This is a genomic window from Pseudomonas frederiksbergensis, from assembly GCF_003732665.1.
GTDB lineage: Bacteria > Pseudomonadota > Gammaproteobacteria > Pseudomonadales > Pseudomonadaceae > Aquipseudomonas > Aquipseudomonas frederiksbergensis_G.
On sequence record NZ_MOBP01000003.1, the window covers coordinates 287055 to 343855 of the forward strand.

Annotated in this window: 54 protein-coding genes and 4 tRNA genes (2 of these 58 cut by a window edge); 44 read left to right on the forward strand and 14 right to left on the reverse strand. The window is 59.5% G+C overall.

Features of this window, described 5'->3' with window-relative positions:
- From BK665_RS05470 to BK665_RS05605, 28 genes are all read left to right on the forward strand, one after another.
- Positions 1 to 572, forward strand: partial view of an SPOR domain-containing protein gene (locus BK665_RS05470; RefSeq protein WP_123403599.1) — the 3' portion only. Its footprint begins 94 nt before the window's first position; 572 of the gene's 666 nt are visible here — the last part of the coding sequence; its start codon lies beyond the left edge, outside the window; the stop codon is at positions 570 to 572.
- A gap of 98 nt (positions 573 to 670) precedes the next feature.
- Positions 671 to 1231, forward strand: coding sequence for a CvpA family protein (locus BK665_RS05475; RefSeq protein ID WP_123403601.1), 561 nt, complete (start codon positions 671 to 673; stop codon positions 1229 to 1231).
- Between the two features lie 41 nt (positions 1232 to 1272).
- Complete coding sequence (purF, locus tag BK665_RS05480) at positions 1273 to 2778, forward strand: amidophosphoribosyltransferase (RefSeq protein WP_123403603.1); 1506 nt, start codon at positions 1273 to 1275, stop codon at positions 2776 to 2778.
- A 178-nt stretch (positions 2779 to 2956) separates the two neighbouring features.
- Positions 2957 to 4168 (forward strand): O-succinylhomoserine sulfhydrylase, encoded by a 1212-nt coding sequence (locus BK665_RS05485; RefSeq protein WP_054615508.1) that lies wholly within the window; start codon positions 2957 to 2959, stop codon positions 4166 to 4168.
- A complete protein-coding gene (locus tag BK665_RS05490; protein ID WP_123403605.1) occupies positions 4165 to 4941 on the forward strand; it encodes an SDR family oxidoreductase in 777 nt (258 codons plus the stop codon). The genes BK665_RS05485 and BK665_RS05490 overlap by 4 nt, the downstream gene beginning before the upstream one ends.
- A 283-nt stretch (positions 4942 to 5224) precedes the next feature.
- Positions 5225 to 5300, forward strand: a tRNA-Val gene (locus tag BK665_RS05495).
- 55 nt (positions 5301 to 5355) lie between these two features.
- Positions 5356 to 5432: transfer RNA gene (locus BK665_RS05500), tRNA-Asp, on the forward strand.
- 91 nt (positions 5433 to 5523) lie between these two features.
- Positions 5524 to 5600: transfer RNA gene (locus BK665_RS05505), tRNA-Asp, on the forward strand.
- A gap of 382 nt (positions 5601 to 5982) precedes the next feature.
- A complete protein-coding gene (locus BK665_RS05510) occupies positions 5983 to 6492 on the forward strand; it encodes a sigma-70 family RNA polymerase sigma factor (protein WP_123403607.1) in 510 nt (169 codons plus the stop codon).
- Complete coding sequence (locus BK665_RS05515) at positions 6489 to 7439, forward strand: FecR domain-containing protein (protein WP_123403610.1); 951 nt, start codon at positions 6489 to 6491, stop codon at positions 7437 to 7439. The genes BK665_RS05510 and BK665_RS05515 overlap by 4 nt, the downstream gene beginning before the upstream one ends.
- Before the next feature lie 67 nt (positions 7440 to 7506).
- Positions 7507 to 9933, forward strand: coding sequence for a TonB-dependent receptor (locus tag BK665_RS05520; protein WP_123403612.1), 2427 nt, complete (start codon positions 7507 to 7509; stop codon positions 9931 to 9933).
- Between the two features lie 352 nt (positions 9934 to 10285).
- Positions 10286 to 11662, forward strand: a complete 1377-nt coding sequence (locus BK665_RS05525) for a diaminobutyrate--2-oxoglutarate transaminase (RefSeq protein ID WP_123403614.1) — start codon at positions 10286 to 10288, stop codon at positions 11660 to 11662.
- Positions 11663 to 11854: 192 nt separating this feature from the next.
- Positions 11855 to 13636, forward strand: a complete 1782-nt coding sequence (locus BK665_RS05530; RefSeq protein WP_123403616.1) for an IucA/IucC family protein — start codon at positions 11855 to 11857, stop codon at positions 13634 to 13636.
- Positions 13629 to 14831 (forward strand): type III PLP-dependent enzyme, encoded by a 1203-nt coding sequence (locus BK665_RS05535; protein WP_123403618.1) that lies wholly within the window; start codon positions 13629 to 13631, stop codon positions 14829 to 14831. Before BK665_RS05530 ends, BK665_RS05535 begins: the two co-directional genes overlap by 8 nt.
- Positions 14828 to 16243 carry a DHA2 family efflux MFS transporter permease subunit gene (locus tag BK665_RS05540; RefSeq protein WP_123403756.1) on the forward strand — a complete coding sequence of 472 codons (1416 nt, stop codon included), beginning with the start codon at positions 14828 to 14830 and terminating at the stop codon, positions 16241 to 16243. Before BK665_RS05535 ends, BK665_RS05540 begins: the two co-directional genes overlap by 4 nt.
- Before the next feature lie 17 nt (positions 16244 to 16260).
- The gene (locus BK665_RS05545; protein WP_123403620.1) at positions 16261 to 18126 is read left to right on the forward strand and encodes an IucA/IucC family protein; all 1866 of its coding nucleotides are present in this window, start codon (positions 16261 to 16263) and stop codon (positions 18124 to 18126) included.
- Positions 18120 to 18893, forward strand: a complete 774-nt coding sequence (locus tag BK665_RS05550; RefSeq protein WP_185076434.1) for an HpcH/HpaI aldolase family protein — start codon at positions 18120 to 18122, stop codon at positions 18891 to 18893. The genes BK665_RS05545 and BK665_RS05550 overlap by 7 nt, the downstream gene beginning before the upstream one ends.
- Before the next feature lie 4 nt (positions 18894 to 18897).
- Positions 18898 to 20727 carry an IucA/IucC family protein gene (locus BK665_RS05555; RefSeq protein WP_123403623.1) on the forward strand — a complete coding sequence of 610 codons (1830 nt, stop codon included), beginning with the start codon at positions 18898 to 18900 and terminating at the stop codon, positions 20725 to 20727.
- 49 nt (positions 20728 to 20776) lie between these two features.
- Complete coding sequence (locus BK665_RS05560) at positions 20777 to 21631, forward strand: ABC transporter substrate-binding protein (protein ID WP_123403625.1); 855 nt, start codon at positions 20777 to 20779, stop codon at positions 21629 to 21631.
- On the forward strand, positions 21628 to 22617 hold the full coding sequence (locus tag BK665_RS05565) for a FecCD family ABC transporter permease (RefSeq protein WP_123403627.1): 990 nt from the start codon (positions 21628 to 21630) through the stop codon (positions 22615 to 22617). Before BK665_RS05560 ends, BK665_RS05565 begins: the two co-directional genes overlap by 4 nt.
- Positions 22610 to 23641 (forward strand): FecCD family ABC transporter permease, encoded by a 1032-nt coding sequence (locus tag BK665_RS05570; RefSeq protein ID WP_123403629.1) that lies wholly within the window; start codon positions 22610 to 22612, stop codon positions 23639 to 23641. Before BK665_RS05565 ends, BK665_RS05570 begins: the two co-directional genes overlap by 8 nt.
- Before the next feature lie 12 nt (positions 23642 to 23653).
- The gene (locus BK665_RS05575) at positions 23654 to 24445 is read left to right on the forward strand and encodes an ABC transporter ATP-binding protein (RefSeq protein WP_123403631.1); all 792 of its coding nucleotides are present in this window, start codon (positions 23654 to 23656) and stop codon (positions 24443 to 24445) included.
- Positions 24442 to 25227 (forward strand): IucA/IucC family C-terminal-domain containing protein, encoded by a 786-nt coding sequence (locus tag BK665_RS05580; protein ID WP_123403633.1) that lies wholly within the window; start codon positions 24442 to 24444, stop codon positions 25225 to 25227. Before BK665_RS05575 ends, BK665_RS05580 begins: the two co-directional genes overlap by 4 nt.
- Positions 25224 to 25859: an RraA family protein gene (locus tag BK665_RS05585; RefSeq protein ID WP_185076436.1), complete on the forward strand. Its 636-nt coding sequence runs from the start codon at positions 25224 to 25226 to the stop codon at positions 25857 to 25859. The genes BK665_RS05580 and BK665_RS05585 overlap by 4 nt, the downstream gene beginning before the upstream one ends.
- Positions 25860 to 26188: 329 nt before the next feature.
- Entirely contained in the window at positions 26189 to 29020 is a 2832-nt protein-coding gene (locus tag BK665_RS05590) for a xanthine dehydrogenase family protein molybdopterin-binding subunit (RefSeq protein WP_123403635.1), read from the forward strand.
- Positions 29013 to 29552, forward strand: a complete 540-nt coding sequence (locus BK665_RS05595) for a (2Fe-2S)-binding protein (RefSeq protein WP_123403637.1) — start codon at positions 29013 to 29015, stop codon at positions 29550 to 29552. Before BK665_RS05590 ends, BK665_RS05595 begins: the two co-directional genes overlap by 8 nt.
- A gap of 3 nt (positions 29553 to 29555) precedes the next feature.
- A complete protein-coding gene (locus tag BK665_RS05600) occupies positions 29556 to 30791 on the forward strand; it encodes a c-type cytochrome (protein WP_123403639.1) in 1236 nt (411 codons plus the stop codon).
- 1 nt (position 30792) lies between these two features.
- Positions 30793 to 31764 (forward strand): XdhC family protein, encoded by a 972-nt coding sequence (locus BK665_RS05605; RefSeq protein WP_123403641.1) that lies wholly within the window; start codon positions 30793 to 30795, stop codon positions 31762 to 31764.
- Between the two features lie 120 nt (positions 31765 to 31884).
- Here the strand turns inward: BK665_RS05605 and BK665_RS05615 are convergent, their stop codons facing one another.
- Positions 31885 to 32784, reverse strand: coding sequence for a LysR family transcriptional regulator (locus BK665_RS05615; RefSeq protein ID WP_123403643.1), 900 nt, complete (start codon positions 32782 to 32784; stop codon positions 31885 to 31887).
- A 115-nt stretch (positions 32785 to 32899) separates the two neighbouring features.
- Between BK665_RS05615 and BK665_RS05620 the strand changes: the two genes are divergently transcribed.
- The gene (locus BK665_RS05620; protein WP_123403645.1) at positions 32900 to 33748 is read left to right on the forward strand and encodes an oxidoreductase; all 849 of its coding nucleotides are present in this window, start codon (positions 32900 to 32902) and stop codon (positions 33746 to 33748) included.
- 189 nt (positions 33749 to 33937) lie between these two features.
- On the opposite strand, the gene BK665_RS05625 is transcribed toward BK665_RS05620, so the two are convergent.
- Positions 33938 to 35221: an NAD(P)/FAD-dependent oxidoreductase gene (locus BK665_RS05625; RefSeq protein WP_123403647.1), complete on the reverse strand. Its 1284-nt coding sequence runs from the start codon at positions 35219 to 35221 to the stop codon at positions 33938 to 33940.
- Positions 35222 to 35404: 183 nt separating this feature from the next.
- Between BK665_RS05625 and BK665_RS05630 the strand changes: the two genes are divergently transcribed.
- The 3 genes from BK665_RS05630 (at position 35405) to BK665_RS05640 (ending at position 37444) form a co-directional block, all read left to right on the forward strand.
- Positions 35405 to 35481, forward strand: a tRNA-Val gene (locus tag BK665_RS05630).
- 350 nt (positions 35482 to 35831) lie between these two features.
- Complete coding sequence (locus tag BK665_RS05635) at positions 35832 to 37160, forward strand: pyocin-S2/colicin E7-DNase domain-containing protein (protein ID WP_123403649.1); 1329 nt, start codon at positions 35832 to 35834, stop codon at positions 37158 to 37160.
- Positions 37161 to 37168: 8 nt separating this feature from the next.
- Positions 37169 to 37444: a bacteriocin immunity protein gene (locus BK665_RS05640; RefSeq protein ID WP_054048624.1), complete on the forward strand. Its 276-nt coding sequence runs from the start codon at positions 37169 to 37171 to the stop codon at positions 37442 to 37444.
- 795 nt (positions 37445 to 38239) lie between these two features.
- Here BK665_RS05640 and BK665_RS05650 read toward each other — a convergent pair.
- The 3 genes from BK665_RS05650 to BK665_RS05655 are packed head-to-tail and all read right to left on the reverse strand — an operon-like array spanning position 38240 to position 39429.
- Positions 38240 to 38602 carry a hypothetical protein gene (locus BK665_RS05650; RefSeq protein WP_259699575.1) on the reverse strand — a complete coding sequence of 121 codons (363 nt, stop codon included), beginning with the start codon at positions 38600 to 38602 and terminating at the stop codon, positions 38240 to 38242.
- Positions 38599 to 39153 (reverse strand): lysozyme family protein, encoded by a 555-nt coding sequence (locus tag BK665_RS34205; RefSeq protein WP_148053193.1) that lies wholly within the window; start codon positions 39151 to 39153, stop codon positions 38599 to 38601. The genes BK665_RS05650 and BK665_RS34205 overlap by 4 nt, the downstream gene beginning before the upstream one ends.
- A gap of 60 nt (positions 39154 to 39213) precedes the next feature.
- Complete coding sequence (locus tag BK665_RS05655) at positions 39214 to 39429, reverse strand: hypothetical protein (protein ID WP_123403653.1); 216 nt, start codon at positions 39427 to 39429, stop codon at positions 39214 to 39216.
- Positions 39430 to 40044: 615 nt separating this feature from the next.
- On the opposite strand from BK665_RS05655, the gene BK665_RS05660 reads away from it, so the two are divergent.
- Complete coding sequence (locus tag BK665_RS05660) at positions 40045 to 40416, forward strand: DUF6124 family protein (protein ID WP_123403655.1); 372 nt, start codon at positions 40045 to 40047, stop codon at positions 40414 to 40416.
- A 92-nt stretch (positions 40417 to 40508) separates the two neighbouring features.
- Here the strand turns inward: BK665_RS05660 and BK665_RS05665 are convergent, their stop codons facing one another.
- The 5 genes from BK665_RS05665 to BK665_RS05685 all read right to left on the reverse strand — a co-directional run bounded on the left by BK665_RS05665 (position 40509) and on the right by BK665_RS05685 (position 44190).
- Positions 40509 to 40727, reverse strand: a complete 219-nt coding sequence (locus BK665_RS05665; RefSeq protein WP_123403657.1) for a hypothetical protein — start codon at positions 40725 to 40727, stop codon at positions 40509 to 40511.
- Between the two features lie 129 nt (positions 40728 to 40856).
- Positions 40857 to 42260 (reverse strand): heavy metal sensor histidine kinase, encoded by a 1404-nt coding sequence (locus tag BK665_RS05670; RefSeq protein ID WP_123403659.1) that lies wholly within the window; start codon positions 42258 to 42260, stop codon positions 40857 to 40859.
- Entirely contained in the window at positions 42257 to 42928 is a 672-nt protein-coding gene (locus BK665_RS05675; RefSeq protein WP_123403661.1) for a heavy metal response regulator transcription factor, read from the reverse strand. Before BK665_RS05675 ends, BK665_RS05670 begins: the two co-directional genes overlap by 4 nt.
- A 100-nt stretch (positions 42929 to 43028) precedes the next feature.
- Positions 43029 to 43286 carry a DUF2790 domain-containing protein gene (locus BK665_RS05680; protein ID WP_123403663.1) on the reverse strand — a complete coding sequence of 86 codons (258 nt, stop codon included), beginning with the start codon at positions 43284 to 43286 and terminating at the stop codon, positions 43029 to 43031.
- Positions 43287 to 43419: 133 nt separating this feature from the next.
- Positions 43420 to 44190, reverse strand: coding sequence for an alpha/beta hydrolase (locus tag BK665_RS05685; protein ID WP_123403665.1), 771 nt, complete (start codon positions 44188 to 44190; stop codon positions 43420 to 43422).
- Positions 44191 to 44404: 214 nt separating this feature from the next.
- Here BK665_RS05685 and BK665_RS05690 point away from each other — a divergent pair, with 214 nt between their 5' ends.
- Positions 44405 to 44860: a DUF2214 family protein gene (locus tag BK665_RS05690; RefSeq protein ID WP_123403667.1), complete on the forward strand. Its 456-nt coding sequence runs from the start codon at positions 44405 to 44407 to the stop codon at positions 44858 to 44860.
- Positions 44861 to 45046: 186 nt separating this feature from the next.
- Here the strand turns inward: BK665_RS05690 and csrA are convergent, their stop codons facing one another.
- Positions 45047 to 45238, reverse strand: a complete 192-nt coding sequence (csrA, locus tag BK665_RS05695; RefSeq protein ID WP_017337657.1) for a carbon storage regulator CsrA — start codon at positions 45236 to 45238, stop codon at positions 45047 to 45049.
- 249 nt (positions 45239 to 45487) lie between these two features.
- Here csrA and BK665_RS05700 point away from each other — a divergent pair, with 249 nt between their 5' ends.
- Positions 45488 to 45865, forward strand: a complete 378-nt coding sequence (locus BK665_RS05700) for an SPOR domain-containing protein (protein WP_123403669.1) — start codon at positions 45488 to 45490, stop codon at positions 45863 to 45865.
- Positions 45866 to 45966: 101 nt separating this feature from the next.
- Positions 45967 to 46869: a siderophore-interacting protein gene (locus tag BK665_RS05705; RefSeq protein ID WP_123403671.1), complete on the forward strand. Its 903-nt coding sequence runs from the start codon at positions 45967 to 45969 to the stop codon at positions 46867 to 46869.
- Between the two features lie 57 nt (positions 46870 to 46926).
- Here BK665_RS05705 and BK665_RS05710 read toward each other — a convergent pair whose 3' ends face one another.
- From BK665_RS05710 to BK665_RS05720, 3 genes are all read right to left on the reverse strand, one after another.
- Entirely contained in the window at positions 46927 to 47616 is a 690-nt protein-coding gene (locus tag BK665_RS05710) for an endonuclease (RefSeq protein WP_123403673.1), read from the reverse strand.
- Positions 47617 to 47620: 4 nt separating this feature from the next.
- On the reverse strand, positions 47621 to 47911 hold the full coding sequence (locus BK665_RS05715) for a DUF1654 domain-containing protein (protein WP_123403675.1): 291 nt from the start codon (positions 47909 to 47911) through the stop codon (positions 47621 to 47623).
- A gap of 121 nt (positions 47912 to 48032) precedes the next feature.
- Entirely contained in the window at positions 48033 to 49121 is a 1089-nt protein-coding gene (locus BK665_RS05720) for an asparaginase (RefSeq protein ID WP_123403677.1), read from the reverse strand.
- Positions 49122 to 49465: 344 nt separating this feature from the next.
- Between BK665_RS05720 and BK665_RS05725 the strand changes: the two genes are divergently transcribed.
- From BK665_RS05725 to BK665_RS05760, 8 genes are all read left to right on the forward strand, one after another.
- Positions 49466 to 49918 (forward strand): hypothetical protein, encoded by a 453-nt coding sequence (locus tag BK665_RS05725; protein WP_123403679.1) that lies wholly within the window; start codon positions 49466 to 49468, stop codon positions 49916 to 49918.
- 186 nt (positions 49919 to 50104) lie between these two features.
- Positions 50105 to 51058 (forward strand): sugar ABC transporter substrate-binding protein, encoded by a 954-nt coding sequence (locus BK665_RS05730; RefSeq protein WP_123403681.1) that lies wholly within the window; start codon positions 50105 to 50107, stop codon positions 51056 to 51058.
- Between the two features lie 56 nt (positions 51059 to 51114).
- On the forward strand, positions 51115 to 52668 hold the full coding sequence (locus tag BK665_RS05735; protein ID WP_123403683.1) for a sugar ABC transporter ATP-binding protein: 1554 nt from the start codon (positions 51115 to 51117) through the stop codon (positions 52666 to 52668).
- Positions 52665 to 53642 (forward strand): ABC transporter permease, encoded by a 978-nt coding sequence (locus BK665_RS05740; RefSeq protein WP_123403685.1) that lies wholly within the window; start codon positions 52665 to 52667, stop codon positions 53640 to 53642. The genes BK665_RS05735 and BK665_RS05740 overlap by 4 nt, the downstream gene beginning before the upstream one ends.
- Positions 53643 to 53645: 3 nt before the next feature.
- On the forward strand, positions 53646 to 54665 hold the full coding sequence (locus tag BK665_RS05745; RefSeq protein ID WP_123403687.1) for a LacI family DNA-binding transcriptional regulator: 1020 nt from the start codon (positions 53646 to 53648) through the stop codon (positions 54663 to 54665).
- A 36-nt stretch (positions 54666 to 54701) separates the two neighbouring features.
- The gene (gene rbsK, locus BK665_RS05750; protein ID WP_123403689.1) at positions 54702 to 55619 is read left to right on the forward strand and encodes a ribokinase; all 918 of its coding nucleotides are present in this window, start codon (positions 54702 to 54704) and stop codon (positions 55617 to 55619) included.
- Entirely contained in the window at positions 55616 to 56020 is a 405-nt protein-coding gene (rbsD, locus tag BK665_RS05755) for a D-ribose pyranase (protein WP_123403692.1), read from the forward strand. Before rbsK ends, rbsD begins: the two co-directional genes overlap by 4 nt.
- Positions 56021 to 56064: 44 nt before the next feature.
- A protein-coding gene (locus BK665_RS05760) for a nucleoside hydrolase (RefSeq protein ID WP_123403694.1) crosses the window boundary here: on the forward strand, positions 56065 to 56801 show its 5' portion. 292 nt of this gene lie beyond the right edge of the window; 737 of the gene's 1029 nt are visible here — the first part of the coding sequence; the start codon lies at positions 56065 to 56067; its stop codon lies off the right edge, out of view.

The window sequence follows — 56801 nt, forward strand, 5'->3', positions numbered from 1 at the left end:
GTCAGGACGAACAGCGTCAGGTCACGGTGCAGGCACCGTCTGCACCACAGGCCCCTTCGGTGCCGCAGTTGCAGGTCGAACCGGTGGTAGTGCCTGAGCCGCAAGCCCTGCCTCAAGAGCCGGTGCCAAGCGATGACGAGATTGCCGATCAGCAAGCACCGGCGATGCCGATTGCACCGGCTGCGCCTGCGACGCCTGCGACGCCTGCGACTCCTGCCGCTAAACCGGTGACTCCGCCGCCTGCGCCTGTCGCCAAACCAGCACCGGCCCAGCCGATCACTGCTGCACCGGCCAAGCCAGACACCACCCAGAGCCGCGTCGATGCCAATGGCCTGTCGGTCAGTTGGTCGGTGCAACTGGCCAGTCTGTCGAGTCGCGCCAGCGCAGAAAGCCTGCAAAAATCCCTGCGCAGCCAGGGCTACAACGCCTACATTCGCACTGCCGATGGCAAGAATCGGGTGTTCGTCGGGCCGCTGATCGAGCGCGCAGAAGCCGATCGTCTGCGTGATTTGTTGGGTCGCCAGCAGAACCTGAAAGGTTTTGTCGTGCGTTTCCAGCCTGAGCGCGGCTAAAACTATCGCCCCGATTTGAAATGCACTGACAATCGCAGCTTACCGATAAGCATGGGCTCTGCTAAAATGCGCCGCCTTATCCGTCTGTAGGCTGCACTGTGCCATTTACCTGGGTTGACTGGGCGATCGTTGCAATCGTCGCCATCTCCGCATTGATCAGTCTGAGCCGCGGCTTCGTCAAAGAAGCACTATCGCTGGTGACCTGGATCATCGCAGGAGTCGTCGCCTGGATGTTCGGTGGTTCATTGTCCGAGTACCTCGCCGGATACATCGAAACGCCATCGGCCCGTGTGATCACGGGCTGCGCCATCATGTTTGTCGCCACGTTAATCGTCGGTGCAATGATCAATTATCTTATCGGCGAATTGGTTCGCGTCACCGGGTTGTCCGGGACCGATCGATTCCTCGGCATGGCCTTCGGCGCCGCACGTGGCGTGTTGCTGGTGGTCGTGGCAGTCGGGCTGTTGAGCCTGGGGCCGGTACAGCAGGACAGCTGGTGGAAAGAATCACAGCTAGTGCCAAAATTTTTATTGGTCGCAGACTGGTCCAAAAACCTGATTCTCGGGTGGAGCAGTCAGTGGCTTGCCAGCGGTATCAGCGTACCCGCTGAGTTACCGTTCAAGGAGCACCTCTTGCCGACGGCCAAAACGCCTCAGTGAGTTGTGTTCAGTTCAGATCCATTAAGTAGGGGTTGCGTCGCATGTGTGGCATCGTCGGTATCGTCGGTAAGTCGAACGTCAATCAGGCGCTGTATGACGCGCTAACCGTGCTCCAGCACCGCGGCCAGGACGCTGCCGGTATCGTGACCAGCCATGATGGCCGGTTATTCCTGCGCAAGGACAATGGTCTTGTGCGTGACGTGTTCCATCAGCGTCACATGCAGCGCCTGGTCGGCCACATGGGCATTGGCCATGTGCGTTACCCGACCGCGGGCAGTTCGACTTCGGCCGAAGCCCAACCGTTTTACGTCAACTCGCCTTACGGCATCACCCTGGCGCATAACGGTAACCTGACCAACGTTGAACAACTGGCCAAGGAGATTTACGAATCTGACCTGCGCCACGTCAACACCAACTCCGATTCGGAAGTGCTGCTCAACGTGTTTGCACACGAACTGGCCCAGCGCGGCAAGTTGCAGCCTACCGAAGAAGACGTGTTCGCCGCCGTGACTGACGTGCACAACCGTTGCGTCGGTGGCTACGCCGTCGTGGCGATGGTGACCGGCTACGGCATCGTCGGTTTCCGCGATCCGCACGGCATCCGCCCGATCGTCTTCGGCCAGCGTCACACCGACGAAGGCGTCGAGTACATGATCGCCTCCGAAAGCGTGTCCCTGGACGTGCTCGGTTTCACCCTGATTCGCGACCTGGCACCGGGCGAAGCGGTCTACATCACTGAAGACGGCAAGCTGCACACCCGTCAGTGCGCGACCAACCCGTCCCTGACCCCGTGCATCTTCGAACACGTCTACCTGGCGCGTCCGGACTCGATCATCGACGGCGTCTCGGTCTACAAGGCTCGCCTGCGCATGGGCGAGAAACTCGCCGACAAGATCCTGCGCGAGCGTCCAGAGCACGACATCGATGTGGTCATCCCGATCCCGGACACCAGCCGCACCGCGGCCCTGGAACTGGCGAACCACCTGGGCGTCAAGTTCCGCGAAGGCTTCGTGAAGAACCGCTACATCGGCCGGACCTTCATCATGCCGGGCCAGGCTGCACGGAAAAAATCCGTACGCCAGAAGCTCAACGCCATCGAACTGGAATTCCGCGGCAAGAACGTGATGCTGGTGGACGACTCGATCGTTCGCGGTACCACGTGCAAGCAGATCATCCAGATGGCCCGTGAAGCCGGCGCGAAAAACGTCTACTTCTGCTCCGCAGCCCCAGCGGTGCGCTACCCGAACGTCTACGGCATCGACATGCCGAGCGCCCACGAACTGATCGCCCACAACCGTTCGACCCAGGACGTGGCCGACCTGATCGGCGCCGACTGGCTGATCTATCAGGACTTGCCTGACTTGATCGAAGCGGTGGGTGGCGGCAAGATCAAGATTGAGAACTTCGATTGCGCGGTGTTCGACGGCAAGTACGTCACTGGCGACGTCGACGAGGCTTACCTGAACAAGATCGAGCAGGCCCGCAACGATGCCTCCAAGGTCAAGACCCAGGCAGTCAGCGCGATCATTGATCTGTATAACAACTGAGTAACAACTACCGGCCTGCATCTGTAGGAGCGAGGCTTGCCCGCGAAGGTGGTGTCACAGGCAACAGTGATGTTGAATGTGACGACCCCTTCGCGGGCAAGCCTCGCTCCTACATTGACGGGTGTCCCCCTCCAGGCCGGTTTTGTATCTACTACCGAGCAAGGCAAGGAGTGACAGCATGAGTCAGGATTGGGATGCCGGTCGGCTGGACAGCGACCTCGATGGCGTAGCGTTCGATACCCTGGCCGTACGCGCCGGTCAGCACCGTACGCCGGAAGGCGAACACGGTGATCCGATGTTCTTCACTTCCAGCTACGTATTCCGTACCGCTGCCGACGCAGCAGCGCGTTTTTCCGGTGAAGTGCCGGGCAACGTTTACTCGCGCTACACCAACCCGACCGTACGCGCGTTCGAAGAGCGTATCGCCGCGCTGGAAAGCGCCGAGCAAGCGGTGGCCACCGCCACTGGCATGGCCGCGATCATGGCGGTGGTGATGAGCCTGTGCAGCGCCGGTGACCATGTGCTGGTTTCGCGCAGTGTGTTCGGTTCGACCATCAGCCTGTTCGAGAAGTACTTCAAGCGCTTTGGCATCGAAGTCGATTACGTTCCGCTGGCAGACCTGTCCGGCTGGGATGCGGCGATCAAGGCCAACACCAAATTGCTGTTCGTCGAATCGCCATCCAACCCGCTGGCCGAGTTGGTGGACATCGCCGAACTGTCGAAAATCGCTCACGCCAAAGGCGCGATGCTGGTGGTCGACAACTGCTTCTGCACCCCGGCGTTGCAGCAACCGCTGAAGCTGGGCGCGGACATTGTCGTGCACTCGGCGACCAAGTTCATCGACGGCCAGGGCCGTTGCATGGGCGGCGTTGTAGCCGGTCGCAGCGAGCAGATGAAAGAAATCGTCGGTTTCCTGCGCACCGCCGGGCCGACCCTCAGCCCGTTCAACGCCTGGATCTTCCTCAAGGGCCTCGAAACCCTGAATCTGCGGATGAAGGCGCACTGCGCCAACGCCCAGCAACTGGCCGAGTGGCTGGAGCAGCAGGACGGTATCGAGAAGGTTCATTACGCTGGTCTCAAGAGCCATCCGCAGCACGAACTGGCCTTGCGTCAGCAGAAAGGCTTCGGCGCGGTAGTGAGTTTTGAAGTCAAGGGCGGCAAAGAAGGCGCGTGGCGCTTTATCGATGCGACTCGTTTGATTTCCATCACCGCCAACCTCGGTGACACCAAGACCACCATCACCCACCCGAGCACCACCTCCCACGGCCGCCTGGCGCCGCAAGAGCGTGAAGCGGCGGGGATCCGTGACAGCCTGATCCGCATTGCGGTCGGCCTGGAAGACGTGGCCGACCTGCAAGCCGATCTGGCGCGCGGTTTGGCTGCCTTGTGATCGAGTTGTCGACGCCGAGTACGGGCACCCATGGCCGCGTTGCGCTGGTCACCGGTGCCGCCCGTGGCATCGGCCTGGGGATCGCGGCCTGGCTGATCAGCGAAGGCTGGCAGGTGGTGCTGACGGATCTGGATCGCGTGCGCGGTTCGAAAGTGGCGAAGGTGCTGGGCGACAACGCCTGGTTCATCGCCATGGACGTGTCGAACGAAGGGCAGGTGGCGTTGGGCGTTGCCGAGGTGCTGGGGCAATTTGGGCGTCTGGATGCGCTGGTGTGCAATGCGGCGGTGGCCGATCCGCACAACATCACCCTGGAAAGTCTTGATCTGGCCTACTGGAACCGTGTGTTGGCGGTAAACCTCAGTGGGCCGATGTTGTTGGCCAAGCACTGTGCGCCGTATCTGCGTGCTCACAACGGTGCGATCGTCAACCTGGCCTCGACCCGCGCCGGACAGTCGGAACCCGACACCGAGGCTTACGCGGCGAGCAAGGGCGGCCTGTTGGCCCTGACTCACGCGTTGGCGATCAGTCTGGGGCCGGAGATCCGCGTCAATGCGGTCAGCCCGGGCTGGATCGATGCGCGGGACCCGGCTGCACGGCGTGCCGAACCCCTGACCGATGCCGATCATGCCCAGCATCCGGCGGGCAGGGTAGGGACGGTCGAGGACGTGGCGGCGATGGTGGCGTGGTTGTTATCGAGGAACGCCGGTTTCGTCACGGGCCAGGAGTTCGTGGTCGATGGCGGCATGACCAAGAAGATGATTTACAGCGAGTAATTCAGCGGCGACCCGGCTAGCGTTTATGTTGGATGTGCCGCCGTCTTCGCGAGCAAGCCCGCTCCCACAGTTGATTGTCGGCGTACACAGATTCTGTGTACGACACAAAACCACTGTGGGAGCGGGCTTGCTCGCGAAAGCGGTCTGACGGCATAAGCGTGATGATGACGACTACCCACATCTCGCCGAATGACACGATTTTGTCTTTTTCAGAAAAACTTCAATCCTGCTATTGACTTAGGTTCGCTACCTGCGTAAATTTCGCGGCCTCGGAGATGCAAACGGGTGATTAGCTCAGCTGGGAGAGCGTCTGCCTTACAAGCAGAATGTCGGCGGTTCGATCCCGTCATCACCCACCACTTCCGAGAGTCTTGCGAAAGCAAGATGGAAGCTTTTAAAAGCCTCCACCGACGCGCAGCGGTAGTTCAGTCGGTTAGAATACCGGCCTGTCACGCCGGGGGTCGCGGGTTCGAGTCCCGTCCGCTGCGCCATATTTCCGAAGCAGGTTTACCTTCTTCGAGATTGAAAAGCCTCGAAGCTTTCAGTCAGACGAGTTACTTGGACGCAAGTCCAAAGCGATACGCAGCGGTAGTTCAGTCGGTTAGAATACCGGCCTGTCACGCCGGGGGTCGCGGGTTCGAGTCCCGTCCGCTGCGCCATATCTGCCTCAAGGCCCACTGAACGCCTTGGAGCTACGAAGAAAAGCCGCTGGCTGACTTCGAGTCGATAGCAAAGACCCTGGTCGAGAGACCGGGGTTTTTTGTGTCTGCGATTTGGCTTTTCTCTCCTTTCCCCGTCCCTCATGGATTCGCATCCGCCGACCAAGCGCAGATCTGCAATGAATTCTGACGTTTCGTGATAATTCCCCTCAATTCCCCGCAGCCCTGATTAACCGGTGCTTTCGCGGCTGTCATCCTTGTCTGTCATACATTTATTCAAGTAGTTACTAGGTGCAAACCGCACAAAGCGCTTTATTTGAAGTCCCATCACTAATTAGAATGAGTCGCATTTAAAATATTTCTTCGCGCAGGGTTCCATTAGATGAGTGATGCAGCGATGCCGACGGGGCAAACCTTCCACGACCTGTACCGCGACCACCGGGGCTGGCTCGAAAGCTGGTTGAGACGACGCATGGGCAATGGCTGTGATGCGGCGGACCTCAGTCAGGATACGTTCGTACGCTTGCTCGCCAGTTCCCAGCGTATTGCCGACCTGCAAGAACCCCGCGCTTACCTCGCCACAGTCGGCAAGCGGCTGCTGACCAACTTCTACAAGCGCCGAAGCCTCGAACAAGCCTATCTCAATGCGTTGGCGCTGCTGCCGGAGGACTGCGTGCCGTCCCCCGAGCAGCGCTGGATCCTGTTGGAAACCCTGCAAGCCCTGGACGAATTGCTTGATGGCTTGCCGAGCCCGGTGCGACGGGCGTTTCTCTGGAGTCAGCTGGAAGGTTTGGGTTATCAAGAAATCGCCGAACGCCTGCAGGTTTCGGAGCGCACGATCAAGCGCTACATGGCCCAGGCCTATGAACATTGCCTATTGGTGGAGCTGTGATCGGTTCGGCGCCTTCGGCTGAAGCTCGCCAGGTTGTGCGAGCCGCCGCGCAGTGGCTGGCGTTGATGGAATCCGGTTCCGCCAGTGAGCGCGAGCGTGCCGAGTTGCAGAGTTGGCGCGATAGTCACGCCAGTCATGAGCAGGCCTGGCAGAAGGCACAAATGCTGCGCCAGCGCTTTGCCGACTTGCCGCCGGCACTGGCCATGGCCAGTCTGGATCGACCACAAGCCAGTCGGCGCACGGTGCTCAAACGTGCCGTAGGTGCGGTGGCGCTGGTGCCGACCGCCTGGCTGATCAGTCGGCAGTTGCCCCTGGACGTCTGGAGCGCCGATCTGCGAACCGCGACCGGGGAGGGCAAGAAAGTCCAGTTGGCCGATGGCAGCACGCTGCAATTGAACACCGCGAGCGCCGTCGATATCGACCTGAAGAATCGCCTGCTGAAACTCGTGGAAGGCGAAATAGCGCTGAATGTGCCTGGAGCTTCGCCGCTGACGATCCAGACGCGCTTCGGCCAAGTGGTCGTCAGTCAGAGCGAAGTCTGCGTGCGTCAGGAACAGACGGGCTGCAAGGTGTCCGTGCTCAAAGGCACGGTGCAGTTGCAGCCTCTGCGTGGACCGGTCTTTTCCTTGCGCGGCGGCCAGCAAGTCAGCCTTCAGGCGATGGGTGCCGGTAACGTGGAGCCATTCGACGTATTCGCCCCAGGCTGGCGCGACGGCGTGTTGATGGCGCAAAACCAGCCCCTGGGGGATTTTCTGCGCGAACTCAGCACCTATCGCCCCGGTGTACTGCGCTGGGAGCCGGAACTGGAAGCCCTGCGTGTCACTGGCAGTTTTCGTCTGGAAGACACTGATCGCATCCTTGCGTTGCTGGCGGCCAGCCTGCCGCTGGAGGTGCATTCGCGTACGCGTTATTGGGTAACGCTGCTGCCGCGCAAAAATATTGTTTAAGGCGTGTCCCCTTTTTTCGCGTCGCTTGTCATTCAAAGCAAGTGAAACGAAATCAGAGAGATTCTCAATGCCCGCAGTGATGCCTTGCAGTACGCGTCTGACTCCCTCCAGGCTGCGCCCGTTGTTGCACTTGAGTCTGTTGTTGAGCCTGAGTGCCTGTCCGTTGTTCATCACTGCCGGTTGGGCCGCAGATGCGTCCAAACGCAGCTACCAAGTTCCCGCCGGCAGCCTCAGCGCTGCGCTGACCCGTTTCGCCGGGCTGGCCGGGGTGAACCTGTCGGTTGACCCGGCGCTGGTGAGTGGTCGTAACAGCCCCGGGCTCTCCGGTGACTTCGCGGTCGAGGAGGGCTTTGCCCGGCTGTTGCAGGGTTCTGGTCTGCAATTGCAACCGGTGGGCGAGCAAGCGTACATCCTGACCCCCGCGCCAGAAGGCGGCAGCCTGCAATTGGCGCCGACTTCGATTCTCGGTGCCACGGGCGGGTCGGACGCCGAGGTGTATACCGGCGGCCAGGTCGCACGCAAAGGTTCGCAAGGCATGCTCGGCTCCAAAGACTTCATGGAAACGCCGTTCAGCATGACCACCTACACCGCCGAGGCGGTGAAGAACCAGCAGGCCCGTACCCTGGGCGACCTGGTGGCCAGCGATCCGTCGGTTCGCGCTACCAACCCTGCGGGTGGGCGCTATGAACAGTTCACCATTCGCGGGCTCAGCCTGTTCAACAGCGATGTTTCCTACAACGGCCTCTACGGCGTGCTGCCGACCTATACGATTGACATGGAGATGGCTGACCGCGTCGACATCATCAAAGGCCCGAGCCAGCTCATCAACGGCATCTCGCCGCGGGGCAGCGTCGGTGGCGGGATCAACGTGGTGCCCAAGCGTGCCACCGATGCGCCAATCACCTCGTTCACCGCTAACTACGCGTCCAACAACCAGATTGGCGGCGCCGTGGATATCGCCCGTCGCTTTGGTGAGGATGACAAGTTCGGGATTCGTTTCAACGGCGTGAAGCAGTCCGGCGACACCGAATGGGATCACCAGAGTGTCGACCGCGACATGGCCGTACTGGGCCTGGATTTTCGCGGCGAACGCCTGCGCCTCTCGACCGACGTCGGGCACACCGAGCGTGATACCGATGCGCCGCAGGAGCGTGTGCAGGTCCTCGGCCTCAATACGAAAGTCCCGAATCCGAACGATGTTCGCCACAACTATGCGCAGCCTTGGAGCAAGGCGCGAACCAAGGACACCTTCGGGATTGTTAACGGCGAATACGACGTCAGCGATTCCGTCATGCTGTACGGCGGCGTGGGCGCGCGTAAAAGCAATCACGACTTCCTGCGGCATGCCGTGGCAGTCACCAATAATGCCGGCGATTTCAGCGTTCAGCCCCGTGACTTCACCCGTGACGAAAATGTCCGCACGGGCAATTTTGGCGTACGCAACTGGTTTCATACCGGTCCGGTGAGCCATGAAATCAATCTGGCGGCCAGTTATTTCTATATGGACTTCGAAAATGGCGGCGCTCGCTATGCCTCGGCCCCCAGCAATCTCTACAACCCGGTAGAAACGCCGACACCGAACAGACCTACGCGACAGGATCCGAAGGTCTACACAGAGAACCTCTCCACCGGCCTGGCGTTGTCGGACACTCTCGGCTTCTTCGATGACCGTGTGCTGCTAACCTTCGGCGCTCGCTGGCAGCGCGTGAAGGTTGACGATTGGAACAATGACGTCAAAGGCGACACCGCCTATGACGAAGAAAAAGTTTCGCCGTCGGGTGGCATCCTGTTCAAGGCCACCGACAAACTGTCGCTGTACGCCAACTACATGGAAGGCTTGAGCCAGGGCAAGATTGCGCCGACAGCCTCGGTCAACGACGATGAGATTTTCCCTCCGTTCATCAGCCGTTCGGTCGAGGTCGGCGCCAAGTATGACGCCGGTGCGTTCGCCGTCACCGCTGCGGTGTTCCGGATCAAGCAGCCGGCCTACGAGACTAACGACAAGACACAGATCTTCGGCCCGAACGGCAAGCGTCAGAACACCGGTGTGGAAGTGAGCATGTTCGGTGAACCGCTCGATGGCTTCCGCCTGCTCGGCGGCGTCATGTATATCGACAGCGAATTGAAAAAGACCACCGACGGCCTCTACGACGGAAACCGCGCCCCAGCCACGCCGAAATACAACGTCAACCTCGGCGCCGAATATGACGTGCGCAGCGTACAGGGCCTGACCCTGACCAGCCGCGCCATCTATTCCAGCTCGCAGTACCTGGACCAGTCCAACGTCGAGGAAATCGACGCGTGGACCCGCATGGACGTCGGCGCTCGCTACGCGTTCAAGGTCGACGAGAAGAACGTCACCTTGCGCGGCAATATCGAGAACGTGGCGAATAAGCGCTACTGGAGTTCGGCCGGGGCTTCGGATGACAGTGAGCCTGGCTTGACCCTCTCGACCCCGCGCACCTATCTCCTTTCGGCAACCGTCGACTTCTGAATCGAACCCGTCGTGCGCCACAGGGAAGGGCGCCGCCGTGTTGTTGATGAACTGATTCTGGCAGAGGAAGAGCCCATGTCCACGCTAACATGATCTAACGCGACACTTTTATTTCAGTTGTTACCTGTTTAAAGGTAATAACAAAGTTGTCAGATTTATAACAAGAACATGGCCGGATAATGGCACTGATGATCGTATTTCAAGTTTTTATAACTTGTGATGGTGCGTGCGCGAACAGTTTTAATAGCCGAATATCGAGTTATGTAAATATTCCAAAAAAGTGTGAGCCAGCAGTTGCGTCCAATTCTTAATGGGAATAGTTTGCATATCGAAACTTATCGAGGATAAACCGATGTTGAATGATGGCTTATTGCACTCTAACACTTTGCAAAAAACCAATGCCGACTATCTGGCTCGACAAAGCAAGTTCGAATCCAATGTACGCAGTTATCCACGCAAGTTGCCACTGGCGATTGCCAAGGCGCATGGCGTCTGGGTAACCGACGTCGAGGGCAATACCTACCTCGACTGCCTGGCCGGCGCCGGCACCCTGGCCCTGGGGCACAACCATCCGGCGATCATGGCCAGCCTCGACAGTTTCCTCACCTCGGGCCTGCCGATGCACACCCTGGACCTGACCACCCCGGTCAAGGACGCCTTCAGCGAAACCCTGCTCAGTCTGTTGCCGAACCAGGGCCGCGATTACTGCCTGCAATTTTGCGGACCGTCCGGAGCGGATGCGGTGGAGGCGGCGCTGAAGCTCGCCAAAACTTTTACCGGGCGCAGCAACATCATCAGTTTCTCCGGGGCCTACCATGGCATGACCCACGGCGCCCTGGCCCTGACCGGCAATACCGCGCCGAAAAATGCCATCGCCAGCCTGATGCCGGGCGTGCAGTTCATGCCGTTCCCCCATGAATACCGTTGCCCGCTGGGGATTGGCGGCGAGGCTGGGGTCGAGGCGCTGACCCACTATTTCACCCAGTTCATTGAAGACGTCGAAAGTGGCGTTTCGCTTCCGGCGGCGGTCATTCTTGAGGCCGTGCAGGGCGAGGGTGGAGTCAACAGTGCCCCGGCGAGCTGGCTGCGGGCGATCCGCGAGGTGACGCGCAAGCACGGCATCCTGCTGATACTTGACGAAGTGCAGACCGGTTTCGGTCGCACCGGCAAGATGTTTGCCTTCGAACACGCTGAAATCGAACCCGACCTGATCGTCATGTCCAAAGCCGTCGGTGGCGGTTTGCCGATGGCGGTGCTGGGCATCCGCCGTGAGTTCGACGCCTGGGAGCCGGGTAACCACGCCGGCACCTTTCGCGGCAACCAGATGGCCATGGCCGCCGGGCTGGCGACGTTGCAGGTGCTGCAACAACAGAACCTAGCCGCCCAGGCCGAACGCCGTGGTCAGTGGCTAAAGGACCGATTGGTCGAGTTGCAGGCCCATTACCCGGCCCTCGGCCAGGTGCGCGGTCGCGGCTTGATGCTGGGCATCGAGATCGTCGATGAACGCCAACCGGCGGATCGCCACGGGCATTTCCCGATGGACCCGGCGCTGGCCGTGGCCATCCAGCAGCAGTGTTTCAAACAAGGCCTGTTACTCGAGCGCGGCGGACGCAAAGGCAATGTGATTCGCCTGTTGCCGCCGTTGATTATCGACGAAGAACAATGCCAGCAAGTGATCCAGCGTTTTGATAACGCCGTGGCGGCCGCTTTGTTGCAATTGCGCCCTTGAATGAATCAATCGAAGTTGCCTCGCAATACCTGCGGCAGACAGCAACTTCGATAGTCGTCCGATTGTTTAAAAGGTTAAACAAAGTGATGTCGTTATGTGGAGTTCTGTCGGCCGTTTAAACGGTTGCTCAGCAACTAATTTTTTCCGCGATATAACGTGTCCAGTGACCTCACGGGCTACTGTGGAGCACCCATGAATCATCCGAATCGCAATGTATTACCGAATATGGTCAGTGAGTTGGCAACGACCTGTGCGCTGCTTAATTGTTTGATCAAAGAGTTCGCCCTGCCGGAAAACTGCCTCAGCTACAGTTGGCCGACGCAGATGCAAGGTATCGCGCCGGGCAGTTACCTCGAAGGCCTGGAATGGAAGGGTATTCCCCTGACCATTAAGCTGCCCAACCAGCAGCAGTTCTTCGTGATGGTGGACCGCCGTGACGGTCTGGGCAGTCACCGTTACCTGTCGGACGTCTATGCCCGGCGCGGTGAGGGCGACTGGTCGTGCCTGGGCTTCGCCGAGTTCGTCGAGCAGATGCTCGCGGCGTGCGAACACATGACCCGTGCCAGTAACGACGAGTTGCTGGATCAAGTCCTGCAAAGCCAGTTGCTGACCGCCGCCATCGTCGGCCACAACACGCCGATGGACGCGGACCCGCTCAGCGGTTACCTGGCCAGCGAGCAGGGCCTGTGGTTTGGTCACCCGAACCACCCGGCACCCAAGGCGCGGCTGTGGCCGGCGCATCTGGCTCAGGAAACCTACGCTCCCGAATTCCAGGCGCGTACGGCGATGCATTTGTTCGAAGTGTCATTGGAAGGGCTGAGCGTCGGCGCCAACGGCCTGAGCAAAGCCCAGGTACTGGCCGGTTTCGCCGATCAGTCCCAGGCAAGGCCTGGGCACGCGGTGATCTGCATGCACCCGGTGCAGGCGCAGTTGTTCATGCAGGACGGCCGAGTACAGCACCTGCTGAAATCCAAAGACATCGTCGACCTGGGTGCCACGGGGTTTATGGCCAATCCCACGGCGTCGATCCGCACTTGGTACATCGAGGGTCACGCGTTCTTCATCAAGGGTTCGCTGAACGTGCGCATCACCAATTGCGTCAGGAAAAACGCCTGGTACGAATTGGAAAGCGCGCTGATGATCGACCGCATTTTCCGCAACCTGCAACTGACCCAACCCGAGACCCTCGGCGGGCTGTCGGTAGTGGCCGAGCCGGGCCTGTTGAGCTGGGCGCCGCAAAGCTCCAGCGAAGCCGACAGCCATTGGTTCCGCGAGCAGACCGGGGCGATCCTGAGGGAGAATTTCTGCCTCGACACCGGCACCGACTGCAGCATCATGGCCGGCACGCTGTTCGCCCGGGGCCTGCATCTGCGGCCGCTGGTGCTTGAATTCCTGACCCGCTTCAATGGCAATGACATCGACGATCAACAGTTGTTGAGCTGGTTCGACGACTATCAGGCGCTGCTGCTGCGGCCGGTGCTGGCACTGTTCTTCAACCACGGCATCGTCATGGAGCCGCACTTGCAGAACAGCGTGTTGGTACACGACAACGGTCGCCCGCAACGCTTGCTGCTGCGGGATTTCGAAGGGGTGAAACTGACCGAAGAACTGGGGGCGTCGAAGATCGACGCTGACGTGCATCCACGAGTCCGCGAGTCGCTGCTGTATACCCGCCAGCAGGGCTGGAATCGCATCGTCTACTGCCTGTTCGTCAATAACTTGTCCGAGGCCGTGCTGGCCCTGAGCTGGGAGCGTCCGCACCTGGCGCCGCTGATGTGGCAACGGGTCGAGCAGCAACTGATCAGCATCCGCGCCGAAGTGACCCGCGCGGCACCGGAGCTGGATGCACTGATCGCCGGCCAGCCGATTGCCTGCAAAACCAACCTCAAAGTGCGTCTGGCAGCCAAGGCTGATCGCCAGGCCGGCTACGTCACTTTAGTGTCCCCGTGGGGCAAGGAGACTCAGCATGGATAAGCTGCCCGCCACGGTATTGGCCGCCATCGACGAAGCCCGCACGCAACAGGAAGATCCGCTGGCGCTGTTCATCTATGACCTGGATGCGCTGAAACAGCACGTCACCCAAGTGATGGCCGTGCTGCCCAAAGGCGTGGAGCTTTACTACGCGATCAAGGCCAACAGCGAACCGCAGATCCTCGCCACCGTCGCGCCGTTGGTGCACGGGCTTGAGATTTCCTCCGGCGGCGAGATTGATCGCGTCCAAGCCTGCCCGACACTCAAGCCCTTCATCTTCTCCGGCCCGGGCAAACTGGATTCCGATCTGCGCTCAGCGCTGCAACACGGCGCCGAAGCGATTCACATCGAAAGCCTGAATGAAATCGTCCGCTTGCAACGGCTGGCGCTGGAAGCGGGGCGGGTGCAGGACGTGTTGCTGCGGATCAACCCGGAACTGCCGTCGCCGCTGTCGAGCAAATTGGCAATGGCCGGCACCGCCACGCCGTTCGGGATTGACGAGTCAGAACTGGCGCAAGCGGTGAGCTGGGTGGATAACGCCAGTCATCTGCGGCTCAAGGGTTTCCATGTGCATGCGATGTCCCATCAGTCGCTGGTGGAGCGTCACGAACAACTGCTGGACCTTTACCTGGAGCGCTGGCCGCAATGGAAGGCGTTGTCGGCCAGTCCGGCGACGATCACCCACCTCAATGTCGGTGGCGGCATCGGCGTGAACTACCTCGGCGCTGAGCAGTTTGATTGGCAGCGGTTGTGTGCGCACCTGGGCGAGTCCCTGGCGGCGTGTGCCGATGCGCCGATTGTGCGTTTCGAGCCCGGTCGCTTCATCAGCGCTTATTGCGGTTACTACGCCATCGAAGTGCTGGACAGCAAAACCAGTCACGGCAAGCACTTCCTGGTCTGTCGCGGCGGCACCCATCACTTCCGTTTGCCGGTGGCTCAGGGGCACGATCACCCGGTCATTCATCTGCCCCGAAACCCTGCAACTCCGGGCGCAGTGGAGCGCAAGTGGACCGTGGTCGGGCAACTCTGCACGCCCAAGGACGTGTTGAGTCGCGACTGCCCACTGACGGGCGTCGAGGTCGGCGACATGCTGGTGCTGCCGCTGGCCGGAGCCTATGGCTACAACATCTCCCACGCCGATTTCCTCTGCCATCCGCGACCGCCGCAGCTGTTTGCAGGAGGCGCATCTTGGGTTTGACCGTGGCCGCTCCGCGCTGGCTGGTGGTGGTCAATGTGCTGTTGGGCACCTTGACCGTCAGCCTCAACAACAGCTCGCTCAACCCGGCGTTGCCGGCGTTCATGACCGCTTTCGACATCGGCCCGGTGCTGGCGACGTGGATCGTCGCCGCGTTCATGGTGAGCATGGGCATGACCATGCCGCTCACCAGTTTTCTCAGCCAGCGGGTAGGGCGCAAGCGCCTGTACCTGTGGGGCGTGGCGTTGTTTGTCTGCGGCTCGCTGATGGGCGCTTTCGCCAACTCCATCGCGCTGGTGATTACCGCTCGGGTGGTGCAAGGCGTTGCCAGCGGGCTGATGATTCCGCTGTCGCTGGCGATCATTTTTTCCGTGTACGCCAAAGGTGAGCGCGGCCGGGTGACCGGTCTGTGGGGCGCGGCGGTGATGCTGGCGCCAGCGTTGGGGCCGTTGTGCGGCAGCCTGATGTTGGAGTGGTTCAGTTGGCGCTCGTTGTTCCTGATGAACGTCCCGATTGGCATCGTCGCGCTGATCCTCGGTGTGGCGGTGCTGCCAGCGTCGGAAGCGTCCGAGCGCAAACCGTTTGATCTGGCGGGTTACCTGTTGATCGCGGCGGGCATTGGCCTGTTGATGGTCGCGGTGGGTCGTCTGCGCCACGCTGATGCTCTGACCGATCCGCTCAACCTCGGTATGTTGCTGGCGGCCATCGTCTGTCTGGTCGCTTTCGTGAAGCTGGAACTGAACCGCACTTCGCCGCTGCTCAACCTGCGCATCTTCGCCCTGCGCGGTTATCGCCTGAGCGTGATCATCGCCGTGGTGCAGTCGGTCGGCATGTTCGAGTGTCTGGTGTTGCTGCCGTTGCTGGTGCAAGTGGTGATGGGTTACAGCGCGATCTGGACCGGTCTGTCGCTGTTGTGCACGGCGGCGTTTGCCAGCCTGTTCGGCAACCTCGGCGGTCGCTGGCTGGATCGCTATGGGCCTCGGGGCGTGGTGCTCTGGGGCTTGCTGATGACCGGCGCCGCGACGCTCGGCCTGGGCATGCTCGGTGCCGGCTCCTCCATCGCTGTGGTGTTTTTCCTGATGATGGTGCGCGGCGCCGGGCTCGGTCTGTCGTACATCCCGATCACCACCGCCGGGCTCAATGCCTTGCCCGAACCGATGGTTACCCAGGGCGCCGCGATGAACAACATCTCCAGGCGCCTCGTCTCCTCACTGGCCATCGTCATCGCTTCGCTTTGGCTCGAGTTTCGCCTGGGGGAGGGGCTTGATTCCGCCGCCACGTCTGGGGCGATCAGCGAAGTGTTCATGGCCACCGGCATCCTGGTTTTGCTGGCGTTGCCCTGCGCCTGGCGTTTTCCCGTTCACGCATCCGACGAGCCGGACGAGGCACTGCCCTCGGCCCTCGAACACCGTTAATTCTTTAATCGATAGGTATGACAATGGCGACCTCTTCTCAGGCAACACCTCAAGATTGCGCGCCAGGCGTCTGGCTGGCGACCGCCGACACCCAACGCTACCAACAAGTGGAACAGCGGGTGGTCGGGCAACTGCTGCAAACCCTGCTGTATGAAAACGTGCTGCCTTACCGTCACTCACCGCTGAGTGGCAGCCAATACCGTTTTGTCGTCAGCGGCGTCGATGCGCAGCAACAGCCAGTGGAATACCACTGCACCGGTTTGCTCAGCGCCAGTTTCGAACTGATCCGCCTGGATTACGCCAGCCTTGAGCGCGTCGATGCCAATGGCAAGCACAGCCAGCCGCATCTGCACCAAGCCCTGGCCGAACTGCTCGGCGAACTTCAAGACAGCCCGCACCTGCCACGTTTCACCCATGAACTGGAACAGACCCTGCTCAAGGACCTGCAATCGCGCAGCCAGGGTTTTCAAGCGGCCCTCCCAAGCCATCAACTGGACGTCGATGCGCTGGAACAGCACTTCATGGACGCCCACAGCTACCACCCTTGCTACAAGTCGCGCATCGGCTTCTCGCTGAAGGACAACGCTAATTACGGGCCGGAATTCGCCACGCCGGTAGCCATCGTCTGGCTCGCCGTGGCGAAAACCTGCGGGGCGATGAACATATCCCAACACCTGAATTACGACGATTTCATTCAGCGGGAATTCGGCCGTCAACGCTGGCAGGAACTGGCTGAAAGCCTCACCGACCAAGGCAAGTCCATGGGCGACTATTGGCTGATGCCGGTGCATCCGTGGCAGTGGGAAAACGTCGTCGTCCCGGTGTTCTACCCGGAACTGGTCAGCGGCGAAATCATCCATTTGGGCACCACGGATGATCGCTACAAAGCACAGCAATCGATCCGCACCCTGGCCAACGTCACGGACAAACAGCGGCCCTACGTCAAGCTCGCACTGAGCATGACCAACACCTCCAGCACCCGCATCCTGGCCCGGCACACGGTGATGAACGGCCCGATCATCACCGACTGGCTGCACCAGTTGATCCGCAGCGACAGCACCGCCCGTGACCTCGGTTTTGTGATTCTCGGCGAAGTGGTCGGCGTCAGTTTCGACTACGACCATTTGCCGGCGACGCGCATGTCCCAGGCCTACGGCACCATGGGTACCTTGTGGCGCGAAAGCATTCACCAATACCTGGAAGCCGATGAGCAAGCCGTGCCGTTCAATGGCCTGAGCTCGGTGGACAATCGCTACGGCGACGGCGAGCAGACGCCGTTTATCGACGCCTGGATCCAGCAATACGGCCTGCACGCCTGGACCCGTCAACTGGTGCAGGTCGCGGCATCGCCGATCATTCACATGCTCTACGCCGAAGGCATCGGCATGGAATCCCACGGCCAGAACATCGTCCTCATCGTCAAGCAAGGCTGGCCGCAACGCATTGCCCTGAAAGACTTCCATGACGGCGTGCGCTATTCCCCGCAACACCTCGGCCGCCCCGAACTCGCCCCGAGCCTGGTGCCGCTGCCCGCCAGCCACGCCAAGCTCAACCGCAACTCGTTCATCCTCACTGACGACGTCGATGCAGTGCGCGACTTCTCCTGTGATTCGTTCTTCTTCATCGCCCTGGCCGAGATGGCGATTTTCCTGCATCAGCACTATCAACTGGCGGAAAGCGAGTTCTGGCAGATGACTGCCGAGGTCGTCACCGGTTACCAGGACGCACATCCGCAACACCGTGCGCGTTATGAAGCGTTTGATGTGTTCGCGCCGTTCTATGAAGTCGAAGAACTGACCAAACGTCGCCTGCTCGGTGATGGCGAACGTCGGTTCAAAAAGGTGCCGAACCCGCTGCACGCTTTCCGGCCGCAATCATGCTGAGGACCAATCTGCTGAAGCAGAAACTCCACAAGGGTGAGCCGGCCTACGGTCTGATCAGTTCGATTCCATCGCCAGCAGCCATCGAGTTGATTGCCGAGGCCGGGTTCGATTTCGTGATCATCGACACGGAACACGTGCTAATCAATCCGCAAACCGTGGAGAACATGATCCGCACCGCCGAGAGCTATGCCATCACGCCACTGGTGCGGGTCGCGGACCTCAATCCGAAAACCATGCTGCGCCTGCTCGATGGCGGCGCCCAGGGCATCGTGTTGCCGATGATCGAAGGCCCCGAGCCTTTGGCCGAAAGCATCCGCGCCTGCAAATACCACCCCCATGGCGGTCGCAGCCTGAATGCCGGGCGCCCCGGTGCGTTCGGTAAACACAGCCTCGCGGAATACATCGGCCTGGCCAACGAACAAATCATGGTCGTGGCGATGATCGAGAGCGCCGAAGGCGTGCGCCGCGCAGCAGAGATTGCCGCCGTGCCGGGGCTGGACATGATCCTCGAAGGCGCTGCGGATTTGTCGCAATCGATGGGCTTGCCGTGGCAGATCGACCGGCCCGAAGTGCAAGCCGCGCTGCTCAGCAGTTGGCAAGCCGCCAACGCGGCGGGCGTGCCGTACTGCGCGATTCCACGCCAGCCGGGCGACCACGAACGCTGGTTGGCTCGCGGCGTTAAAAGTTTTGTTTTGGGTGACGAGCGTGGCATCGCTTTTCGTGCCCTCCAGGCCAAGTTGGCCGCCACTTCAGCAGAAGGAAAATAATCCGATGAACTTCACCACAATGGCCGCCGACAGGGTGATGCAGGATCTGGTCGATTGTTTGCTGGCCGAACATTTTTTCGGGACCGAGCCGCTGAACCTGACGGCGGCCGCTGCCGATCAGCCGTTTACCGGGTTGAGCGCCGAGCAGCGCGTCTGGGAATGGCAGGGGTCAATCTTCGTCGCCCTGCGCCCCGGCATCACCCAGCAATGGGAGAAAGTACCGGGCACGCCAGTGTTGGTTCGCCAGGATCAGCAACTGACGGAGCTGTCCCCGGAAGCCTTCATGACCCAAGTGCTGGCCGGGATGACCGACCGCTATCAGGACAATGAAAAGGGTTTTGCGCTGTTCCTCGACGTGCTGCGCACCAGCGTGCGCCAGACCGAATTGTCCCTGGCCCATCGGGTCAACAGCGAGCGCTTGCTGGAAAAGAGCAACGCCGATTTTTTCCTGACCATGGAGCAATGGGCGTCGCTGCGTGATCGTCCTTACCATCCGCTGGCCAAAGCCAAGCAGGGGTTGAACGACGCGGAATATCAGCACTATCAGGCTGAATTCGCCCGCCCGGTGGCGCTGAACTGGGTCGCCATCGACCGCACGTTGCTGCAATGCGGTGACGGCGTGACCGACCTGGCGCAGCAGCGTCCCGCCGATTACTTGTTGCCATTCGCGCTGCACGCCGGCCTGCAACACGAGATGCAGCAGCGGGGCATTTACGAAAGCCATATCGCACTGCCGGTGCACCCGTGGCAGTTCGACCACGTGCTGCAAGCGCAACTCGGTGATGCTTTCGCCAAGGGCGATTGTCAGCGCCTGGACTTCACCGACGGTGATTTCTACGCCACCTCGTCGTTGCGTTCGATGACTCCGTGCTTCAACAGCGCCGACTACCTGAAGTTGCCGATGGCGATCTATTCCCTCGGCGCTTCGCGTTACCTGCCGGCAGTAAAAATGATCAACGGCGGCTTGAGTGAAAAGCTGCTGCGTCAAGGCTTGGACAAAGACGAAACCCTGCAACAGAAACTGCACCTGTGCGATGAAACCAAGTGGTGGGCGTTCATGCCGCCGGACGCCACGCTGTTCGACGAAGCGCCGCGTCACCTGGCGGCCATGGTCCGTGGCTATCCACCGGCGCTACTGGAAGATAAAGACACCCGACTGATCCCCATGGCCGCCCTCGGCACGCCGCTGCCCGGCAGCAATCAGCACTTCTTCGATGACTGGATGGCCTACCGTCAACTGCCGGCCAACGCCGCGTCGGTGACGACCCTGTTCCGCGAGCTGGCTCACAGCTTCTTCGACATCAACCTGCGGATGTTCCGTATCGGCATGCTCGGCGAGATCCACGGGCAGAACGCCGTACTGGTGTGGAAGGCCGGTCATGCCGAGGGCTTGCTGCTGCGCGATCACGATTCGCTGCGCATCTTTGTGCCGTGGCTGGAACGCAACGGTTTGGCCGATCCGGCGTACCGACTGAAGAAGGGCCACGCCAACACGCTGTATCACGAGCGCCCGGAAGACCTGTTGTTCTGGCTGCAGACCCTGGGGATTCAGGTCAACTTCCGCTCGATCATCGAAACCCTGGCGCTGGTTTACGCGCTGCCGGAACGTGGTTTGTGGACGGCAATGGGCGAAGTGTTGAACGAGTTGATTGACACCATCGACTTCGACACCGAAGCTCGGGCGATGATTAAACAGCAATTGTTCGAAGCACCCCACTGGCCGCAGAAGTTGCTGCTCACCCCAATGATCGAGCGTGCGGGCGGTCCCGGCAGCATGCCGTTTGGCAAAGGCCAGGTGGTGAACCCTTTCCACCGGTTGCATCGTGAAGACTGATCTTCAACCTCACCCCTCCAGGCGCACGCTGTTGCGCCTGTCTTTGGGGATGCTCGCACTGAGGTATTCGATACCGGCGTGGGCGCAATCCGACGCCGCGCCGTTGCGGGTGATCACCCTGTTTCAAGGGGCCACCGACAGCGCCGTGGCGTTGGGCGTTACCCCGTGCGGCATCGTTGATTCCTGGAGCGAAAAACCCACGTATCACTATTTGCGTTGGGCGTTGCAGCAGGTACCCCATGTCGGGCTGGAAACCCAGCCCAGCCTGGAGGACATCGCGCTGCTGAAACCGGACGTGATCATCGCCTCGCGCTTTCGCCATGAACGCATCGCCCCGTTGCTCAAGCAGATCGCCCCGGTGGTGATGCTGGATGAGGTCTTTGAGTTCAAGAAGACCTTGGCGCTGATGGGCATCGCCCTGTACCGCAAGCAGCAAGCCGATGAGTTGCTGGGCCAATGGCAACAGCGTGTGGCGCAACTGCGCCTGCAATTGCAGCAGAAGTTCGCCGGGCGCTGGCCGCCCACGGTGTCGATTCTGGATGTGCGTGAAGACCACATCCGCAGCTACTTGCCGGCGAGTTTTCCGGGCTCGGTCATCAGTGAGTTGGGTTTTGACTGGAGTGAAGCAAGCAGGGCGGCGAGCGGGGTGTCGATCAAACTCACCAGCAAGGAAAGCCTGGCGGTGGTGAATGCCGATATTTTCTTCATCTTCTTGCGCGCGGAGAAAGCGGCAGTGCAGCGAAACTACGAAAGCCTGGTGCAGCACCCGCTGTGGCAGCAAATGCGTGCGCCCCAGCAGGGGCAGGTGTGGCGGGTCGACGGCGTGGCCTGGAGCCTGTCGGGCGGCATGCTCGGGGCGAATCTGATGCTCGATGACGTTGCGCGTCTGGTGACTGCTTCATGAGCAACGGGTTGAAGCTGTGGAGCGCGGGCGTTGTGTTGCTGTTGAGTTGCGTATTGAGTTTGGCGGTCGGCGCAACGTGGATTCCGTTGTCGCAGGTTTTCGCCGCGTTTGTGCATCCCGATCCCTTGAGCGTCAGCCATGTATTGGTGACCACCACGCGCCTGTCGCGGACCTTGATGGCGATCGCCGTCGGCGCGAGCCTCGCGGTGGCTGGCGCGTTGATGCAGGCCCTGACCCGTAATCCCCTGGCGTCTCCCGGTCTGTTCGGAATCAACGCCGGGGCGACGTTTTTTATCATCCTCGGTTCCTCGCTGTTCTCCCTGGCGTCCCCGGATGCCTGGCTGTGGTGCGCGTTTATCGGCGCGGCGGTGGCGGGGAGTCTGGTGTGGTTGATCGGCAATATGGGGCAGGGCAGTCTCAGTCCGTTGCGCATCGTGCTCGCGGGCGCGGCCATGGCGGCGCTGTTTTCGGCGTTCAGCCAGGCGTTGCTGGTGGTGAATCAGGATGGGCTGGACACGGTGTTGTTCTGGCTGGCCGGTTCATTGACCGAGCGCAGCCTGTCCGTCGCGGCGCCGTTGCTGCTGTGCGGTGTGCTTGGATTGTTCGGCGCGATGTTGCTGGCGGGGCAGGTCAACGTGCTGAACGCGGGTGAAGAGATTGCCACTGGCCTGGGACAGCGCACGGGTTTGATCCGCTTGATGATGGCCGTGCTGGTGGTGTGTCTGGCGGGCAGTGCCGTGGCGTTGGCGGGCAGCATCGGGTTTATCGGTTTGCTGGTGCCGCACATGGTGCGCAAGGGCTTGTCCATCGACCATCGCTGGTTGCTGCCGGGGTCTGCGCTGTTGGGCGCGATTGTTCTGTTGCTGGCGGATACCTTGTCGCGGGTGCTGATCCTGCCGCAAGAAGTGCCGGTGGGCGTGATGACCGCACTGTTCGGCGCGCCGTTTTTCATTCTGTTGGCGCGGCGTGGAGGTCGTTATGGATAAGGTCCTGACCTGGCGTCGCAGCGGGTTTTCCCGGCGGATCAATGTCGCAACGTTGTGGCGGCTGTTGGTTGCCGTGATGGTGACCGCGCTGATCATGCTTGGCTCGCTGTCCCTGGGCAAAGTCATGTTGTCGCCTCTGGAAGTGCTGCGGATCCTGTTGTCGAACCAGGACGCGAGCCTGACGTTTATCGTTGAGCAACTGCGATTTCCGCGCCTGCTGCTGGCGGCGTTGGTGGGTGCTGCGCTATCGGTGTCCGGGCTGATCCTGCAAAGCATCATCCGCAACCCATTGGCCTCGCCGGATTTGCTCGGCATCACCAGCGGTGCGAGTGCGGCGGCGGTGTTGTATCTGTCGTTTTTCTCGGTGGCGTTGGGTCAGCAGTATCTGCCACTGGCGGCGATGCTCGGCGCGGGCCTGGCGGCATTGGCGATCTATTTGCTGGCGTGGAAGCAGGGGACTTCACCGCTGCGGCTGGTGTTGATCGGCGTCGGCATCTCCGCGATGTTGACCGCCGCCACCACGTTCATTCTGGTGTTCAGTCCGCTGACCACGACCCTGTCGGCTTATGTCTGGCTGACCGGCAGCGTGTACGGTGCCAGTTGGCCGGAACCGCTGGCGTTGGGTAAATGGTTGCTGGGCATTTGCCCGCTGCTGGTTTTTCTCGCTCGGCAGGTAATGGTGCAACAACTGGATGACAGCCTCGCCCAGGGCATCGGCGTGCGCGTGCAGTGGCTGCGAGCGGGTTTGTTGCTGGTCAGCGTGGCGTTGGCCGGTGCGGCGATTGCCTGGGGCGGGGCGATTGCGTTTGTCGGGCTGATTGCGCCGCACATTGCCAAGCGTCTGGTGGCGCCGGGTTTCGGTGGTCAAGCGGTGATGGCCGCGCTGGTCGGCGCCAACCTTGTGGTGCTGGCCGACCTCGCCGGGCGCACGCTGTTTTTGCCGCTGGATTTGCCCGCCGGGATTTTTGTCGCCGTACTGGGCACACCCTTTTTTCTCTATCTGTTGGTTAAACAACGTCATTAAGGAATGCAACGTATGACGTCGATTGCAAGTCGCGGCCTGACCCTGAGTTATCAGCGCCAGGTGATTATCGACGCGCTGGACATGCAACTGCCCCAAGGCAAGATTTCGGTATTGATCGGCAGCAACGGCTGCGGCAAAAGCACCTTGCTCAAATCCTTCGCCCGATTGCTGAAACCGCAGCAGGGTTCGGTGATTCTCAACGGGGTGGATATCCAGCAGAAATCCACGGCGGCGGTGGCTCGGGAATTGGCGATTTTGCCCCAGACGCCGAGCGCGCCGGAGGGGATTACTGTCCGGCAATTGGTGGCGTTGGGGCGTTATCCGTATCAGAGCTGGATGCAGCAGTGGTCGGCGGAAGATGAAGCCATGGTCAACCGCGCCCTGGCGCAAACCAGCCTGTTGGCCCTGGCGGATCGGCCGGTGGACGCGTTGTCCGGCGGGCAACGCCAGCGTGCGTGGATCGCCATGACCCTGGCCCAGGACACCGGCATCGTGCTGCTCGACGAGCCGACCACGTTCCTCGACCTGGCGCACCAGATCGAAGTGCTGGACCTGCTGCGCGACCTCAATCGGCTGGAAAACAAAACCATCATCATGGTGCTGCACGACCTCAACCTGTCCTGCCGTTACGCCGACCACATGGTGGCCGTGCACAACCAGACCGCGTTCGCCCAGGGCCGGCCCGATGAGGTGTTGACCGAGGCGCTGGTCAAAACCGTGTTCGACCTCAATTGCCGGATCATCCCCGATCCGTTCTTCGGGACGCCGTTGTGCATTCCGTTTGGCCGGGAACTGCCGCAATGAATCTGGCGGGGCATTTCACTGAGGCAGAGTGGGCGGTGCTGTCCGGCGGGTTGCGGCTCAAGGACAGCGCCGAGCGCGATCCGCTGCGAGCGCTGATGGCCAGGGACTTGTTGCAAGAAGAGGTGTGCGAGCAATTGCTGGACACGTTGGGACCGATCATTGGCTCGCCAACCCGGGCGATTACTGCCTCGCTGTTGGGCAAGCGTTTGTCGTTCCTGGCGACTGGAGCGTGTTTGTATGCGATGTCGGTGTACGACAAAGGGTTGCTGTTGTCCCTCGACAACACGGTGGTCGAATTCGGCCACGATGATGGCTTGTGGACCTCGTCGTTCCCGCTGCTTCACGGTCAGCCGCTGACCTATGGCGTCAACGAGCGCGAAGCCTGGCGCGAGGCCCTGGTGCAGGCGCTGTTCGCCGGATTGCTGAAACCGTTGTGGCAGACCTTCAACAAAGTCACGGGTGTGTCCCGGCGCATCCTCTGGGAAAACACGGCGGTGCGGGTGTATTCGCTGTATGAAAAACGCATGGCGAAAATCGACGATCCAGTGACCCGCGAGCGTTATGAAGCGGATTTTCAGTGGCTGCTCACCCAAGCCGAGCCGGCGCTGTTTGGCCTCGATTACAACCCGCTGAGCCATTTCCGCCGGCCGCCGACATTGGTGGACGAAGGGCAGCGCAGCATTCGTTTTCGCCGCACCTGTTGCTTCTATTATTTGGCTACTGAGCCTGCGGAATACTGCTCGACTTGCCCATTGCTGCGTCCGGGGAAAAAGTGCCGATGAGTTACCTGATCAACCCTCGCCAGCAACGGGTCAGCCCGGAGTTGATCGATAAATACCGGGCGATCCCATCGTCCACCATCGGCCATTTTTCCGACCACGGCTTCCTGCGCGGAATCAAACCGGTGTTCAACGACATCCGAATGGTTGGCAACGTGGTCACGGTCAAAGTCTTCCCGCCGGATGGCAGCGTTTTGCGTGAAGCGTTGTTGCTGAGTGAGCCGGGGGATGTGCTGGTGATCGAATGTGTGGGCGATCAAGAGTGCGGTTGTTGGGGCGAATTGCGGACCCTGGCCGGGTTGATCAAGGGGTTGGCTGGGGTGGTGGTGTCCGGCGCGGTGACCGATGTCAGCGCGCTACGCCAACATGGATTGCCGGTGTTTTGTCGCGACGTGAGCGCGTTCACCACCCGGGGCATTGGCGTCCGAGGGGAGGTGAATCAGCCGATCCAGGTTGGCGAAATTCGGGTGCAACCGGGGGATTTGGCCATCGGTGACGATGACGGCGTGTATATCCTCGACGCCGGGCGTACGGCCGATCTACTGCCGGGATTATTGGCCAAAGAAGAAACCGATCAACGCCGCCGCGCAGAATTCCTCCAAAGACTCGCAACCCGACGTACCCAGAACCTGTAGGAGCGAGGCTTGCCCGCGAAGGCGTCCTCACTGGCGCTAAAAGCTTCGCGGGCAAGCCTCGCTCCTACAGGGATCCGTGTGTTTCATCGATAGAGATCAGCGTTTTTCATCGAGCTATTGCCGCGCAACGCAGCAATACTTTGATTCTTCGGTCAGTTTTTTTGTAACAGGTTGTTTGCCGCAAGCGCAGAAACCTATAAAGTTAACCTTTCGGTCAGCTTTGCACTGTCAACACAGCCTTTTGCTTCGTCCAAAAGCGCTCCTGCAAGACTCGAGATCCCCAGAACATAACCAGAAGGGCGGACCCATAACCGCCCAGAGGATGATCCATGTCCAACCGTGATATCTCCCGGCGCTCGTTCCTTCAGGGCGGGCTGGTGGCGGGTGTGAGCGTGACGCTTACACCGCTCAGCTCCCAGGCGCTGGCGGCCTTGATGGAAAACAGCGTGACCGTGCCGTCCGAGCAATGGCTCGGCAACAACGGCAAGGCGCGCCAACGTAACGACGCCTTGTCCAAGGTCTGCGGCAGCAAGGTCTTTGCCCGCGACATCCGCGCCAAGGACATGCCGGGCTGGCCCCAACAGCAGGGCCACGCCATGTTGCTGAAAATCACCAAGGCCGATCGCATCTACGCAGGCTATGACCTGGCGTGGCTCGGCGCCGATTTGCAGCCCGACCGCATCGTCACTGCCGCCGACCTGGACAAGGACGGCATCGTCTTCCCGGAAGAGCACGCCCCCGATCCGCTGCTGCCCGAAGGCAAAGTGCCGATGTTCATCGGCCACCCGGTGGCGATCCTGATCTGGAACGATTTCGAGCGTTTCCGCCAGGCCAAGGCCAAGCTCAAATTCAATGACAAAGCCATCCGCTATGGCGAAAAAACGCCGTTCTACGAAGGCGATCCCTACGGCAGCTTCCGCTATGTGCGGGTCGGCGGCGCGACCTCGGCGGACGAAGACGAATTCGCCAGCCTCAAGGATTCGATCCTGTTCCCGATGCTGAAAAACCGTCGCCCGGTGTGGAATTCCCAGCCTGACCTGCACGGCAACCTGACCGAGCGCGGACTGTTTTACGCCGACCGCATGAAGCAGCAAATCGACAGCCCGCCGGACAACTGGCTGGTGTTCGACGAACGCTACAAAACCCCGTCGATTGAACCCGCCGCGATGGAACCGGACAACGGCAACGGCTGGTACGACCCGGCGACCAAGACCTTGCACTTCGTCGTCGCGACCCAGTGCCCACTGGAAGCCGCCACCGAAACCGCGAAGATGATCGCACCGTCGCGTTTCGGCCTGGCCAACCTGAACATGCACCCGGGCTACACCGTCGGTTACGGCTCCAAGGACCACAACATTTTCGTCTACTACGCAGCCCTGGCCGCGTTGTACGGCGCCGGTGTGCCGGTGCGTCTGGCCAACGACCGCTACGAACAATTCCAGAGCGGGATCAAGCGTCACCCGTTCGACATCCGCTACCAACTGGCCGTGGACAAGACCGATCACAGCTTCCAGATTTTTCGCGCCGAGATGAGCGTCGACGGCGGCGGACGGATCAACTACAGCCCGTCGGTGGCGGCGGTTGGCGCCACGGCGGCGCAGTCGATCTACTACATGCCGCAGAACGATTTGCAGGTCACGGCCTACCATTCCCGCGCCGTTGAAGCGGGTTCGATGCGCGGCTACGGCACCCTGCAAAGCATGGCGTCCACCGAGATGATGGTCGATGAAATCGCCGGTCGCCTCGGCATCGACGCCATCGACCTGCGCAAGAAAAACGCCATGCTCTCGGGCATGAAAAACACCCAGGGCGCGGTCCCGGCCGGTGCTTTGCGCCTGCACGAAATTCTCGACAAAGCCGCGGTCCACGAAGTCTGGAAAAACCGTGACCTGATCAAGCTTCAGCGCGAAGCCGCCGACCCGGATCACTGGTACGGCGTCGGTTTCGCCATCTGCCAGAAAGACTTCGGCACCGGTTCCGAAGCGCCGATGGCCAGCATCGAATTTACCGCCGAGGGCCACGTGACCTTGCGTCATATCGGCATCGAAATCGGCACCGGCATGTCCACTTCCCAAGCCTTGGTGGTGGCGGATTTCATCGGCATCCCGGCCACGGAAGTGAAGACCGGCGAAACCGAATGGAAAGAGTTGCAACTGATCACCGGCGGCAACCCGTACATCATGAGCCAGGCCGAACAGGACGGTTTCCTGCGCAACCCGCGCTGGGTCGGCAAACTCGCCTCGGCCTCGTCGGCGACCAACTCCGCCTACTACTTCAGCCACGCTACCCGCGAAGCGTCCCGGGTACTGTTCAACCACGGCTTGTGGCCGGCGGCGTTGCAGATCTGGGGCCAGGGTCCTTACGGCGGCCAGGCCAACCCCTACGTGGTGCGCCGCGAAGACGCGCATTGGGTTGACGGCAAGCTCACCGCCAACGGCATGCAACCGCTGAGCTTCGAGCAACTGGCAAAACACGCCCACGAAAAAGGCCTGGTGACTGGCGCCACCGTGCACGGTTTCAACCGCTGGAGCTGGGCCGAGGCCGAGTTCAGCATCGACGGCGTGCGCGAGCGTCTGCCCCTCGACGGCCTGGCCGTGAAGTACGGCGACGGCGCACCGAAGGCGAAACTGGCGCAGATGACCAGCGCCGGTTTCCACTTGCTGGACCGGCAAAACGTGCACTACCCGGACGTGCAGTTGAACAATGCGGCGGTGACTTACTACAGCCCAGTCGCGACGCTGGTGGAATTGAAAGTGAACAAGGGGTCGGCCGAAGTGCAAGTGCTCAACCACCACTCGTGGGTCGAGTGCGGTCGGGTGCTGGTGGAAGAACTGGTCAGGGGCCAGCTCGAAGGCGGGATCGCCATGGGCATCGGCCATGCGCTGCTCGAAGAGATGCCGCTGTACGAAGGCGGGCCGGGGGAGGGTGACTGGAACTTCAACCGTTACCGCTTGCCGATGGCGCGCCATGTCGCGGTGTGGAACCAGACCGCCGAGATCCTGCCGCCGCTGTCGCCAAGCGATCCATCGAAGGGCATTGCCGAAGTGGTGATGATCCCGGTGGTCGGTGCCATCGGTAACGCCGTGGCCCACGCCATCGGCAAACGGGTCCGCGACCTGCCTATCACTTCTGCACGCATCAAGGAGGCCCTCAATGGCTAACCGTCCGTTTCAACTGACCCTCAACGGTCAATCCGTCGGCCCGGTGGACATCCCTGATGACCTGCCGATGATCGATTACCTGCACGAATACAAAAACCTCACCGGCTCGCGCCTCGGCTGCGGCCAGGGCATCTGCCACGCCTGCGTGGTGATCGTCGACAACCCGGACGGCACCAGCGAAGAAGTGCGCACCTGCATCACCGGCGCGCATTACTTCGAAGGCAAGAAAGTGCGGACCATCGAAGGCCATGCGACCCGCGATGAGCAGGGCAAGGTCACCGAACTGAACCCGATCCAGCAGCGCTTCGTCGATGAATTCGCCTTCCAGTGCAGCTATTGCGCGCCGGGTTTCGTGAATGCCGCGACCGTGCTGGTCGAGAAGCTGCAGCGTCAGCCCATCGTCAAAAGTCAGTTGGAAAAAGTCATCGAGGACAGCCTCGGTCACCACATCTGCCGCTGCACCGGCTACGTGCGTTACTACAGCGCGACCCGCAACGTGCTGACCGATCTCGGCCTGGTCAAGGAGGGTTAAGCCATGAACCGTTTACTTTCCCGCCTGGCATTGGCGGTTGGCCTGGCTGCGCCTGTGTTGCTGGCCCATGCGGATGATCAAGTGAAGCGCGGCGAATACCTCGCCCGCGCCGCCGATTGCATGGCCTGCCACACCGCCCCGGGCGGCGCGCCGTATGCGGGCGGCCTGCCGATTGTTTCGCCGTTCGGCACCATCTACGGCACCAACATCACCCCGAGCAAAGAACACGGCATCGGCCTGTACAACGATGACGAATTCTTCGCCGCGCTCACCGAAGGCAAGCGCCGGGATGGCGCGAACCTGTACCCGGCGATGCCCTACACCTCGTATCACTTGATGCCGCGAGAAGACTCGGACGCGATTCACGCCTACTTGAAAACCGTCGAGCCGATTGAGCGCGCAGCACCGGTCACCAGCCTGAGCTTTCCGTTCAACGTACGACTGGGTTTGATCGGCTGGAACATTCTCTACGGCAAGGACGTGAAACTGGCGCCGACCGAGGGCAAAAGCGAGGAATTCAAGCGCGGCGAGTATATGGTCGAAGTGCTCGGCCACTGCGGCGAATGCCACACGCCACGGGGTTTGCCCGGAGCGATGCAGCAGGACAAACGCCTGACCGGCGGCCTGCTCAACGGCTACCTGGCGCCAAGCCTGCTGGCCACTGATCTGGCCGCACGCGGCTGGAATCACCAGGACTTGAGCACGTTCCTTAAACACGGGATGAGCGCCCAAGGCACGATGTTCAACGAGATGTTCCCGGTGTTCCACAACAGCACCCAAGACCTCAACGACCCGGACCTGGCGGCGATGGCGACGTATCTGCTAGGCGACCCAGCCCCAGCGGCGAAAGTGCTGACTGAAGTGCCGTTGGACAAGATGAGCCCGAGTGCCCAACGCGGTCGCCAGGATTATCTGAACGTTTGCGCCGGTTGCCACGCACCGAACGGCGAGGGCAAACCGCACATCGCCGTGGCCATGCGCGGCAACACCACGTTGCGCCTGGAAGACCCGCGCAACCTGCTGCGGGTGATCGAGGACGGCATCGGCGAGCAGAAATTCGCCGGGTTCGAACGCATGCAACCGATGCCGGGGTTTGCCGACAAACTCAATCACGAGCAATTGACCGATCTGCTGAATTACCTGCGTCAGGGTTGGGGCGGTCAATCTGCTGAGTTGGCGGTGAGTGATGTGCAGAAGCTGCAAGCCGATGCGCCACCGGCCGAGCACAAGGCGCACTGACATGCAGCATCTCGATCTGCAAGTGGTACGCCGGGCGCTGGAATGGTCTGTCGCGGGTCAGCGGGTTTGGCTGTGCACGGTGCTCGCGACTTACGGCTCGGCGCCCCGTGCGCCGGGGTCGTTGCTGGCCGTGAATGTGGACGGACAGTGGATTGGCTCGCTGTCCGGTGGCTGTGTTGAGGAAGATTTCCTTGAACGTGTCGCCGAAGGTTTGTTTGATCAAGCCGTCAGTGTCGTGCGTTACGGCGAAGGCGATGACCCGCGTTCTCGGGTGAGTCTGCCCTGCGGCGGCGTGCTCGATGTGCTGGTGGAGACGCTTGAATCGGATTGCGCGGTTCAGGCGCATCTGCGGGAACTGGAATCGGCGTTGCTCGGGCAGCGTCGGTTGATCCGCGAGGTCGATCTGGCCAGCGGTGCGCGCAGTGTGTTCGCCGACAGCGAGCAAGGTGCGCGCATTGATCGTGAAATCGACCGGGTGCGCGTGCGGATCGGCGCGGCTCAGCGGTTGTTGCTGGCGGGGTATTCCAGCGTTGCCCAGGCCTGTGCGGAATTTGCCGTGGGCCTGGGGTTCGAGGTGATTCTGTGCGATCCACGGGATGAAGTGCTGGACGGTGTGGTGCTGGAAGGCGTCGAGATTCGTCGGCAATTGCCGTCGATGTTTATCGCGGACGGCGGCTGTCACAGCGATACAGCGGTGGTGGCGTTGACCCACGATCCGCGGATTGATGATCTGGCGATGATGGAAGCGGTGCGCACCGAGGCGTTTTATATCGGCGTGATGGGGTCGATGCAGACGTCACAGAAGCGTTTCGAACGGTTGCGCAGGATTGGTGGGTTGGGGGAGGTGGAGTTGGCGCGGATTCATGCGCCGATTGGCCTGAACCTCGGCAGTAAGACCCCGGCGGAAATTGCCTTGGCGGTCCTCGCTGACATCCTGCGAATCCGTAGCGGCATCGCACGGGATCAGCTCTAACCCCATTCCCCCTGTGGGAGCGGGCTTGCTCGCGAAAGCGGTGTGTCATTCAACATACATGTTGAAGGTTCTGACGCTTTCGCGAGCAAGCCCGCTCCCACAGGGGATATGTGTTGTTGGTTAATTGTTCGCTGCCTCACCCTTCAAAAAATCAATAAACGCCCGCAACTTCTTCGGTGTGTTATTGCGCTCAAAGTAATACAGGTAAAGCGTACTGGTCGGCACCCAATCCTCCAGCACCGACACCAGCTCCCCGTTATCGATATGCTGTGCAATCGGTGCATGGGACAAGTATGCAAACCCAAACCCATCCAGCGCTGCGCGCAACAGCAGATCACTGTCATTGGTCGCCAGTCGTCCTTTGACTGCCACTCGTGTGTGCTTGCCGTCCTTCTCGAAATCCCAACGGGGCAGGGCGCCTGACGCGGCGCTGCGATAATTCAGGCATTCATGCTGCAACAAATCCTGCGGCTGCTGCGGAATCGTCCGGCATTCCAAATACTCCGGCGATGCCACCACCACGAAGCGTATGTCCGTCAGAATCGGCACCACCACCATGTCCTGGGCCAGCACATCGTCATAACGAATGCCGGCGTCGAAACCCTGGACGACGATATCGATCAGGCTGTTGTCCACCGCGACTTCGAGATTGATCCCCGGATGCGCCAACAAAAATCTCCGCAGCAACGGTTGCAGGATCAGCCGACTGGCGCTGGAAGGCACGCTCAAACGCAGGGTTCCCGCCACCTCATCACCGGCCGCCGACGCACTGCGCAGTGCCAACCCCAGATCCTCCATCAACGGCGCGATCTTGCTGATCAACTGTTCACCCGCTTCGGTCACGTTGACGCTGCGAGTAGTCCGGTTCAGCAGCCTCAGGCCCAACTGTTTCTCCAGCTCGCGTACGGCATGGCTGACCGTGGACACCGACAATCCCGTGGCATCGGCGGCGCTGGTGAAACTCTTGGCATGGGCAACCTGCATAAACAGCCGCAGTTGCTGGAAATCCGGCTCTTTCATTGTGTGGTTTTTCCGAAAAGGTCTTGCAGATTATGGCTATTTTTCGCAAAGCCGAGCGTGTCCATACTCAGGTCCATGGCTCGCACTGGCGGGCAGCTACCTGAGGAAGATCCGCATGACTGCATCGACTACAAAACCGGTCTGGTTCATCACCGGTTGCTCAACAGGTTTCGGCCGTCAACTGGCCTTGCACACCCTAAGCCTCGGCTACCCGACCGTGGTCACGGCACGTAACCCGGCACAGGTCGAAGACATCGTCAAAGGTCACGAAGACATCGCACTGGTGTTGAAACTGGACGTGACCGACCCGGCGCAGATCGATGCGGCCGTGGAAGCCGCTCAAGCGCGCTTCGGCCGTATCGACGTGTTGGTGAACAACGCGGGGATTGGCTACTTCGGCTCGTTCGAAGAAAGCGATCTTGAGCAAGCGCGCAACATGATGGAAATCAACGTCTGGGGCCTCGTGCAGATGACCCGGGCCGTGTTGCCAGGCATGCGCCAGCAGCGTAGCGGCTCGGTGGTGAACATCTCGTCCGTCGGCGGGATCGTCGCGTTCCCGGCAGTGAGTTTCTACCACGCCACCAAGTTTGCCGTGGAAGGTATTTCCGAATCCCTGTCCCAGGAAGTCGGGCCTCTGGGCATCAAAGTGCTGATCGTCGAACCTAGCGGATTCCGCACCGATTGGGCCGGGCGCTCGGCCAACGAGGCGAGCCGGACCATCAGTGATTACGACGAAACGGCGGGCAAACGCATGGACATGATCCGGGGCTACAACGGCAAACAGCCCGGTGATCCGGTACGTGCGGCGGTGGCCATCGTCAATGCAGTCGAAGCCGAGAACCCGCCATTGCGGCTGCTGCTGGGCAAAGCGGCCCTGGCCGGTGGCCGCGGCAAAATCGAAGCCCTGCGCAAAGACTTCGAAGGCTGGGCGGACGTCAGCGAAGGCGCAGACTTCCCAAGCTGACACCGGTGTTCTACCTGTGGGAGCGAGCCTGCTCGCGAAGACGGTGTATCAGCCAACATCAATATCGATTGACACACCCCCTGTAGGAGCAAAGCTTGCTCGCGAAAACGGCGTATCAGGCAACATCAATGTCGCCTGACACACCGCCTTCGCGAGCAAGCTCAGCTCCTACAGGTGTCGCGGTGTGGCTTAGTACCCGAATTTATCCCGCAACCCGTAATACCAAGCCCCCAACGCCGCAAACGGCGTGCGCAACAATTGCCCGCCCGGAAACGGGTAATGCGGCAAATCCGCAAACGCATCAAACCGCTCAGCCTGCCCGCGCAACGCTTCGGCCAACACCTTGCCCGCCAAATGCGTGTACGTCACACCATGCCCGCTGCAGCCCTGGGAGTAATAAATGTTATCCCCCAGCCGCCCGACCTGCGGAAGACGCGACAACGTCAGCAGGAAATTTCCGGTCCAGGCGTAATCAATCTTCACGTCCTTCAACTGCGGAAACGCCTTGAGCATCTTCGGCCGAATAATCGCCTCGATATTCGCCGGGTCTCGCGCGCCATACACCACACCACCGCCGAAGACCAAACGCTTATCCCCGGTCAGCCGGTAGTAATCGAGCAAGTAATTGCAGTCCTCGACGCAGTAATCCTGCGGCAACAGACTCTTGGCCAACGCATCGCCCAACGGTTCAGTGGTAATCACCTGAGTCCCGCACGGCATCGACTTCGCCGCCAGCTCCGGCACCAGATTACCGAGATAAGCATTGCCCGCCACGATGATGAACTTTGCCCGAACCTTACCCTGTGGCGTATGCACCACCGGATTCGCCCCGCGCTCAATGCGCACCGCCGGCGACTGCTCATAAATAGTGCCGCCCAACGACTCCACGGCCGCCGCTTCACCCAGCGCCAGGTTCAACGGATGAATATGCCCGCCACTCATGTCGAGCATGCCGCCGACATACTGATCGCACGCCACCACATCACGAATGCGCTGCTGATCCAGCAACTCAAGCTGCGTATGACCAAAGCGCTCCCACAACCGCTTCTGCGATTCCAGATGCCCCATCTGCTTGGCGGTGATGGCCGCGAACACACCACCGTCCTTCAAATCGCACTGGATATTATATTTGGCGACCCGCTCACGAATAATCCGCCCACCCTCAAACGCCATGTGCCCGAGCAACTGAGCTTGCTTGGGCCCGACACTGCGCTCGATCACATCAATGTCACGGCTATAACTGTTAACGATCTGCCCGCCATTACGCCCCGACGCCCCAAACCCCACCTTGGCCGCCTCCAGCACCGTGACCTTAAAACCGTTCTCCAGCAAAAACAGGGCAGAGGACAGACCGGTGTAACCGGCGCCAATCACACAGACATCAGCCTCAACGTCACCCTGCAAAACCGGACGCGGCGGAACCGCATTCGCCGATGCAGCGTAATAGGACTCTGGGTAGGGGGTGTTCGCCATCCTGCAGCCTCTGTTTAATATATTTTACGAGTCTGCCGATCCTACCCGAGTTAAAAAACCGCCGCCAGCCACCGGAAAATCTCCGTCGCAGCCGCGAAATTAAATATTTTGCATATTCATAGGGTTAGCTCGAAAAAAGGTGTTGACACCCCTTCGGAATTCCGTAGAATGCCGCCTCACAGCAGGCACGTAGCTCAGTTGGTTAGAGCACCACCTTGACATGGTGGGGGTCGTTGGTTCGAGTCCAATCGCGCCTACCAAACAAAATCCGCTCTGCTGGGCGGTCTAGAAGGGCTCACCGAAAGGTGGGCCCTTTTTTGTTGTTCACATTTTTCATGCGTTGATCATTAACCCGGAGCGACGTTCGCGTTTCGGTGATGCTATCAAGCAGAATTCGATTTCTATAGTGTTGAAGTGCGCGGCCATTTGCCATTATTCAATGCCCGGCTCCAACCCGATATCCTCCGCACCCAGCAAATGACACGGAACACAGGGAATTATCAGTACGGCTTTTGGGATTTGTCCTGCAGCCGGCGCTTGAACTTTCCGGAAACGTCATTCTGCCCCAGCCTCCGGCTGGAATTCCCCAAGGACGAACAAGGAAGCTCATGTGAGCGGATACGTACCAAACCCGCCGAAGGGCTACCGCAACAGCGGTGTAGAACCTGCTGATATCCATGCCCAACGTTGGGCGGAATACAACGACCTCACACCGAAAGAAGACACCAAACCCAACGCCGTTGGCTGTGTGTTCGCAAAGAGCTGCGACCTTCCTGACGGTGTGATCGACCACAAGAAACCAGCCGGGTTTATCCCTGTCGAGAAGGTGGCCAACTATGGCGAAATTGCCATTCTTGGTGGTCGTGAAACGGATGCAGACGGGAACATCCCCCTCAAGAAAATCAGCGGTAGTGCGCTACCCACTGCAATTGGAACACTCGTGTTGGGCGGAGCTGCCGTTGCGGCCAGTACGTCCTGTGGTGGCCTCTGCACTGCTGGCGCTGCTGGTGTTGCAACCGAGACTGCTGCTGTAACAGGAGCCGGGGCCGGAACTGGTGTTGTGACTGCTGGCGTAGTTGCCGGGTTCTTGGGAGGAATGGTTGCGATGTTGTGGTCATCGAGCTTGGGCGATAGCTCCTTATATACAGAGGATCAACTTCGCTCACTCAAGCAAGCTCGAACGCGTGTCCGTCTGCACATTGAACAACAGGCCGATGGCACCCTAAAGGGATACGGGTACAACACCCAGAAGCGCGGCGAATGGGAAATGATTCCCGTAGTGGGGTTCGTAGTTCAGGACGCCAAGCAAGTGGCGGACTTAGGCGATGGCGTGACATTGATTTGGACGCCAGCCGTTGACCCATCCAGCACGTCTGGGATTCCACCGCTAGAAGGTGCGCCACAAGCTCCACAGATTTGGATTTATCCGCCCACCGAACAAGCGGATAACATCATTGTCAACCCGATCTATCCACCAGAGTATAAGGACTTCATCCTTGTGTTCCCGGCTGGCTCTGGTGTGCCGCCGCTGTACATCGTGATGAATGTTCGCAAGACCCCCGGCACTGTTACAGGTCAGGGTGAAGATGTTATCGGTATCTGGCTTATCGGGGCGAGTTCGGGAGTAGGTGTTCCAATCCCTAAAGAAGTGGCGGATGCACTGAGAGGGCGAGATTTCAAAAGCTTCGATAAATTCAGATCCGCACTTTGGGAAGCAGTTTCAGAATCGGCTGCGGCTGATCAGTTCATCAAGCAGAACGTCAGCCGTATGCGCACAGGCAGAGCCCCAAGGGTAAGAGAAGCCGACAGCGTGGGAGGAAGACTGTCCTATGAGCTACACCATCTCGAAAAAGTATCAGAGGGTGGTGGCGTCTACGACGTTGATAACCTGCGGGTTAACACGCCAAGAAACCACATTGATCTCCATCGGAACGAATAGGCCAACATATGACAGACACATTGCTAAAAAACAGCTTCTCTGAGTACACCGAAGCGGAGTTCATCGGGCTGCTAGAAGAACTCGCGAAGGAAGACGAGGAAGCCGAGAACGATGATCGTGCAGACCTACTTCTTCTGCATTTCAAAAAGATCAGCCAGCATCCAGCGGGGTCAGATTTGATCTACTATCCGGAACCCGGAGCAGATAACTCCCCCGAGGGCGTGACGCAGATTGTGAAGGCGTGGCGTGCTGACCAGGGCTTACCGGGTTTTAAAGGCGAGTAAACAACTCTATGCACCTGGAAAAAAACGGGACAGAAAAAAACGGGACAGATTTATTTTCATTGCACACGCCTGCCAACGAGCGGTAAACAAGACTGTTGAACTGTTGCCGCACAGTCGGGTGCCATCGCGTAACCTCCAATGGAATGGTCAGATGCTACAATCGTTTCTATCGCCCAGCGCAGGGAAGTACAAGTGTGCTTGAGATATTGATCGAAGTAATTTTTCGCGCAATTTGCTTTCCTATTGGTTGGCCCATAATGAGGCTTATCACTCTAGGTAAATATCCTTCGAATGGCTCTTGGTTTGCCAATACACCGGAGTCCGAATGGACTTCCGCGGTAGGGCTTGCCGTCCTGGTGATCGCAATAATGGCAGCAATGAACCAGTTCATTTTCGGTAGCACACCGACAGCACCGTTCGCTACGTTTGCGGCCCACTGCAATATTTCAGGGATGTATCTATGCAAGCTGTTAACCCTGCCGAACCTTCGGTGGCGTTTCTACTGGGGGGAAGAAAGGGGACAGATTTATTTTCGATGGCGCGGTGGCGGATCTATTTTTCATAGGAGCCAAAAAATAAATCTGTCACCTTTTCTGCGAGTAAAAGCTGCTTTGTGTATTTGAAAAAATGGACGGAAAAAAGGGGATAGATTTATTTTTGAATCTGGCGCCTCACTCATAATGCTGACCCGGACATCACCCCAGGCCAGAAGGTGGGCATATCTATTTTTCATAAATCCACCCTCAAATAAATTCGTTACCTTCTGACGTTCAGTCAGTATCAGCCGTCGCTAGTTTATTCGCTGTCCTGATGCTCTTGCTCCGGCTCGGGACACTCAAAATTCCACGAGTAGATTTTCATATCTTTTACTTCTTCGCCTATAGTTGCTACGCCGAGGCAGATTTCATTTTTTTTGTAATTTAAGTCGCAGTATTGAATGCCCACGGTGCAAGACTCAAATTCAATGAAGCCTTTTCTCATATAGATTTTCTCAACACCAGGTTCTCCTGAGTAGGTTGGGTTTGGTTTCCAGCCGTCTTTAATTAAAGCTTTTCTAGCTTTTAAGAACGACATGCCTTCTCTTATTGGCACATCTGTTGCGTTTGCAAAAAAGCTAACGCTGAATAATAAACAGATAAGTATTTTAAGTGGTTTCATTTCACAGTACCGCCATAGCCCTTATAGATATTAATAACTTCGTCGTATTCAGTGTACGGCTGTCCTGATGGTTTGCCTTTTAAAGGCCGATTTGCCATTCCTGGCCCCATCGGTAAAGCCTCCCATTTCCTGCAGGCTTTTCCTATTGTGGTTTTCAAGTCTCCGCTTATCAGTGGCTCGATTGCACTCACTGTGCGCAGAAGTTCAACCGCAATTAAATCCTGTGTTCCGGGGCTGAAGTCAGAGAGTCCCATGGCGTCAATGGAAGACTCCGACCATGCGGCTTTCGTAATTTGATACCTACCTGATGCCGTAGTTAAGCCGCCATGACCCGCACCGGGGTGGGTAGACTCATCACTAAATGTCCACTTTCCAGTCTTAAAGCCTGGTGCCCATCCAAAACCAAATTTTGCGTGGTAATCGCCGCCTTCAATTTGCGCAAGGGTATCCAAAAAAGCCTTCACGTTCTTATTCTTCAAATACTCGGCGTTCTCCGCCCGTCTTTTCTGTTGCTTAGCTGAAACCACAATGTCTTTTGGAGAAGTGACCAAAAAGGTGACGGACCTATTTAAAGGTTAACCTCTTAAATAGGTCCGTCACCTTTTTGTTGGCTAAGCAAGTACGAACTGCTTCATCGCTGCCATCATCGCGATGACCAAAACGGCTAGCCCAATCGCAGACGTCCATTGGGCTGAAGGGCTTTCCGAAAACCAGGAGCCTTTAGCGGGGTACTTTCCCAGGGTGAAGGCCTTCATCAAAGGCCAGCCGATAGGGAAGCAAATCGCCTGGAAAACAAAGTCAGCCAGTACACCTAATAGTTCACTCAAAGGCCAGATCCCGCCGAATTACCAGTCCTTAAAGCTTAATCATGCTGCTCTAGTCTGGCGATGACAAGGGGAGTCGAGGGGCAAACGATACCGAACAATCTGCTCGCATATCAGTTGATATCTGGTGAAATCACGCAAAGTGACTTGGCTGAACGCTTACGCACTGCTGGAGCCGACCTGAAAGGCGGATACGAATCGTAAGGCAAAGGCATTCAGTGGGGGTATCTTGAGTTCCAACGACTGCCAAGTTTAGGCGTGTTTAATTATTTCGAGCCGCATGTTTAAGGACACTCAGTGTTACGTCATAAGAGGCTACAAACCCTTGCGCCATTACCTACACGTACGCCAGAATCCGCCGGCTTGTGCGCCTTGGGCCCGGGATCTATCGTTGACCTGCCACTGCTCATCAGTGGTCGGGTTTAGTAGCTCGGTTTCCTAGCGGGTGCATACGCACCTATCAATCAGGCGTTTATTTGCCTGCACTTGATGGTGGCTGTGCGCAGGGCGCTCTCGGGCGCGCCGGATTGCTAGGTCCCCGGTCTACTAACCTGCAAACAGCCGCCACCCTTCTGTTTAGTAGCTAAAGAGTTGCGGCCTCATTTGAGGACCTAGTTCATGTTCAAGGTAACGCCGAATCCCCCACACACCAATCCAGTCCCCTACGACTCCTCTCTAGATCTTGACCCCAAGAAAATGAAAGAGGCAGCCGACCGCGCACTCAACTTTTACCTCAACCCCGGGGCACTGAAAGAGCCGATACCGCCCCGCAACTCCAGCAGCGACACCTTCATCATCAACCCAGCGGTGAATGACGAAACGTTGCTCGTCCAGTCTTGCGAATCGTTGGCGTCTGCTACCGAAATGGCGAGTGAGATCGCCAGCACGATGGACGGCCCACAGCGCAGGAAGATGCTGATGCTGCAGCAGGTGATCAGGTTGGGTGAGTTGGCGGTGAATCGGGTACTGGATAACCACAAGCCTGGGTAGTCGCCAGGCACTGTAACGAGGGGATTGCCCCCTCGTTACACTTGTTGCATGAAGCAACATCGGACCTGCGTGGCAGGTCCGGCCAACGAGTGTCAGCCTTGTTTGGCGTTCAACTTTTTCAGTTCTTCATAGGTCGCCGATTGTACGAACCAGAAGCCGGAGACGATGCACCAGGTCAGGGTGCCGGTGATGAAAACGCCTACACCGGACCAGAAACCCTGAATAGAGAACATGACTATGGCGGCGATCCAGATGACGGCCAGCGCGACATACAGAACTACGTTGTTTACGCCAATTACGAACTCTTTCACGTCTATTCCCTTTTAAATGATTGTCCTCTGACCCCTCACGCAAGGGTCAGTGGGCGGCATGATAGGGAGATAGGTGGCTGTTCGCCAGTTATGTCACGGCCTGTTACTCAAATAGACCCATAAGTCTAATCATCCTTCCAACACCCGCCCCGGAAAGAACAACTCAAAACACGTCACCCCATCCTCACTGGTGACGCCATATCGTCCGTTATGCAACTGCATGATCGTCGCCACAATCGACAACCCCAATCCGTTCGATTGCGCCGACCGTTCCCGCGACTCATCCACCCGGTAAAACCGATCAAACAGTTTCGGTAGATGCGCCGCATCAATGGTCGCGCCGTGGTTGCGCACCCGCAGGCTGATGCCGTCGGGGGAGGGCGTTGCGCTTACTTCAAGTTCCGAATCCGGCGCACCGTATTTGACGGCATTGGCGCACAGGTTCGCCAATGCCCGGCGCAGTAACATGGGCTCGGCCCAGATCACGCCACTGCCGTGGGCCTTGATGCTGATGCCGACGTCCGCCGCCAGTCCTTCGAAGTAGTCGGCCATGCGTTCCATTTCTTCTGCAGCATCCAATTCCTGGCGTTGACGCAGGGCGCTGGCGGGGTCGGTTCGGGCGAGGAACAGCATGTTGTCGAGCATGCGCGCCAGGCGTTCGAGTTCTTCGACGTTGGAGGCGAGCAGTTGTTGGTAGGCTTCGACGCTGCGGTTTTGCTGGAGGGCGACTTGGGTTTCGCCGAGCAGGTTGTTGATAGGGGTGCGCAGTTCGTGGGCCATGTCGGTAGAGACTTGGCCGAGTTGGACGAAGCCTTTGGCGAGGCGGTCGAGTACGCCGTTGAAGGCGTCGATCATCGGCAGCACTTCCAGTGGCGCGCCGTGGTTGTCGAGGCGTTCGGTGAGGTTGCCGACGCCGATGCCATGGGCGTGTTTGGCCAGGTGCCGCAGGGGCAGCAGCCCGCGATAAAGCAGCAGGTAGCCGCAGAGTGCGAGTAACAGGGCCGCGACGCCGGCCAAGAGGTAAACGCGCAGTCGGTAGTTGGCGAGCACGCTGGTGCGCTCGGTCATCAACCGCCCGGCGACGACTTGCAGGCTGCCCAGGTCGCCCGAGTCGATGGTCGCCGCCAGTGCCGCGAAGGGCACGCCGTCCACGCCGGAAAAGTGCTGCACGTCGGCCAGGACCAGTGGGTGGTCCATCGTCACGGGCGACAGGTTCGGCAGGTCGAGGTTGCCGGGATTGACCACCAGTAACGGTTTTTTGCCGGCCGCACCGATCACCAGCACCGATTCGCGGTTGCCGAGCATGTTCTGGAACAACGCGGGTTTGCTTTTGATCAGGTCGAGGGTGTTGCTGTCATTCAGAAAAGTGCGCAGTTGATCGACCCGTGTTATCAGCGCGGCATCGTCCCGGCGGATCAACTCGCGTTCCAGTTCGCGATACAAACACACGCCCAGGGTGATGACCGAGACAAACGCCAGCAAGGCAAACAACAGTGCCAGGCGCAGGGTCAGGGAATGCGGTCGACCGTTCATGGCTGCGTATCAAAGCGGTAGCCGATGCCACGGACGCTGTGGATCAACTTGAGCTGGAACGGGTCGTCGACTTTCAGGCGTAAGCGCCGAACCGCGACGTCCACCACATTGGTGTCGCTGTCGAAGTTCATGTCCCACACCCGCGAGGCAATCAGCGAGCGCGACAGCACTTGGCCCTGATGAGTTGCGAACAAGTGCAGCAGGGCGAATTCTTTATTGGTCAGGGTGATCCGCACGCCGTCGCGGGTGACGCGGCGTTTGAGCACGTCGATTTGCAGATCGGCCACTTGTAGCTGCTCTTCTTCCCGGGATGGGCCGCGGCGGGTCAGGGTGCGCAGGCGCGCCACCAGTTCGGCGAAGGAGAACGGTTTGATCAGGTAATCGTCGGCGCCCAATTCGAGGCCTTTGATGCGGTCGGCGATGTCGTCGCGGGCGCTGAGGAACAGCACCGGGGTATCGGCTTCTTTGCGCAAGCGCCGCAGCACTTCCCAGCCGTCCATTTTCGGCATCATCACATCGAGCACGATGACGTCGAACGAGGTTTCCAGGGCCAGGTGCAGGCCATCCACGCCATCGCGGGCCAGGCTGACCGAGTAACCGAGTTCCTGCAAACCGTTGAGCAGGTAGTTGCCTGCCTTGGGCTCGTCTTCAACGACTAGGATGTTCATGGTCGGTTTCCGTAAGAAGTCATGGCGCCGTGGTGGGCGTGAGCCAGTGTAGCCCGATCATCTGCGTATGACGCGGGCCACACATCGTTGGCGCGCACTCTCAATTGTCATTGGTGCAGCCGGAGCCTTCGACCTGGTAATCGAGCACGTGCTCCTGGCCGTTGTGGTCCAGGTAGTCCAGGCGCGCAGGAATAATGCCGCACTGTTGTGAGATGTCGGTAGTGGACAGGACTTTGGCGACGTCCATGTGTACAAAGAAACCGGTCTTGTCGTGAATCACTGCGGTCTGTGGCTGGGTATCGGCAAAGGCCGAACCGGTGGCGAGGAGGGCGGCGAAACCAAGGATTAACATTTTCATGATGTGTCTCTCTCTAATCTGGATGACGGTGGCTGCCGGTTGAGTGCCTGGGCAGTGAGCTCAGGTTAACGAGGTGATCCGAACAGCCGACCAACAGTTGAATGACAAAGTTGTAATGCAATTCGCCCCGGGATTACGGCTGGCGGCCGGAGGCTTCGAGGATCAGGTCGGCGATTTCTTTCGAGTGGGACACCAGCGACAAATGGCTCGACGGCAGCTCGATGGTGGTTGCGCCCATGCGTTTGGCGAGGAAGCGCTCAAGATCCGGGTTGATGGTCTGATCCAGGCTGGAGACTGCGTACCACGACGGTTTGCTGTGCCAGGCGGCAGCGGTGGTTCGCTCGCCAAACAGGGTTTTGGCGATCGGTTGTTGCACGGCGAACAGGGCCATGGCCTTGTCGTGGGGAACATCGCTGGCGAAGTACTTAAGGAAGGCGTCCTGTTTCAAGCTGACGTAGCCGTCGTGCTCCTCGGTGCCAGCGCGCACGGGCATGGTTGGGTATTTGCCAGAGAGGGCGACGAAATCTTCGCCGGCGTCCGGGGCGCGGGCGGCGACGTAGACCAGGGCGCTGACTTTCGGATCGACACCGGCTTCACTGACCACGGTGCCGGCGTAGGAATGGCCGACCAGCACTGTAGGACCGTCCTGTTGATCGAGTACGCGTTGGGTGGCGGCGACGTCATTGGCCACGGAGGTCAGCGGATTCTGTACGGCGGTGACGTGCAGTCCGGCAGCCTGCAACCGCGTGATCACCTCGGACCAGCTCGAACCATCAGCCCAGGAACCGTGCACCAGCACGACGTTATTGGCCTTCACGGTTGCCACGTTGGCGGCCATGGCGGAACCGGTGCCAAGCATCAGCAGGCTGGCGGCGATCAGGCAAAGTTTGTTCATTGGTTTCATGGTGTCGACCCTTCTCTTCATCGGTGGGAGGCGAGCCGCCCGGTTGGGTGGCTGACGACGACACTGTATGAATCGAGGGCGCGACCTACGCTGACAACTCAATGACAAAGTTGTAATGCGTTACGGCGCGGCAGGGGTTTGATGGCAGGCAGGTTTCCTGGTTTTGGACTACTACTGACAGGCCTTTTTCCTTTTCCCTGTCAGGAGCTTTCCTATGTTGTCTCACTGGTTTCTTGCGGCGATCCATCTCTTGGCATTTGCCATGGGCCTCTGGGGTGTGCTGACTCGCGGCGCGGCGTTAAGCCGTTTAGCCGCCGGCACGGCGCAGGTTCGTAGCGTGCTGGTCGCGGATAACGTGTGGGGGATTTGCGCTGGGATTTTGCTGGTCACGGGTTTGCTGCGAGCTTTTGGCGGCTACGAAAAAGGCACCGACTATTACCTTCACCAGCCACTGTTCCATCTGAAGATGACGCTGTTCGTAATCATCTTGCTGCTGGAGTTGGCACCGATGATTACCTTGATCAAATGGCGGATCGCACTGGGACGCGGCGCTTCGATTGATATGGGGCGGGCGAAACTGTTCGCGCGGATCAGCCATCTTGAAGCGCTGCTGCTGATGCTGATGGTGATTGCCGCCACTGGCATGGCGCGGGGCGTGACCTTCGGTTAACGATGTCCCGATTCCTCGGCATTAAAGCGAATGGTCTGACAGCCAAGGCGTCGCCGAAGCCGTTAGTATCGGCTTCACGTCACGAGGGGGATGAGCGGTGGGGCAGGATGGGCGAAACGATGTGCATGAATCTTTAGCCAGCCATTGCGCTGAAGCGAACGGGCTGGCTACTGACTGCAGCAGGATTCAGGGTTGTGGCTTGTCTGGAGCGGTCAGCCCAGCCTGAATGCGCTGATAGATTTCTTCGCGATGCACGGCAACGTCTTTCGGAGCGTTGATGCCGATCCTGACTTGCTGGCCGCTAACGCCCAGAATGGTGATAGTGATGTCATCACCGATGTTTATGCTTTCACCGACTTTGCGGGTGAGTATCAGCATGGTCTTCTCCTTGATTGCTTTGTAGGGCACCTGATTCAGACAGTGCAGAGGTCGGTGTAGTTATAGATTAGTGCGAAGTCTCACGGTTTGGGTGCCTCTTTCTGACGCGCAGATGCTGCATTAATTCCCAAGGCGTAACTATACAGAGGCCGCAACCATGATTCTCGTTGTTTTATGCCCATTTTGCGGCCCTCGAGAAGTATTCATGAATGCTAAAATCCGCGCTTTCGGCATTCAGAGGGAAACGTTGTGCGCAAAATGGCCTTGGTAATCGCAGTATTGGCGTTGGCGGGATGTGGTGAAGGCAAGGATGCGAGCGCTCAAAAAACGCCATCCGCGACTGTTTCCGCACCGGTAAAAGCGCCTGCACCGGCAACGGGTCCGCAGTGGGATCTGGAAGTGCGCGGTGAAACGACCCAGGCAGTCAGCGACCTGAGCGGCTGGTTGATCGAGCATAGCTTCGTTTCCAACGTGGTCCGGGAAAACGGCAAGGACCGCATCCTGCTTGGGCCATTCGCCTCGAAAGCCGAGGCCGAAGCCCGGCAGGCTGACTTGAACGCGGCCCTGACCCGGGCGAAAAAGATGAACATCGAATCACTGATCATCGAGCGTCCGGTGGCTCAGTAATCGCGTATTTGTTCAGGCGCCGTTCAGCGGGGAATCCTAAAGGGCATGGGCAGTGACTCGTATTAAACGTAGTCACTGTCGATTTCCAGAAGGAGCTCCCCATGGCCTCCGCCAATCCTTACAAAATGTTCGACGCCGTCCTGCGACGCAAGCAGACCCTGAGCCCGCACATGATGCGCGTCACCCTGGCCGGCCCGATGGTCACCGAGATGGCCACCTGGGCACCGGATCAACGGGTGAAACTGTTCTTCCCCGCCGAGGACGGATCGCCCGCCAGGCTTGCCCATGACGATGGCTGGTACGCCCGTTATCGCTCCATGCCGGCAGCCCAGCGTCCGGCGATGCGCACTTACACCATTCGTCATTTGCGCGCCGAACAGGGCGAAGTGGACATCGACTTTGTACTGCACGGTGAAACCGGTCCTGCTTCCCGTTGGGCCATTCGTGCGGTGCCGGGGGAGTCGATCCAGATCACCGCGCCGGATCGGCGATTTTCCGCGCAGGACGCTGGCGGTTTCGAATGGAAGCCGCCGCAAGCGCTCAAGCAATTATTGCTGGTCGCCGATGGCACTGCGTTGCCAGCGGCGCTCGGGATTCTCGATGAGTTGGCTGCCTTGGCCGAACCGCCGGTAACCCAGGCTTATTTCGAAGTCGATAGCCTGGACGATGCACTGCCGGTCCCGGACTGGCCGGGGCTTTCGGTGGAGTGGCTGATTCGCGATCACACTGGCGCAGGATCGTTGATGGTCGAGGCTGTAAAACGGGCCAGCCTGCCGTCATCGTCTTCCAATAAACCTGAGTCGGTGGTGCTGGAGGAAGTTAATGTCGACGAGGAAATCCTCTGGGAAACTTCCGAGTCGGCCCACGATGGTTTCTACGGCTGGATCGCCGGCGAGACGGTCGCGGTGATGAGCTTACGCAAATACCTGATCAAGGAACACGGCATTCCCCGGGAGTCGCTCAACCTGATGGGCTACTGGCGCTACAACAAAGTCGGCGGTTAGAAACGAACAAAGGCCTCGGGTTTTGATACCCGAGGCCTTTGTGTTTTCGGCGTTTGCTCAGCCGCAGGCTTTCATGTCCACCGGGCCGACAAACTCGTTGCCGCGCCCCATCACGCACGCCACGCTTTGATTGCGCTGGCGCTCCCAGGTTTGCACCGGGTAGGTTTTGTTCCAGGCCTCGTACAGTTGGCGATCCTGTTTCGACAGCCTCAAACCGTACTGTTTACTCATGTAGAAATAGGTCCGGGCGATCATCCCGCGAATCGACGGCCGGGGCATGACCTTCTTGGCCTTGAAGTCGACTTGAGTCAGGCACGAACCGTATTGGCCCGATTGCACCGGCAGCCAGCCAAAGCTGAAGTTGCTGCGATCACCGTTCACCTCACCGATGCTGGGCACCAGGTTATGCAAATCGGCCTCGGCTTTTTGATAAACCGGGTCATAGCGCGTGCAGTTCTTGCGTCCACCCGACTGCCAGCACTGGCGCTGATGACCAATCTGCCAGGCCGGGACAATGTGCTCCCACTCGATACGGGCGGCACGCTTGGCGCTTTTGCGCGGTACATACCCGCAGGCTGCGAGGTCGACCTTGTTGCCGGTGTATTTGCAGCCGCAATAAAACTCGGTGGATTGCGGGGCGTAGAGCTTCCAGGCGACTTTCTTGGCTTCGTTGAACGTACGGGGCGCGGCAGCCTGGGCGCCCAGGGTGAAGAACAGCAACAGCAAAGCAAAACAGCGGACACTCATTGACTCAATCTTCCTTCGGCACAACCCAGAAAATCTGCACGCCGCCATCGTCGCGATAGGCGAGGGTGACGTTGTCGTTCTCGTCGATTTCTTCGAGCAGGCGCTCCCATTCGTCCACCGGTTCGTCCGGTAAACGGAAAATCAGTGCCGCTTTGGATTTTTGCGCGGTTGGCGAATTGATGATTTTTTGAACGCGCAAACCCATGCGTTCAAAGGAGTCAGGAGAGGCGGAAGTGGAGGCCACGGAATTATCCTTATTAAGCTGTACGGGCATACAGTATTTAACTGTAAGCATTTTCGCAACTGCTTAAAATTCAAGAAAATCCTCTGACAGTGGTTTTTTCCGTTTGCTGTAGGGCGGTTGGCATTTTTTTGTAGGAGAGTTGCCCGACCGCAAACGGTCGGGCGAGGGCAGATCAGTATTCCCAGAACATCCGTTGCAGCTCTTTGCTGTCGTTGGTCTTGGTCAGCGCGACCATGGCCAGGATGCGCGCCTTTTGTGGGTTCAGATCATGGGCCACGACCCAGTCGTACTTATCGTCAGGCTGTTCGGCATTGCGCAGGACAAAACCGCCGGCGTTAACGTGGGACGAGCGAATGATTTGCACGCCGTCCTTGCGCAGGGCTTGCAGGGTCGGCACGACGCGGGAAGACACCGAGCCGTTGCCAGTGCCAGCGTGGATGATCGCTTTGGCGCCGGATTGCGCCAGGGCTTTGTATGCCGTGTCGCTGACGTTGCCGTAGGAATAGGCGATTTCGACGTCAGGCAGGCTCTTGATGGTCTTGATGTCGAACTCCGAATCCATGGTGTGGCGCTTGGCCGGCAGGCGGAACCAGTAGGATTTGCCTTCGACCACCATGCCCAGCGGACCCCAGGCACTTTTGAAGGCCTCAGTCTTGATGTTGATCATTTTGCTGACATCGCGACCGGACTGGATTTCATCGTTCATGGTCACCAGTACGCCTTTGCCCCGGGCTTCTTTGCTGCTGGCCACGGCCACGGCGTTGTACAGGTTGAGCATGCCATCAGCAGACATCGCGGTGCCCGGACGCATGGAGCCGACCACGATGATCGGCTTGTCGGTTTTTTCCACCAGGTTCAGGAAGTAGGCGGTTTCTTCCAGGGTGTCGGTGCCGTGGGTGATGACGATGCCATCGACATCTTTGTTGTCAGCCAATTCCGCTACACGGCGGCCCAGTTGCAACAGGTTGTCGTTGGTGATGCTTTCGGAGGCGATCTGCATGACTTGTTCGCCACGCACGTTCGCCAATTGGCTGAGTTCCGGCACGCCGGCGATCAGTTGCTCAATGCCGACTTTCGCGGCCTGATAAGTGGCGCTGTTGGCTGCACTGGCGCCAGCGCCGGCAATGGTGCCGCCGGTGGCCAGGATCACCACGTTCGCCAGTTTCTGTTGGGTTTCGGCTTCTTTCGCCTGAAGGGCGGTGGGCAGGAGCAGCAGGAGGGCTAAAGCGCCCGGAATAAAGGTGTTGAATGCAGATTTCATTATTTTCTCTCTAGTAGTGACGGTGCTGATGCAGGTTCATCTAGATACGCCCCTGGCTGATCTGAACGCCGGGGGTGTACGAGAGGAGCAGGATCTGTACCAGCCATACTTTGAATGAGGGAAAACTTTAAGTTGATGATTTATATCAGTATTTATAAAGGGTGTAACAAGGTTAAACAATCTGTTGTCCGGGTTTCCGAATACGTTGAGTATTTGTGTTCGGTTCTCCGAAAGAGCCTACGGTTGATGTTGATAAATCGCCTTGCCGGATTTCGAATCGATGCTAAAGAAAGTCGGGCGCCGGTCGATGGTTCTCTAAAGGGATCTATTTTTCAGGAGTTCACATGTCGTTATCAGTCGGTCTTCCCAACGCGGCGGGCGTCACCATTGGCGGCAAATCCGCTGCGACGATCCGTGCGCTTAACGATGCCACGCAGGCCGAGGCAGACAAAGCGCTCGGCACTAAAGAAGACGACGGCAAGGTGGTCAAGACCGGCCCGGTGGGGTTGGATAAAAGCACCGAAACCCAAGCCGCACCCAGCAACCAGAGCGTGGCAGTGAAAATGCTGCTCAAGCGTATGCAGGAGCTGCAACAGCAACTGCGCGAGCAACAACAGCAATTAGCCGCAGCTCAAGCGGCGTCTTATCCGACACCGGAAGTCAAGGCTGCCGCGCTGATGGCGATTCAAGGACAGATCGCCGAGACTAACGGCGCCTTGCTGGAAGTGGCAGCCTCCCTTGTCCAGGAACTGGCCAAGGGTGCCAAAACCGGATCGGTGGTCAACACCACAGCCTGAGGCTTTTGCCAGCTCGGGCACAAAATGGTCGATTCTGCTCGTTGACAAATCCCGGCAGGGTTCGCATAGTTCGGTCTACGCAAACGTTTGCGCGGCATTCACGATGGCCTGATCCATCGACGAACGCCACGAAGCCTGCGCCAGCGCAAGCGTTGCTCACAATAATCATAAGATCGGAGTGAACCCATGAAGCTGCCATTCGCTGGACGTCTTCTCGCTGTCGCTATGCTGGCTGCCGCATCCGCCGCTTTGCCCCTCTCTTCGGCTTTCGCCGATACTGAAAAACCTAAAGTCGCCCTGGTCATGAAATCCCTGGCCAACGAATTCTTCCTGACCATGGAAGACGGCGCCAAGGCCTACCAGAAAGACCATTCCGCCGATTTCGACCTGATCTCCAACGGCATCAAGGACGAAACGGACACCGCCGGCCAGACCCGCATCGTCGAGCAAATGATCCTGGCCAAGGTCAATGCGCTGGTCATTGCGCCGGCTGACTCCAAGGCCATGGTGCCGGTGATCAAGAAAGCCGTCGATGCCGGTATCACCGTGATCAACATCGACAACCAGCTCGACCCGGCCGTGGTCAAGAGCAAGAACATCACCGTTCCCTTCGTAGGCCCGGACAACCGCAAAGGCGCGCGTCTGGTGGGCGAATACCTGGCCAAGCAACTGAAGGCCGGTGACGAAGTCGGCATCATCGAAGGCGTGTCCACCACCACCAACGCCCAACAGCGTACCGCTGGTTTCAAAGACGCGATGGAAGCCGCGAATATCAAGGTTGTGTCCTTGCAGTCCGGTGATTGGGAAATCGACAAAGGCAACAAGGTTGCCGCCTCTATTCTCAGCGAATACCCGGAAGTCAAAGCCCTGCTGGCCGGTAACGACAGCATGGCCGTCGGCGCTGTGTCCGCTGTTCGTGCTGCGGGCAAGGCAGGCAAGGTGCAAGTGGTCGGCTACGACAACATCAACGCCATCAAGCCGATGCTCAAGGATGGTCGTGTCCTGGCTACCGCTGACCAGTTTGCCGCCAAGCAAGCCGTGTTCGGTATCGAGACTGCGCTGAAAATCATCAAGGGCGAGAAAGTCGACAGCGGCACCAACGGTGTGATTGAAACTCCGGTTGAGCTGGTCACCAAGTAGTCCTTCTGGCGACACAACGGTGCTCGCCCGTCCGGGCGAGCGCATGGAGAGTTTTTATGTCAGTTTCCGCCCCGAACGCTGTCCTCTCGGTCAGCGGTATCGGTAAGACCTATGCCCAACCGGTTCTGACCGGCATCGACCTGACGCTGATGCGCGGAGAAGTACTGGCGCTGACCGGTGAGAACGGCGCCGGCAAAAGCACCCTGTCGAAGATCATCGGCGGGCTGGTCACGCCGACCACCGGCCAGATGCAATTCCAGGGTCAGGAATACCGCCCCGGCAGCCGCACCCAGGCTGAAGACCTGGGCATCCGCATGGTCATGCAAGAACTCAATCTGTTGCCGACCCTGTCGGTGGCGGAGAACCTGTTTCTCGACAACTTGCCAAGCAACGGTGGCTGGATCAGTCGCAAGCAACTGCGTAAAGCCGCGATCGAAGCCATGGCCCAGGTCGGCCTCGACGCGATTGACCCGGACACCCTGGTCGGCGAGTTGGGCATCGGTCACCAGCAAATGGTCGAGATCGCCCGCAACCTGATCGGCGATTGCCATGTGCTGATCCTCGACGAACCGACCGCGATGCTCACGGCCCGTGAAGTCGAGATGCTGTTCGAGCAGATCACGCGCCTGCAAGCCCGTGGCGTGTCGATCATCTACATTTCCCACCGCCTCGAAGAACTGGCGCGAGTCGCCCAGCGCATTGCCGTGCTGCGCGACGGCAACCTGGTCTGCGTCGAGCCGATGGCCAACTACAACAGCGAGCAACTGGTCACCCTGATGGTGGGCCGCGAGCTTGGCGAACACATGGACATGGGCGTGCGCAAGATCGGCGCGCCAGCCTTGACGGTCACGGGGTTGACCCGCTCCGACAAGGTTCGTGATGTCTCTTTTGAAGTGCGTGCCGGTGAGATCTACGGCATTTCCGGGCTGATCGGGGCAGGGCGCACCGAGTTGCTGCGCCTGATCTTCGGCGCCGATACGGCCGACAGCGGCACCGTCGCCCTGGGTTCGCCAGCTCAAGTCGTCAACATTCGTTCCCCGGCTGACGCGGTCGCCCATGGCATTGCGCTGATCACCGAGGATCGCAAGGGCGAAGGTCTGCTGCTGACTCAATCGATCAGTGCCAACATTGCCTTGGGCAACATGCCGGTGATTTCCAGTGCGGGCGTCGTCAATAACGGTGACGAGATGGCGCTGGCCCAGCGTCAGATCAGCGCCATGCGCATCCGCAGTTCCAGCCCGACGCAATTGGTGTCCGAGCTGTCCGGCGGCAACCAACAGAAGGTCGTGATCGGCCGTTGGCTGGAGCGTGATTGTTCGGTGATGTTGTTCGATGAGCCGACCCGTGGCATCGACGTCGGCGCCAAGTTCGACATCTATGCCTTGCTCGGCGAATTGACGCGCCAGGGCAAAGCGCTGGTGGTGGTGTCCAGTGACCTGCGGGAACTGATGCTGATCTGCGACCGGATCGGCGTGTTGTCGGCGGGGCGTCTGATCGACACGTTCGAGCGCGACAGCTGGACCCAGGATGATTTGCTTGCCGCCGCTTTTGCCGGCTACCAAAAACGTGATGCGTTGCTCAACGAAGCAGCGCCTAGGGATCTTCCATGAAAACTGCAACGTCTGCCGGTAAACGTAGTGGCAATTTTTACGGCCTCGGCACCTACCTGGGCCTGGCCGGTGCCTTGCTGGCGATGGTCGCGCTGTTCTCGGTGCTGAGCAGCCATTTTCTGTCGTACGACACCTTCAGTACCCTGGCCAACCAGATCCCGGATTTGATGGTATTGGCGGTGGGCATGACCTTCGTGCTGATCATCGGCGGCATCGACCTGTCGGTGGGTTCGGTATTGGCGCTCGCGGCTTCGGCGGTCAGCGTGGCGATTCTGGGATGGGGCTGGAGCGTGTTGCCGGCGGCTTTGCTCGGCATGGCGGTGGCGGCATTGGCCGGGACCATCACCGGCTCGATCACCGTTGCGTGGCGGATCCCGTCGTTCATCGTGTCCCTCGGCGTGCTGGAAATGGCCCGTGGCCTGGCGTACCAGATGACCGGCTCGCGCACGGCTTACATCGGTGACGCCTTTGCGTGGCTGTCCAACCCGATTGCCTTCGGCATTTCGCCGTCGTTCATCATTGCCTTCTTGATCATCATCGTCGCCCAGGCCGTGCTGACCCGCACTGTGTTCGGCCGCTACCTGATCGGCATCGGCACCAACGAAGAAGCGGTGCGTCTGGCCGGGATCAATCCAAAACCCTACAAGATCCTGGTGTTCAGCCTGATGGGCTTGCTGGCGGGTATCGCCGCGTTGTTCCAGATTTCCCGTCTGGAAGCCGCTGACCCGAATGCCGGTTCTGGCCTGGAGCTGCAAGTGATCGCTGCCGTGGTGATCGGCGGCACCAGCCTGATGGGCGGCCGTGGTTCGGTCATCAGTACGTTCTTTGGTGTTTTGATCATCTCGGTATTGGCCGCTGGCCTGGCGCAAATCGGGGCGACCGAGCCGACCAAACGCATCATCACCGGCGCGGTTATCGTGGTGGCGGTGGTACTGGATACTTATCGCAGTCAGCGCGCAAGCCGGCGGACCTGATTCATGGCAACGATCAAGGATGTGGCGGCGCTTGCCGGGATTTCCTACACCACGGTGTCCCATGTGGTGAACAAGACGCGGCCGGTCAGCGAGGAAGTGCGGGTGAAAGTCGAGGCGGCAATCAAAAGCCTCGACTATGTACCCAGCGCCGTCGCCCGGTCGTTGAAAGCGAAAACCACGGCGACCATCGGTTTGCTGGTGCCCAACAGCCTCAACCCGTACTTCGCCGAACTGGCCCGGGGCATCGAGGATTATTGCGAGCGTAACGGCTACTGCGTGATCCTCTGCAACTCCGACGACAATCCGGACAAGCAGCGCAGTTATCTGCGGGTGCTGCTGGAAAAACGCATCGACGGCTTGATCGTGGCCTCGGCCGGTGGCGATGCCGGGCTCGCCGAAGGCCTGGCGGCCGTGCGCACGCCGATGGTGATTGTCGACCGTGGGCTGGACGGCGTGAATGCCGATCTGGTGCGCATCGACCACGAATATGGCGCTTACCTGGCGACCCGGCATCTGCTGGAACTGGGCCATCGGGACATCGCCACCATTGGCGGGCCGGCCGATACCAGCGTGGCGCAGATGCGTCTGGCCGGTTACTGCCGGGCGTTGAAAGAGGCGGGCGTCGAAGTACCTCGTGAGCGCATGCTGGAAAGCGACTTCACCAGCACCGGCGGTTACAACGCGGCGGCGATCCTGCTGGAAAAGAACCCGCCCAGCGCGATTTTTGCCGGTAACGACATGATCGGTATCGGTGTGCTGCGAGCGGCGGCCGAGCGCAATATTCGTGTACCCAGCGAATTGTCGGTGATCGGCTTCGATGACATTCAAATGAGTCGTTATGTTTACCCGGCGCTCACCACCGTGGGCCAGTCGATCCTGCAACTGGGGGAAATGGCCGCCGAAGTGCTGTTGCGCAGGATTGCCACGCCGGCCCTGGCCACCGATCAACGGATCGTGACCCCCAGTATTGTCTTGCGCGAGTCGACGGCGCCGTTGGCCGGTGTGTTTGCCGAGTTTCGTTGAAATAGCGCTGAAAACCGAATTAATGAGTAGTGACGTATGCCAGCAAAAGTAGTGGTAATAGGCAGCCTGAACATGGACCTGGTGACCCGGGCACCCCGGCTGCCACGCGGCGGTGAAACGCTGATCGGTCAGTCGTTCACCACCGTTTCTGGTGGCAAGGGAGCGAACCAGGCCGTGGCTGCTGCGCGACTGGGCGCCGAGGTGTCGATGGTCGGCTGCGTCGGCACCGATGCCTATGGTCAAGAGTTGCGCGGCGCGTTATTGGCCGAGCAGATCGATTGCCAGGCCGTCAGCATCGTCGACGGCGCCAGCGGCGTGGCCCTGATTGTGGTCGATGACAACAGCCAGAACGCGATCGTGATCGTGGCGGGCGCCAACGGGGCGTTGACCGCCGAGGTGATCGACCGTTTCGACGCGGTGCTGCAAGCGGCGGACGTGATCATCTGCCAGTTGGAAGTGCCGGACGCCACGGTCGGTCATGCGCTCAAGCGCGGCCGTGCGCTGGGCAAGACTGTGATTCTCAATCCGGCGCCGGCCAGTCGTCCGTTGCCCGCGGATTGGTATGCGGCCATCGACTACCTGATCCCCAACGAGAGCGAAGCGTCGGCCCTGAGCGGGTTGTCGGTGGATTCCCTGGAAACTGCCGAAACGGCCGCCACCCGATTGATCGGCATGGGCGCTGGCAAGGTGATCATCACCCTCGGTGCCCAAGGCTCGCTGTTTGCCAACGGCACAGGCTTCGAACATTTCCCGGCACCGACTGTTAAGGCCGTTGATACGACGGCGGCCGGTGACACTTTTGTCGGCGGTTTCGCCGCAGCGTTGGCGTCCGGCAAAACCGAGGCCGAGGCCATTCGTTTCGGCCAGGTTGCCGCGGCGCTGTCAGTCACCCGAGCCGGTGCGCAACCTTCGATTCCCAACTTGTCCGAAGTACAGGCCTTTAAAACACCATGAAAAAGACACCTTTGCTCAACGTCGCGCTGTCGCGGCTGATCGCGTCCCTGGGCCATGGCGACATGGTGGTGATTGGCGATGCCGGTCTGCCGGTGCCGCCGGGTGTAGAACTGATCGACCTGGCCCTGACCCACGGGATTCCGGATTTCGTCAGCACTTTGAAAGTGGTGCTCAGCGAAATGCAGGTCGAAAGTCATGTGCTGGCCCAGGAAATCCTCGACAAGCAACCGGCGGCCCTGGCGTCCCTGAATCAACTGAATACCGAAGGTGCGCTGGGCAAGCGCGAGCTGCTCAGCCATGACCAATTCAAAATCCTCAGCCGCCAGGCGCGGGCGATTGTGCGTACAGGTGAATGTTCGCCGTACTGCAACATCGTGCTGGTGTCCGGGGTGACGTTCTAACTCGCTGTATCCCTTTCTGCTGTCCCACGCACAAGGAGTGCGCTATGCACCGCTATGCTCAGAAACTGCATCATCTGCTCCGGAGTCTGCTGCTTTTGTCCCTGATAACCGCAACAAGCGCCCAGGCGGCGGAAAAGATCGACTTGATCATCGACACCGACCCGGGTGCCGACGACGTGGTTGCCTTGCTGTTTGCCCTGGCCTCGCCGGAAGAACTGAACATTCGCGCACTGACCACCGTCGCCGGCAACGTGCGCCTGGACAAGACCTCGCGTAATGCGCGCCTGGCCCGCGAGTGGGCAGGGCGCGAAGAGGTGCCGGTCTACGCGGGTGCGCCGAAGCCGCTGATGCGCACGCCGATCTACGCCGAGAACATCCATGGCAAGGAAGGCCTGTCGGGTGTCACCGTGCACGAGCCGAAGAAAGGCCTTGCCGAAGGCAATGCGGTCAATTACTTGATCGATACCTTGAAAAAAGCCAAGCCCCACAGCATCACCATCGCCATGCTCGGTCCACAGACCAACCTGGCCCTGGCGCTGATTCAGGAACCTGAAATCGTCCAGGGCATCAAGGAAGTGGTGATCATGGGCGGTGCGCACTTTAATGGCGGCAACATCACCCCGGTGGCCGAGTTCAACCTGTTCGCTGACCCACAGGCTGCTGAAGTGGTGCTCAAGAGCGGCGTGAAGCTGACCTACCTGCCGCTGGACGTGACCCACAAGATCCTCACCAGCGACGCACGCCTGAAGCAGATTGCCGCGCTCAACAATCATGCCGGCAA

Coding starts and splice junctions, on each gene's coding strand:
- rbsK (WP_123403689.1), top strand. CDS start 54,702: ATGCCAGCAAAAGTAGTGGTAATAGGCAGCCTGAACATGGACCTGGTG.
- purF (WP_123403603.1), top strand. CDS start 1,273: ATGTGTGGCATCGTCGGTATCGTCGGTAAGTCGAACGTCAATCAGGCG.
- BK665_RS05585 (WP_185076436.1), top strand. CDS start 25,224: ATGAGTTACCTGATCAACCCTCGCCAGCAACGGGTCAGCCCGGAGTTG.
- BK665_RS05615 (WP_123403643.1), bottom strand. CDS start 32,784: ATGAAAGAGCCGGATTTCCAGCAACTGCGGCTGTTTATGCAGGTTGCC.
- BK665_RS05705 (WP_123403671.1), top strand. CDS start 45,967: ATGGCCTCCGCCAATCCTTACAAAATGTTCGACGCCGTCCTGCGACGC.
- BK665_RS05745 (WP_123403687.1), top strand. CDS start 53,646: ATGGCAACGATCAAGGATGTGGCGGCGCTTGCCGGGATTTCCTACACC.
- BK665_RS05685 (WP_123403665.1), bottom strand. CDS start 44,190: ATGAAACCAATGAACAAACTTTGCCTGATCGCCGCCAGCCTGCTGATG.
- BK665_RS05485 (WP_054615508.1), top strand. CDS start 2,957: ATGAGTCAGGATTGGGATGCCGGTCGGCTGGACAGCGACCTCGATGGC.
- BK665_RS05625 (WP_123403647.1), bottom strand. CDS start 35,221: ATGGCGAACACCCCCTACCCAGAGTCCTATTACGCTGCATCGGCGAAT.
- BK665_RS05555 (WP_123403623.1), top strand. CDS start 18,898: ATGAACTTCACCACAATGGCCGCCGACAGGGTGATGCAGGATCTGGTC.
- BK665_RS05560 (WP_123403625.1), top strand. CDS start 20,777: ATGCTCGCACTGAGGTATTCGATACCGGCGTGGGCGCAATCCGACGCC.
- BK665_RS05715 (WP_123403675.1), bottom strand. CDS start 47,911: ATGCTTACAGTTAAATACTGTATGCCCGTACAGCTTAATAAGGATAAT.
- BK665_RS05590 (WP_123403635.1), top strand. CDS start 26,189: ATGTCCAACCGTGATATCTCCCGGCGCTCGTTCCTTCAGGGCGGGCTG.
- csrA (WP_017337657.1), bottom strand. CDS start 45,238: ATGCTGATACTCACCCGCAAAGTCGGTGAAAGCATAAACATCGGTGAT.
- BK665_RS05580 (WP_123403633.1), top strand. CDS start 24,442: ATGAATCTGGCGGGGCATTTCACTGAGGCAGAGTGGGCGGTGCTGTCC.
- BK665_RS05690 (WP_123403667.1), top strand. CDS start 44,405: ATGTTGTCTCACTGGTTTCTTGCGGCGATCCATCTCTTGGCATTTGCC.
- BK665_RS05710 (WP_123403673.1), bottom strand. CDS start 47,616: ATGAGTGTCCGCTGTTTTGCTTTGCTGTTGCTGTTCTTCACCCTGGGC.
- BK665_RS05605 (WP_123403641.1), top strand. CDS start 30,793: ATGCAGCATCTCGATCTGCAAGTGGTACGCCGGGCGCTGGAATGGTCT.
- BK665_RS05730 (WP_123403681.1), top strand. CDS start 50,105: ATGAAGCTGCCATTCGCTGGACGTCTTCTCGCTGTCGCTATGCTGGCT.
- BK665_RS05520 (WP_123403612.1), top strand. CDS start 7,507: ATGCCCGCAGTGATGCCTTGCAGTACGCGTCTGACTCCCTCCAGGCTG.
- BK665_RS05620 (WP_123403645.1), top strand. CDS start 32,900: ATGACTGCATCGACTACAAAACCGGTCTGGTTCATCACCGGTTGCTCA.
- BK665_RS05565 (WP_123403627.1), top strand. CDS start 21,628: ATGAGCAACGGGTTGAAGCTGTGGAGCGCGGGCGTTGTGTTGCTGTTG.
- BK665_RS05735 (WP_123403683.1), top strand. CDS start 51,115: ATGTCAGTTTCCGCCCCGAACGCTGTCCTCTCGGTCAGCGGTATCGGT.
- BK665_RS05510 (WP_123403607.1), top strand. CDS start 5,983: ATGAGTGATGCAGCGATGCCGACGGGGCAAACCTTCCACGACCTGTAC.
- BK665_RS05740 (WP_123403685.1), top strand. CDS start 52,665: ATGAAAACTGCAACGTCTGCCGGTAAACGTAGTGGCAATTTTTACGGC.
- BK665_RS05670 (WP_123403659.1), bottom strand. CDS start 42,260: ATGAACGGTCGACCGCATTCCCTGACCCTGCGCCTGGCACTGTTGTTT.
- BK665_RS05660 (WP_123403655.1), top strand. CDS start 40,045: ATGTTCAAGGTAACGCCGAATCCCCCACACACCAATCCAGTCCCCTAC.
- BK665_RS05725 (WP_123403679.1), top strand. CDS start 49,466: ATGTCGTTATCAGTCGGTCTTCCCAACGCGGCGGGCGTCACCATTGGC.
- BK665_RS05530 (WP_123403616.1), top strand. CDS start 11,855: ATGAATCATCCGAATCGCAATGTATTACCGAATATGGTCAGTGAGTTG.
- BK665_RS05550 (WP_185076434.1), top strand. CDS start 18,120: ATGCTGAGGACCAATCTGCTGAAGCAGAAACTCCACAAGGGTGAGCCG.
- BK665_RS05675 (WP_123403661.1), bottom strand. CDS start 42,928: ATGAACATCCTAGTCGTTGAAGACGAGCCCAAGGCAGGCAACTACCTG.
- BK665_RS05640 (WP_054048624.1), top strand. CDS start 37,169: ATGACAGACACATTGCTAAAAAACAGCTTCTCTGAGTACACCGAAGCG.
- rbsD (WP_123403692.1), top strand. CDS start 55,616: ATGAAAAAGACACCTTTGCTCAACGTCGCGCTGTCGCGGCTGATCGCG.
- BK665_RS05535 (WP_123403618.1), top strand. CDS start 13,629: ATGGATAAGCTGCCCGCCACGGTATTGGCCGCCATCGACGAAGCCCGC.
- BK665_RS05680 (WP_123403663.1), bottom strand. CDS start 43,286: ATGAAAATGTTAATCCTTGGTTTCGCCGCCCTCCTCGCCACCGGTTCG.
- BK665_RS05525 (WP_123403614.1), top strand. CDS start 10,286: ATGTTGAATGATGGCTTATTGCACTCTAACACTTTGCAAAAAACCAAT.
- BK665_RS05600 (WP_123403639.1), top strand. CDS start 29,556: ATGAACCGTTTACTTTCCCGCCTGGCATTGGCGGTTGGCCTGGCTGCG.
- BK665_RS05595 (WP_123403637.1), top strand. CDS start 29,013: ATGGCTAACCGTCCGTTTCAACTGACCCTCAACGGTCAATCCGTCGGC.
- BK665_RS05545 (WP_123403620.1), top strand. CDS start 16,261: ATGACAATGGCGACCTCTTCTCAGGCAACACCTCAAGATTGCGCGCCA.
- BK665_RS05720 (WP_123403677.1), bottom strand. CDS start 49,121: ATGAAATCTGCATTCAACACCTTTATTCCGGGCGCTTTAGCCCTCCTG.
- BK665_RS05570 (WP_123403629.1), top strand. CDS start 22,610: ATGGATAAGGTCCTGACCTGGCGTCGCAGCGGGTTTTCCCGGCGGATC.
- BK665_RS05575 (WP_123403631.1), top strand. CDS start 23,654: ATGACGTCGATTGCAAGTCGCGGCCTGACCCTGAGTTATCAGCGCCAG.
- BK665_RS05650 (WP_259699575.1), bottom strand. CDS start 38,602: ATGAAACCACTTAAAATACTTATCTGTTTATTATTCAGCGTTAGCTTT.